Source organism: Streptomyces sp. NPDC031497 (genome assembly GCF_055580905.1).
The window spans coordinates 174237-215866 of the sequence record NZ_JBVIKO010000020.1; the positions used below are offsets into that span (position 1 = coordinate 174237).

At 67.5% G+C, this 41630-nt stretch carries 43 protein-coding genes and 6 pseudogenes (1 of these 49 only partly in view); 18 read left to right on the forward strand and 31 right to left on the reverse strand.

Features of this window, described 5'->3' with window-relative positions:
- On the reverse strand, nucleotides 1–1112 hold the 5' portion of the coding sequence (locus ACZ5K7_RS34295; protein WP_468919607.1) for an FAD-dependent oxidoreductase. It extends 529 nt beyond the left edge of the window; only the first 1112 of its 1641 coding nucleotides appear in the window; its start codon is at nucleotides 1110–1112; its stop codon lies off the left edge, out of view.
- Nucleotides 1113–1376: 264 nt separating this feature from the next.
- On the opposite strand from ACZ5K7_RS34295, the gene ACZ5K7_RS34300 reads away from it, so the two are divergent.
- A complete protein-coding gene (locus ACZ5K7_RS34300; RefSeq protein WP_468919610.1) occupies nucleotides 1377–2681 on the forward strand; it encodes a cytochrome P450 family protein in 1305 nt (434 codons plus the stop codon).
- A gap of 302 nt (nucleotides 2682–2983) precedes the next feature.
- Here the strand turns inward: ACZ5K7_RS34300 and ACZ5K7_RS34305 are convergent, their stop codons facing one another.
- Entirely contained in the window at nucleotides 2984–3676 is a 693-nt protein-coding gene (locus tag ACZ5K7_RS34305) for a VOC family protein (protein WP_468919613.1), read from the reverse strand.
- 64 nt (nucleotides 3677–3740) lie between these two features.
- Nucleotides 3741–4694 carry an IS481 family transposase gene (locus ACZ5K7_RS34310; protein WP_468919616.1) on the reverse strand — a complete coding sequence of 318 codons (954 nt, stop codon included), beginning with the start codon at nucleotides 4692–4694 and terminating at the stop codon, nucleotides 3741–3743.
- A gap of 457 nt (nucleotides 4695–5151) precedes the next feature.
- Here ACZ5K7_RS34310 and ACZ5K7_RS34315 point away from each other — a divergent pair, with 457 nt between their 5' ends.
- From ACZ5K7_RS34315 to ACZ5K7_RS34325, 3 genes are all read left to right on the forward strand, one after another.
- Nucleotides 5152–6132, forward strand: a complete 981-nt coding sequence (locus ACZ5K7_RS34315; RefSeq protein WP_468919619.1) for an oxygenase MpaB family protein — start codon at nucleotides 5152–5154, stop codon at nucleotides 6130–6132.
- A 235-nt stretch (nucleotides 6133–6367) separates the two neighbouring features.
- Nucleotides 6368–6673, forward strand: a complete 306-nt coding sequence (locus ACZ5K7_RS34320; protein ID WP_468919622.1) for a hypothetical protein — start codon at nucleotides 6368–6370, stop codon at nucleotides 6671–6673.
- A 204-nt stretch (nucleotides 6674–6877) separates the two neighbouring features.
- Nucleotides 6878–7941 (forward strand): IS630 family transposase gene (locus ACZ5K7_RS34325; protein ID WP_468919624.1). Its coding sequence is split into 2 segments (ribosomal slippage): nucleotides 6878–7325 and nucleotides 7325–7941, totalling 1065 coding nucleotides; the frame shifts between segments, so codons are not numbered across the junction.
- Between the two features lie 6 nt (nucleotides 7942–7947).
- On the opposite strand, the gene ACZ5K7_RS34330 is transcribed toward ACZ5K7_RS34325, so the two are convergent.
- The 6 genes and pseudogenes from ACZ5K7_RS34330 to ACZ5K7_RS34355 all read right to left on the reverse strand — a co-directional run bounded on the left by ACZ5K7_RS34330 (nucleotide 7948) and on the right by ACZ5K7_RS34355 (nucleotide 12363).
- Entirely contained in the window at nucleotides 7948–8460 is a 513-nt protein-coding gene (locus tag ACZ5K7_RS34330) for an SUKH-4 family immunity protein (protein ID WP_468919627.1), read from the reverse strand.
- A gap of 341 nt (nucleotides 8461–8801) precedes the next feature.
- Complete coding sequence (locus ACZ5K7_RS34335; protein ID WP_468919630.1) at nucleotides 8802–9242, reverse strand: hypothetical protein; 441 nt, start codon at nucleotides 9240–9242, stop codon at nucleotides 8802–8804.
- 237 nt (nucleotides 9243–9479) lie between these two features.
- Nucleotides 9480–9716, reverse strand: a complete 237-nt coding sequence (locus tag ACZ5K7_RS34340) for a hypothetical protein (protein WP_468919633.1) — start codon at nucleotides 9714–9716, stop codon at nucleotides 9480–9482.
- Between the two features lie 204 nt (nucleotides 9717–9920).
- Entirely contained in the window at nucleotides 9921–10421 is a 501-nt protein-coding gene (locus ACZ5K7_RS34345) for a hypothetical protein (protein WP_468919636.1), read from the reverse strand.
- Between the two features lie 444 nt (nucleotides 10422–10865).
- Nucleotides 10866–10964: pseudogene (locus tag ACZ5K7_RS34350) on the reverse strand (bifunctional 5,10-methylene-tetrahydrofolate dehydrogenase/5,10-methylene-tetrahydrofolate cyclohydrolase); the annotation flags it as partial.
- Nucleotides 10965–11310: 346 nt separating this feature from the next.
- Complete coding sequence (locus ACZ5K7_RS34355) at nucleotides 11311–12363, reverse strand: aldo/keto reductase (RefSeq protein WP_468919639.1); 1053 nt, start codon at nucleotides 12361–12363, stop codon at nucleotides 11311–11313.
- A 105-nt stretch (nucleotides 12364–12468) separates the two neighbouring features.
- On the opposite strand from ACZ5K7_RS34355, the gene ACZ5K7_RS34360 reads away from it, so the two are divergent.
- The gene (locus ACZ5K7_RS34360; protein WP_468919642.1) at nucleotides 12469–13098 is read left to right on the forward strand and encodes a TetR/AcrR family transcriptional regulator; all 630 of its coding nucleotides are present in this window, start codon (nucleotides 12469–12471) and stop codon (nucleotides 13096–13098) included.
- Between the two features lie 31 nt (nucleotides 13099–13129).
- Here the strand turns inward: ACZ5K7_RS34360 and ACZ5K7_RS34365 are convergent, their stop codons facing one another.
- From ACZ5K7_RS34365 to ACZ5K7_RS34400, 8 genes and pseudogenes are all read right to left on the reverse strand, one after another.
- Entirely contained in the window at nucleotides 13130–13696 is a 567-nt protein-coding gene (locus ACZ5K7_RS34365) for a hypothetical protein (RefSeq protein WP_468919644.1), read from the reverse strand.
- A gap of 91 nt (nucleotides 13697–13787) precedes the next feature.
- Nucleotides 13788–14018, reverse strand: a complete 231-nt coding sequence (locus tag ACZ5K7_RS34370) for a hypothetical protein (protein ID WP_468919646.1) — start codon at nucleotides 14016–14018, stop codon at nucleotides 13788–13790.
- A 428-nt stretch (nucleotides 14019–14446) separates the two neighbouring features.
- The gene (locus tag ACZ5K7_RS34375) at nucleotides 14447–14773 is read right to left on the reverse strand and encodes a helix-turn-helix domain-containing protein (protein WP_468919649.1); all 327 of its coding nucleotides are present in this window, start codon (nucleotides 14771–14773) and stop codon (nucleotides 14447–14449) included.
- Nucleotides 14774–14902: 129 nt separating this feature from the next.
- A complete protein-coding gene (locus ACZ5K7_RS34380) occupies nucleotides 14903–15280 on the reverse strand; it encodes a tyrosine-type recombinase/integrase (RefSeq protein ID WP_468919653.1) in 378 nt (125 codons plus the stop codon).
- Between the two features lie 213 nt (nucleotides 15281–15493).
- Nucleotides 15494–16408: pseudogene (locus ACZ5K7_RS34385) on the reverse strand (IS5 family transposase).
- 154 nt (nucleotides 16409–16562) lie between these two features.
- On the reverse strand, nucleotides 16563–16991 hold the full coding sequence (locus ACZ5K7_RS34390) for a nitroreductase family deazaflavin-dependent oxidoreductase (protein ID WP_468919656.1): 429 nt from the start codon (nucleotides 16989–16991) through the stop codon (nucleotides 16563–16565).
- Between the two features lie 32 nt (nucleotides 16992–17023).
- The gene (locus tag ACZ5K7_RS34395; protein ID WP_468919659.1) at nucleotides 17024–17542 is read right to left on the reverse strand and encodes a YceI family protein; all 519 of its coding nucleotides are present in this window, start codon (nucleotides 17540–17542) and stop codon (nucleotides 17024–17026) included.
- Between the two features lie 39 nt (nucleotides 17543–17581).
- On the reverse strand, nucleotides 17582–18157 hold the full coding sequence (locus tag ACZ5K7_RS34400) for an NADPH-dependent FMN reductase (protein WP_468919662.1): 576 nt from the start codon (nucleotides 18155–18157) through the stop codon (nucleotides 17582–17584).
- 179 nt (nucleotides 18158–18336) lie between these two features.
- Between ACZ5K7_RS34400 and ACZ5K7_RS34405 the strand changes: the two genes are divergently transcribed.
- The 4 genes and pseudogenes from ACZ5K7_RS34405 (at nucleotide 18337) to ACZ5K7_RS34420 (ending at nucleotide 21430) form a co-directional block, all read left to right on the forward strand.
- Nucleotides 18337–18870 carry a MarR family winged helix-turn-helix transcriptional regulator gene (locus ACZ5K7_RS34405; RefSeq protein WP_468919665.1) on the forward strand — a complete coding sequence of 178 codons (534 nt, stop codon included), beginning with the start codon at nucleotides 18337–18339 and terminating at the stop codon, nucleotides 18868–18870.
- A 215-nt stretch (nucleotides 18871–19085) separates the two neighbouring features.
- The gene (locus ACZ5K7_RS34410) at nucleotides 19086–20009 is read left to right on the forward strand and encodes an NADP-dependent oxidoreductase (protein WP_468919668.1); all 924 of its coding nucleotides are present in this window, start codon (nucleotides 19086–19088) and stop codon (nucleotides 20007–20009) included.
- Between the two features lie 179 nt (nucleotides 20010–20188).
- Nucleotides 20189–20557: pseudogene (locus ACZ5K7_RS34415) on the forward strand (IS701 family transposase); the annotation flags it as partial.
- Between the two features lie 183 nt (nucleotides 20558–20740).
- Nucleotides 20741–21430 (forward strand): hypothetical protein, encoded by a 690-nt coding sequence (locus ACZ5K7_RS34420; protein ID WP_468919670.1) that lies wholly within the window; start codon nucleotides 20741–20743, stop codon nucleotides 21428–21430.
- A gap of 134 nt (nucleotides 21431–21564) precedes the next feature.
- On the opposite strand, the gene ACZ5K7_RS34425 is transcribed toward ACZ5K7_RS34420, so the two are convergent.
- The 3 genes from ACZ5K7_RS34425 to ACZ5K7_RS34435 all read right to left on the reverse strand — a co-directional run bounded on the left by ACZ5K7_RS34425 (nucleotide 21565) and on the right by ACZ5K7_RS34435 (nucleotide 23966).
- The gene (locus tag ACZ5K7_RS34425; RefSeq protein ID WP_351713943.1) at nucleotides 21565–22224 is read right to left on the reverse strand and encodes an NADPH-dependent F420 reductase; all 660 of its coding nucleotides are present in this window, start codon (nucleotides 22222–22224) and stop codon (nucleotides 21565–21567) included.
- 78 nt (nucleotides 22225–22302) lie between these two features.
- A complete protein-coding gene (locus ACZ5K7_RS34430; protein ID WP_468919673.1) occupies nucleotides 22303–23241 on the reverse strand; it encodes an SDR family oxidoreductase in 939 nt (312 codons plus the stop codon).
- 92 nt (nucleotides 23242–23333) lie between these two features.
- Nucleotides 23334–23966 (reverse strand): NADPH-dependent F420 reductase, encoded by a 633-nt coding sequence (locus tag ACZ5K7_RS34435; protein ID WP_468919676.1) that lies wholly within the window; start codon nucleotides 23964–23966, stop codon nucleotides 23334–23336.
- A gap of 179 nt (nucleotides 23967–24145) precedes the next feature.
- Between ACZ5K7_RS34435 and ACZ5K7_RS34440 the strand changes: the two genes are divergently transcribed.
- Nucleotides 24146–25057 (forward strand): LysR family transcriptional regulator, encoded by a 912-nt coding sequence (locus ACZ5K7_RS34440; RefSeq protein WP_468919679.1) that lies wholly within the window; start codon nucleotides 24146–24148, stop codon nucleotides 25055–25057.
- A gap of 720 nt (nucleotides 25058–25777) precedes the next feature.
- Here the strand turns inward: ACZ5K7_RS34440 and ACZ5K7_RS34445 are convergent.
- Nucleotides 25778–26389, reverse strand: coding sequence for a TetR/AcrR family transcriptional regulator (locus ACZ5K7_RS34445; protein ID WP_468919682.1), 612 nt, complete (start codon nucleotides 26387–26389; stop codon nucleotides 25778–25780).
- A gap of 144 nt (nucleotides 26390–26533) precedes the next feature.
- Between ACZ5K7_RS34445 and ACZ5K7_RS34450 the strand changes: the two genes are divergently transcribed.
- From ACZ5K7_RS34450 to ACZ5K7_RS34460, 3 genes are all read left to right on the forward strand, one after another.
- The gene (locus ACZ5K7_RS34450) at nucleotides 26534–27268 is read left to right on the forward strand and encodes an SDR family NAD(P)-dependent oxidoreductase (RefSeq protein ID WP_351713939.1); all 735 of its coding nucleotides are present in this window, start codon (nucleotides 26534–26536) and stop codon (nucleotides 27266–27268) included.
- 33 nt (nucleotides 27269–27301) lie between these two features.
- Nucleotides 27302–27925 carry an NADPH-dependent F420 reductase gene (locus tag ACZ5K7_RS34455; RefSeq protein ID WP_468919684.1) on the forward strand — a complete coding sequence of 208 codons (624 nt, stop codon included), beginning with the start codon at nucleotides 27302–27304 and terminating at the stop codon, nucleotides 27923–27925.
- A gap of 737 nt (nucleotides 27926–28662) precedes the next feature.
- Complete coding sequence (locus tag ACZ5K7_RS34460; RefSeq protein WP_468919687.1) at nucleotides 28663–29151, forward strand: GNAT family N-acetyltransferase; 489 nt, start codon at nucleotides 28663–28665, stop codon at nucleotides 29149–29151.
- A gap of 443 nt (nucleotides 29152–29594) precedes the next feature.
- Here ACZ5K7_RS34460 and ACZ5K7_RS34465 read toward each other — a convergent pair whose 3' ends face one another.
- Nucleotides 29595–30068 carry a hypothetical protein gene (locus ACZ5K7_RS34465; RefSeq protein WP_468919689.1) on the reverse strand — a complete coding sequence of 158 codons (474 nt, stop codon included), beginning with the start codon at nucleotides 30066–30068 and terminating at the stop codon, nucleotides 29595–29597.
- A 178-nt stretch (nucleotides 30069–30246) separates the two neighbouring features.
- Between ACZ5K7_RS34465 and ACZ5K7_RS34470 the strand changes: the two genes are divergently transcribed.
- The 3 genes and pseudogenes from ACZ5K7_RS34470 to ACZ5K7_RS34480 all read left to right on the forward strand — a co-directional run bounded on the left by ACZ5K7_RS34470 (nucleotide 30247) and on the right by ACZ5K7_RS34480 (nucleotide 33147).
- Nucleotides 30247–30519, forward strand: coding sequence for a hypothetical protein (locus ACZ5K7_RS34470; protein ID WP_468919692.1), 273 nt, complete (start codon nucleotides 30247–30249; stop codon nucleotides 30517–30519).
- Between the two features lie 321 nt (nucleotides 30520–30840).
- Nucleotides 30841–32325 carry a UDP-N-acetylmuramoyl-L-alanyl-D-glutamate--2,6-diaminopimelate ligase gene (locus ACZ5K7_RS34475; protein ID WP_468919695.1) on the forward strand — a complete coding sequence of 495 codons (1485 nt, stop codon included), beginning with the start codon at nucleotides 30841–30843 and terminating at the stop codon, nucleotides 32323–32325.
- Between the two features lie 290 nt (nucleotides 32326–32615).
- Nucleotides 32616–33147, forward strand: a pseudogene (locus tag ACZ5K7_RS34480) (hypothetical protein).
- Here ACZ5K7_RS34480 and ACZ5K7_RS34485 read toward each other — a convergent pair.
- The 4 genes from ACZ5K7_RS34485 to ACZ5K7_RS34500 form a co-directional block, all read right to left on the reverse strand.
- The gene (locus ACZ5K7_RS34485) at nucleotides 33104–33229 is read right to left on the reverse strand and encodes a hypothetical protein (protein WP_468919747.1); all 126 of its coding nucleotides are present in this window, start codon (nucleotides 33227–33229) and stop codon (nucleotides 33104–33106) included. The pseudogene ACZ5K7_RS34480 and the gene ACZ5K7_RS34485 sit on opposite strands and share 44 nt — an antisense overlap.
- 151 nt (nucleotides 33230–33380) lie before the next feature.
- Entirely contained in the window at nucleotides 33381–33893 is a 513-nt protein-coding gene (locus tag ACZ5K7_RS34490; protein ID WP_468919698.1) for a transposase, read from the reverse strand.
- Nucleotides 33894–34325: 432 nt separating this feature from the next.
- A complete protein-coding gene (locus ACZ5K7_RS34495) occupies nucleotides 34326–35126 on the reverse strand; it encodes a maleylpyruvate isomerase family mycothiol-dependent enzyme (protein ID WP_468919701.1) in 801 nt (266 codons plus the stop codon).
- A gap of 671 nt (nucleotides 35127–35797) precedes the next feature.
- On the reverse strand, nucleotides 35798–36706 hold the full coding sequence (locus ACZ5K7_RS34500; RefSeq protein ID WP_468919704.1) for an AraC family transcriptional regulator: 909 nt from the start codon (nucleotides 36704–36706) through the stop codon (nucleotides 35798–35800).
- Between the two features lie 168 nt (nucleotides 36707–36874).
- Between ACZ5K7_RS34500 and ACZ5K7_RS34505 the strand changes: the two genes are divergently transcribed.
- Entirely contained in the window at nucleotides 36875–38371 is a 1497-nt protein-coding gene (locus ACZ5K7_RS34505; protein ID WP_468919707.1) for an aldehyde dehydrogenase family protein, read from the forward strand.
- 232 nt (nucleotides 38372–38603) lie between these two features.
- Here the strand turns inward: ACZ5K7_RS34505 and ACZ5K7_RS34510 are convergent.
- The 4 genes and pseudogenes from ACZ5K7_RS34510 to ACZ5K7_RS34525 form a co-directional block, all read right to left on the reverse strand.
- Nucleotides 38604–38753: pseudogene (locus tag ACZ5K7_RS34510) on the reverse strand (transposase); the annotation flags it as partial.
- Nucleotides 38749–39372: a transposase gene (locus tag ACZ5K7_RS34515; RefSeq protein WP_468919744.1), complete on the reverse strand. Its 624-nt coding sequence runs from the start codon at nucleotides 39370–39372 to the stop codon at nucleotides 38749–38751. The gene ACZ5K7_RS34515 and the pseudogene ACZ5K7_RS34510, both read right to left, overlap by 5 nt.
- Nucleotides 39373–39408: 36 nt before the next feature.
- Nucleotides 39409–39660, reverse strand: a complete 252-nt coding sequence (locus tag ACZ5K7_RS34520; RefSeq protein ID WP_468919709.1) for a hypothetical protein — start codon at nucleotides 39658–39660, stop codon at nucleotides 39409–39411.
- Entirely contained in the window at nucleotides 39657–40079 is a 423-nt protein-coding gene (locus ACZ5K7_RS34525; RefSeq protein ID WP_468919712.1) for a hypothetical protein, read from the reverse strand. Before ACZ5K7_RS34525 ends, ACZ5K7_RS34520 begins: the two co-directional genes overlap by 4 nt.
- A gap of 862 nt (nucleotides 40080–40941) precedes the next feature.
- Here ACZ5K7_RS34525 and ACZ5K7_RS34530 point away from each other — a divergent pair.
- Complete coding sequence (locus ACZ5K7_RS34530; protein ID WP_351713806.1) at nucleotides 40942–41259, forward strand: ANTAR domain-containing protein; 318 nt, start codon at nucleotides 40942–40944, stop codon at nucleotides 41257–41259.
- A gap of 52 nt (nucleotides 41260–41311) precedes the next feature.
- On the opposite strand, the pseudogene ACZ5K7_RS34535 reads toward ACZ5K7_RS34530, so the two are convergent.
- Nucleotides 41312–41449, reverse strand: a pseudogene (locus ACZ5K7_RS34535) (phosphate signaling complex protein PhoU); the annotation flags it as partial.
- Nucleotides 41450–41630 lie beyond the last annotated feature (181 nt).

The following is a 41630-nucleotide window of genomic DNA, read 5'->3' on the forward strand; positions in this document are numbered from 1 at the left end:
CGCGCGGCCTGCTCGATGGCCCGGGCACTCGTGGCCAGAGCGACCGGGCGCCGTTCGTTCTCGTAGGTGTCCAGCAGGCCCTCTCCAGCCCAGCCGCCCAGCACGGCCGTGATCTTCCAGGCGAGGTTGTGCGCGTCCTGGATGCCCGTGTTGGATCCGAAGGCGCCGGTGGGGGGCATCTCGTGGGCCGAGTCACCGATGAGGAAGACGCGTCCCTGCCGATAGCGGTCGGCGACCCGGTCCGCCGCGTGCCACGGGGCGCGTCCCGTGACCTCGACGTCCAGGTCCCGTACGCCGGCGGCGGCCCTGATGTGGTCGGCGATACGCGTGTCGGTGAAGGACTCGAGCGTCTGGCCGCGCTCGGGGAACCACGGGACGTGGAAAACCCACTTCTCCTCGTTGTCGACGGGCAGCAGGACCCCTTCGCCCTCGGTTCCGTTCAGGTAGCACACGAGGAACCGCTTGTCCCCGACCACCTGACGGAGGAGCTTGCTGCGGAAGGTCACGCTCACGTTGTGGAACAGGTCGCCCCCGCCGCTCTGCCCGATGCCCAGCCGCTCGCGCACGGGGCTGCGCGGCCCGTCGGCCGCCAGGAGGTACGCCGTGCGCATCGAGTACGTCCGGCCGCTCTCCCGCTCGCGCAGTTCGCATGTCACGCCGTCCCGGTCCTCGGTGAAGGAGATCAGCTCCGTACCGAAGCGCACGTCCCCGCCCAGTGCACGGGCATGTGCCAGCAGGACCGGCTCCAGGTCGTTCTGGCTGCACGCGCACCGCCGGGTGGAGCACACGTTCGTCTCGGGGGCTGCGCCGGTGAGACGGGCCGAGAGCCATCTGCCCTCACCGCCCGACAGCTTGTCCGTCTGCATGATGCCGTGATTGCCGGACAGGACGGCCGCGGCCTTTCTGATGTCCGGTTCCAGCCCGGCGGTGCGGAACAACTCCATCGTCCGCATGTTGTTCCCCCGGCCCCGGGGATGTTCGGAAGTGGCGGCCCGGCGCTCGGCGACCATATGGGTGACGCCCAGTCTTCCCAGAAACACCGACGCGGACAGTCCGACAAGCGAACCGCCCACGATCAATACCGGCACCATTTGTTTGTCGCGCGTGTCCACGGCCCGTCCTCCTCCAGTGACCCAGCGGTAGTTCGGGCAGCGATTCGTATTCATGGCGGCCCTGGATCCGAACCTGTCACAGGCACCCGGGGTCGGCAATCGAGCCTTCCCCCGGACGGCACACTCTGCTTTTCCGCTTCCGTGCCGTGCCGACGATGTGGGTCCGCGTCAGGGTGAATCGCGTTTTCCCTTTGCGAGTGGCGTCAATGCATTCCACGCTTGCAGCCGACCTGTGCCACCGTGGGAAGAGAAGAAGGGCCGTCGATGACTCAGATGCAGGAGCAGGAGATCGCGGACGAGACAGCCCGGGCGGTGGACGCGGCATCCCGTGGTTGCCCGGAGTACCGGGCCAACCCGCACCCCATCTACCGGCACCTGCGGGAGAACGCGCCGGTCTGCCGCATCACACCGCCGCACGGTGTGCACTCGTACCTGATCACCCGGTTCGAGGACGCGAAGGCCGCCCTTGCCGACCCCAGGATCAGCAAGGACATGTACGCGGCCATCGACGCCTACCGGTCCATCTTCGGCGACTCCTCCATCGCCCTGGACGACAACATGCTGTTCGCCGACCCGCCGAAGCACACGCGGCTGCGCCGGATCATCAGTCGTGCCTTCGTGCCCCGCCGTATCGAGGCGCTGCGCCCACGGATCCAGGAGCTCACCGACACGCTGCTCGACAACTGCTCCACTCTGCAGCCCGTCGATCTGCTGTCGGCCTTCGCCTTCCCGCTGCCCCTGCAGGTGATCTGCGAACTCATCGGCGTCCCCGAGGAGGAGCGGCAGGAGGTCCAGCAGTGGTGCAGCGTCGTCGCGCGCACCGGTTTCAGCAAGAAGGACAAGGATCGCCTGGCCGAGGCGGAGAACACTCTCCGGGAGTACTTCGAGGTCCTGATCGCCCGTAAGCGCCAGGCCCCCGAGGACGACTTGCTCAGTGTCCTCATCCAGACACAGGACGAGCAGGAGTCGCTGACGGACGGTGAGTTGCTGTCCACGCTGTGGGTGCTGCTGTTCGCGGGCCACAAGACGACCGCCTACCTCATCGGCAACGCCGTCTACACCCTGCTCACCCACCCCGAGCAACTCAGGCAGGTGATCGACTCGCCCGACCTCCTCCCGAACGCGATCGAGGAGATCATCCGCTTCGAGGGCTCGGTCGAGAACGCGACCTTCCGCCACGCCCTAGAGGACATCACCATCGCGGGGACGCTCATTCCCAAGGGTTCGCTGGTACAGATCGCGGTCACCTCGGCCAACCGGGACGCCGCCGCGTTCGAGAACCCCGACACCTTCGACATCACCCGGCCGGGCGTACAGAGCAAACACCTGGCCTTCGGTACGGGGCCGCACTTCTGCCTCGGCGCACCGCTGGCGAGGATGGAGATGCAGATCGCCCTGGCCTCGCTCTTCCGCCGCTTCCCGAAACTCTCCCTGGCCCTGCCGGCGGACGAGGCCAAGTGGCTCACCGTGCCCTTCCCCGCCTTCCGGGGCCTGACCGAACTGCCCGTTGTCCTGGACCCCTCCAGGATCCTGGACGACTGGGCGTCCGGGATGGTCGACATCGCATGACATCACGGGCGTAGCCCGCGACCCCGCCGCGCTGTCGGGGCAGGCGGCGAGACGCTCGGCGAGCGCCGTAGGACGTCGACCACGTCAGCGATTGGTGGCGGACCCCACGGAGCGGTTGGACCTTCGAGCGGTTCCCTCCCAACGACCGGCCTCACGGCAAGGTCACCAACGAACTGGACGCGGGAGATGACCCTCTGGAGGTCTCCGTCAACGTGAGGCACCAGGCACCGGGCGACACCAGGGCTAGCTTGATCTTTAACGTTCAGCGTCGAATGACGCGTCGAACTTGATCACTCTGAGTTTCAGCCGTCTCGACCCTGCCATGTGGTCACGCAGGCTTCGTTCCCCTCCAGGTCGGCCAGTACCCAGAAAGCGGGGGCGCGGGTCGCGGACACTAGTCGGCCTCCGGCCGCCAGTGCGGTCTCGATCCGCCGGGGTGCCTCGTCATGCGGAACACAGATGTCGAAGTGGATGCGATTGCGCTGTGGGCGCGCACGGTCCATCTGCTGGAACCAGATGGCAGGGCCCTGCCCGACCGGGTCGATGAGCGGATCCTCCGGTCCCTCTGCTCCCGCCTCATCCGTATAGCCCAGCACCGCCTTCCAGAACGGCCGAATCCCGGCGATGTTCAGTGCATCAATCGCGATCTCCAGAAGCTGGACGGACCGCAGTGCCCCCGTTCCGATTTCGGGCTCTGGCAGAAGCCCGGCCCGGTCAGCGGTGGCGGAGATCAGACGCGCGAGTTCGACATCCCGGGTAGTAACCGCTGCGCGGTCCAACGACTGCAGAGTGAAGACGACCCGATCGGGGCGGACATCGACCTGAAGGTGCCGGTCGGCGTCGTCGCCGCACACCGCGACAGTGTCCGTCGCCAAGCCCGTCGCCTGAGCCAGCGATCTGACCCGGACCGACGTTCGCAAAGTGCCCAGCAAGAAGCGCCACCCGTAGTCCTGGACCGCCTCTGAAGCTTCCTGCCGACTCAATTTCTGCTCCATGGCCGCATCCTTGCAGCCCCACCCCCGCTGTCAGCCCCGTCTGCCGGTACTTCTGAAACAGGCGCTAGCTGTACTGACCCGTGAGGTTGGGGACGCGGCTGGCGGGTGGTTGGCCTTTCAGCGCGGTGTGTCCGCGGTGGTGACTGTAGGTGTGCAGCCACTGCGGGAACGCTTCCCGGCGCTCGGCTTCTGATCGGTAGGGGCGGGCGTAGGCCCACTCGTCCAGCAGGGTGCGGTTGAAGCGTTCGACCTTGCCGTTTGTCTGCGGCCGGTAGGGCCGGGTGCGCTTATGGGCGATCCCGGCCGCTGCCAGCAGGTCTCGCCAGTCGCGTGAGCGGTAGCAGGCGCCGTTGTCGGTCAGGACCCGCTCGACGGTGATCCCGCAGGAGGTGAAGAACGCCTGGGCCCGTTTCCAGAAGCCGGTGGCGGTCTCTCTCTTCTCGTCGGTGTGGATCTCGCTGTAGGCCAGGCGGGAGTGGTCGTCGACGGCGGTGTGCAGGTAGCTGTAGCCGGCGTTTGCGCGGGTCTTTCGGCCGGCTTGCCGGCCGAGGGCCTTGTGGCCGCCGCCGTCGGGGATGTTGCCGAGTTTCTTGATGTCGACGTGGACCAGTTCACCGGGCTTGTCGCGTTCGTAGCGGCGTATGACGCGGCCGGTGGCCCGGTCGAGGTGTGTGAGGCGGGCCAGGTGGTAGCGGGTCAGCACGCGGTGCACGGTCGAGGGCACGAGACGGAGCAGGTGTGCGATGCGGGCCGGTCCCCACCGGCGCAGGACGCGGACCTTGATGATTCGTCGTTCGGTGCGGGTCGGGGTCCGGCGCGGGCTCGCGTGGGGGCGACTGGAGCGGTCGGCCATGCCGCTCTCGCCGAACTGACGGTAGCGGTCGGCCCACCGCTGGGCCGTGGTCGGCGAGACCTGGAAGCGTTCGGCGGCACGGCGCAGGGTCCAGCCGCCGTCGACGACGCAGCGGGCCAGACGCAGCCGTCCGGTCTCGGTCAGGGGTGCATTACGGTGGGACACGAGGGCCTTTCTGTTGGTGTAGACGTCGCAATCCACACCGAACCGGAAGGCCCTCACCTGTTCAAGATCCCTCAGCCGAGACCTGGCTCACCTGTCCACAACCTCCCCGGACAGAACAGCTAGCGCTCTAGTGCGACTTCCCCGTTCCTGCTGGTCAGAGGCGTAGTTCGGGTCTAGCGGGCTGACGGCGGATCAGGATGGGTTCGTCTGGGGGAGTGGCAGGCGCGGGCCATGGCCTCGTGGCGTCTGCGCCAGTGAGACCAGATCAGGGCACCGGCCCCATGCGCGCGGGCCAGGGTCTACCCGCTGCCGGAGAGAGCACGGCCACGGAGCTGGATCCTCTGGGGACTTCGACTTCGACGACCGACTCCGAGGCGTGAGAGTGCTTTCGGTGGGGGATCCGCAGAGCGCGTAGGCCTGGGATTGGGAACCCCGTTCGTCACGGCTGCGTCTTTCCGTGCAGCATCGCCGACTGGGCATCAATTCCCGTAGCGGCCAAGGCAGTTCAGCTCATGGCCTCGAGGTGGAGGAGCCGACTTTGCGCCGTGGCTACAAGTGGGTGGACCGGGAGCTGGCCCGGATGGATCCGGATACCGAGTGGGAGAGGATGATCTCGCTCTACGTCAGCCGCCGGGTCCCCGAGTTCGCCCTGGCGATGATGATCTATCCCGGTACCATGCACATGATGCAACCGGCCCTCGGGGCAGCCACGTTGGACCACACGCGAAAACTGGAGACCAGGCCGTACCGGCGCTTCCAGGACGGCAACGACTTCCTGGTGGCCTGGATGGTGCACGGTGTGTCCAGCTCGGCGGGTCGCGCAGCCGCTGAGCGGTTGAATCGCATCCATAGGGCCATAGCCCGAAGAACGCCGAACTTACCCGGCAATTTCGACGACATCGACGACTTCGTCTACCCGCTGGTCCTACTGGCCACCTTTGCCCACCGACTGCAGACCTCGTTGGGTATGCCCGGCATCCCCGAACACATGCAACGCGCCTGGCACCACTGGGCGCAGGCCGGCTTCCGCGTCCTGGAACGTGAATCCGGCCCCCTGGCCGAGGAACCCTTCCCCGAGGACTGGCAGGCGATGGAGGAGTTCGCCCGGAAATTCGACTCCCGGCCCTACGAGCCGACCGATTCCGGGCACCGTGTCGCCACCGCGATGATGCACTTCTTCGCCGAGCGCTGGTTCCCGGCCCCATTACGTGCCTTCGGCCGTGATCTGACCCGCTACCTTGCCGGAGAACGGGTCTGCCAACTGCACCGGATCGGCTGGATCACGCCGCGCCGCGAGCGAGCGATCCGCCTGTTCCTCAAGACGCTGTTCCTCGCCCACCGCATGCTGCCCGACGCCCGCACACCGCTGCCCGACCGCCTCCGCCGGACCCGGCGCACCAACGCCCAGCTCAGGGAGCTTGAACCTTACTCCCGGTAAAGGCCTGTCAGAACAGGGTGGTTGACCGCATAGGACCACCAATGTGCTCCGCTGTGCTCGGCCTCGTTCGAACACAACGACATCCGGCGGGCGCCCAGGCCGCCGGAAGAGAAACGTGAGAAAGTCCGTGATACCCGGAGACAGCGATCATCAGGCGGCGACGCGTTCGGAACTCGGCTCGTAACGAGTGGTCGCCGGCCGATATCAGTTCCACGACGTTCTCGGCCGGGGTGGCATGGGCACGGTGTGGCGTGCGCGACCAACTGCTGGACCGCCCGGTCGCCGCGAAGGAACTGCACATCCTTCCGCACGGCGACGAGGAGCACCGCGTCCGGATCCGCCGCGCGATACCGTCGGCACCCTGCATCGCGACGTCAAGCCCGCCGATGTCCTGCGGCTTCGCGACGGCAACGCCGTCCTCACCCGCTTCGGTATCGCGGTCCTGGACGACGGCGAGTCCCTGACGACCACCGGCGAACTGGTCGGCTCCCTTGAGTACATGGCGCCAGAGCGGGTGATGGGAGTGGATTTTGACGAATAGAATCGTAAACAGGATACCCTGACTGAGGAGCTCTCGCCGGTATATTCGAGGCCCTGGAATGTGATTTCCCAGGGTCACTAAATCAACGGATCTTTCGCTTTGCCGCCGACCTACTAAAGCCCCAAGAACGCTACTGAACTTGATTGGGTGATGTCGGTGCCGTTCGCCTGACAGTTGGGTGTCGGCACCGGTAGCCCCGGGGGTGTGAGGTACGCGCAGGGCGGCGGACTGACCGACGCCGAGAGAACTACGCGGGAGCGGTTGCGGCTCCAGGCCGTGGATCGTTTCGAGAGCGGGCAGAAGAACGCGGAGGTTGCCGCTGCCCTGCGGATCAGTGTGCGGTCGGTTGAGCGGTGGCGTCGGGCCTGGCGCGAGGGCGGTGAGGCCGGGGTTCTGTCGAAGGGGTCGCCGGGAAGACCTAGGCTCAACGAAGTCCAGGTCGCCAGGCTGGAGCGGGAGTTGGAGCGTGGTCCGCTGGCTCACGGCTGGACGGACCAGCGGTGGACGCTGGCACGGATCAAGACGCTCATCGGCCGGCTGTTCCACGTCTCCTACACGGTCGAAGGCACCTGGCGGCTGCTGAAGCGGCACGGCTGGAGCTGGCAGCAGCCCACTCGGCGGGCGATCGAGCGCGATGACGACGCGGTCGAGGTATGGAAGAAGGAGACCTGGCCGCGGGTAAGAGCATCGCGGCGGAGCGCGGGGCTTGGATCGTCTTCGAAGACGAGGCCGGGCAGTCGATGACTCCGCCGCGCGCCAGAACCTGGGGCCGGATCGGCCAGACCCCGGTCGTGAGGGTGAGGGGCCGCGGCTCCGGGCGGGTGTCTATGGCGGGCATGACCTGCTATAAGCCGGGCGAGCGGTCCCGGCTGATCTACGCGATCCGCGAGTACCGGGGCCGCAAGGACGAACCGAAGGGCTTCGGCTGGCGCGACTTCCGCGACCTGATCGTCCGCGCCCGCATCCAACTTGGCGGCCCGATCGTCCTCGTCTGGGACAACCTCCGCCTGCACCTGACCGCTGGCATGCGTGCGTTCATCGAGGCGAACGCCGAGTGGCTCACCGTGTTCCACCTGCCCACCTACGCCCCGGACCTCAACCCACAGGAGGGCATCTGGTCACTGGTCAAACGCGAGATCGGCAACCTCGCCGCCGCGGACCTCACTCAGATCACCCGAGCCGTGAAACGTCGGCTCAAGAGGATCCAGTACCGTCCAGAACTCGTCGACGGCTGCCTCGCAACCATCGGCCTGACCCTGGAGGACTGACGTGACTCATTCCTCCTCCCAGTTCGCGTAGTCGCCCATCGCCACGTCATCGCACAAGGTCTCCCACAACCCGTTGTCTGCGAGTGCGGTGGTATCGAGAGCAGCGAGGAGCCGACGAAGCTCGTCCGCCACCGCCTGGAACCTGTCCTCCTCGTCTTCCTCGTAGAACGGGAAGCGGGCGATGATGCCCGCGACGCACCGGTGGAAGGCTTCGAGATCCCTGTTCACATGCCAGGCGGTCGCGGACCCGATCTTGGGGACCTGCACGACGCGACGCGAAGCCACATCGACGCCGAGCCGACCGAACAGGCCGCTGGACCCAAAGACGACCAACCCGCTCTCACCGATCCCGTCCAGGAGCGTCGCCTCAGTCAGCGGTTGGTACTCATAACCGATCAGCCCTGCTGGGACGCCGACTTCCCGCAGATCGGCGGCGATCTCGGCAGGCACCCCTGGTGAGCAGCCGATACGGACCACGGCGTACTGGGGCAACGGCAACGGCGGGAAGTCTCGGATCACGCGAGCATCATCCTCGTGCTCCGGCCACACCGGGAAGGCGCGGGCTGGCCCCTGCCACCCTGCGGGCGGCCCCGACATCACTCAATCAAGTTCAGTAGCGTTCTCACCCAGCCGATCTCCGTCGCCTGTACACGGAAGACCGGATCCGTCGGGAGGATCGGCGCGGTGAGCAGGGTAACCAGCCCGGGAACAAGTGGGTCCAGGGCCTTCATGAGAGCGGCACTGCTATGTCGCCCGCCGCAACGTCGCTGATGAAATCGGGGGCAGCTGAACCAGAGTCCACACACCCCACCAAGATCACACGGTGGCCGTCCTGGTTCCCGCCACCTGCGGGTGGAGATTCAGTGCCGCCATCTGTCACGGACGAGCCAGGTCAACCGCTGTGCGACGTGGTACCGCCAGAGCCACAACGGCAGACGGCCATGGTCTATGAAGGACCAGAGGTCGTCGTCGGCTTCGTTGCCACGAGGGAAGCCGCGCAGGAGATCGAGACATCGCTGATCCACGGTTCGATGCAGCCGGGCGACATGGGCCAGAGCTACCACGCCTTGGCGGCGCACCTCCGGCTCTGCGGCTGTCAGCGCACGAGCAACGCGGGGCAAGATCGCGTTCCCGTCCGGGTGGTTCAGTGCCAGAGCGATCACACCCACCCCGACGAGCGGCTCGCCCCGGTCAAAGGCGGAATCGACCTCCTCGGGCTGTTCGATCCAGCGCAGCGTTGATCTGTCCTGCCAATTCAGGGTCGGTGCTACCTCGGCAGGGGCGTTCTCGTCGGCGTGCACGAGCTGACCCTACCGAGCCGCCGCCAACAGGACTCCTGAAGTTCCCAGCGCCTCTCGCACCGCCCCGCTACAGGCGAGATCACAAAGTCAGAGTGGAGTACCAGGAGATCGCTCCTTCGCGCACGGAGATCGCCACGCGCACCAGGACTCAATGGGGCTCCCGAGAACTCACGGGATGTCGAACAAGCGGCGTCACACCGAGGCCGATGGCGCCCTGTTGGCGGGACTGCTCCAGCTCTATGGACAGCTCCGTGATGACACGCCTAGGCAGGCATCGGTGTCGTGTTCACGTTGGAGGCCCGCTTTGACGTCCTTCAGCTCAGTCTTGAGGGAGGCAGCGTGATCGGCCATTTTCTGGGCCACTTCGGGAACGCTGTGCCGGGCCTTGAGCTGGGCTTTGAAGTCGTCGACAAGATCACGGTGTTCGTAGACGACATCACGCCGCAGCCCGGACTCGTTGATCAGCTCGGTCACGGTGAGCTCGCCAGAAGCCGAGTGCAGTGGAATGCCCGACAGCAGTCGGTCTGCAGCAGCTTGGATGGCAGAGCGTTCAGCAGCACGGTCGCGTGGCGTACGGATAGCAGCGCGCCGGGCCCCGGTGCGCTTGCCGCTCGATATTCCGCGGCTCGTCCTGCCACGGATGATCGGTGTGTGGCGGCCCGGGCCGCCCCTGTCCGGTTACCGGAATGTGAGGGTCCTGAGCATGTCCTCGAAGCGCGTGATGGCGGCCGAAGGGTCCTGGACCTGAGAGAGGTCGATCGTGGTCCATGCCACCAGTGGCCTGTTGGGGGCATTGATGACGGCCACGCGCGTCTCGTAGTCCGGCTGCAGTCCGTAGCAGTCGTGTTCGGGGTCCGCTTCGGCGGTTGGGCAGCCGAATGATCCGTCGAGCGGTTCATTGGTGGTGCCGGTCAGCAGCGTGGCAGCACGGCCGTCGACGGTGGTGGTGTTCTCGTCCTGCCAGTTCGCGTGATATGCGGCCTGTTCGTGAAGGAAAGCCACGTAACCCTTGTAGGTGGCGGGCGGTTTCTCAGGGTTCTTGCCGCCGCCCGGCCGGTACACCACTGCGGGCAGTAGGAACCGGACCTTGTTGCCGGACTTCACCCACGTCAGGAAGGTGCGTGTGTCCGATACCGGCTGGGTGCCCAGCGAGGTGGGCACGGTGATCGTGAGCGGCATGGCGAAGGACTGACTGGTATACGTGTGCGATGCCGCTGCGGAAGGTGACGAATGACCAGCTCCTGTCGTGCCGCCCCCGCATGCCGGTATGGCGAGTAGCGCGCACGCACCCGCGGCGGAACCCCATAGCTGACGTGCGCGCCAAAATCTCATCCAGTCCCCCAAGCGCCGTCGTTCAGTGCGACTTTGGGGTCGCCGTACCGGCTGCGGCAAGAGCGGAGGCGTGTGCACCGATCACGACAGCTTCTGTGCTGCATGGGGCGATCACCCAAACGCCGTGTCCCAGGTACGCCTTGACCGTCAGCAGCATGCTCACGACGGGGGGCCAGTGTGGCCAACTGCGATGCCCAGAGTGGCCACCTGGCGTACTCAGTCATATCTCCCCGCGACCGCGAGCAGGCCCTCGCCGGCCGGCCTGAGCTGGAGGGATGCCGCATCGACTGTCTACGCAAGGAGGACTGCGACGGTCATGGGTCCGACCCTGCCGGGGGTCGGCGTGATCAAGCGGGCACAAATGCGGGCGGTGCCCCATGACGCCGCACCTTTGACGTATTCAGTTCGACTTCACCAGCCGCGCTTCAAGGAGTTCGATGTTACCCTCTTTCTCTGCGCGGGGTGTGTCATCGCGCCGGAAACCCGCTCGTTCGTAGAAACGAATCGCCGTGCGTTGGGAACAAACTGGCGACCTCACGTATTCGGCTGTCGCGTATTCCTCTGTGCGTGAGGTTCCGTGGTGACCGTCTGTGGTCGTGTCGACAAGTTGGCGGACAGGGGAAGCGAAGCTGTCACCGCTGCTGTCCAGGCCCCGCGCAGGCGTTGGGCGAGGCAGCACCCCGCCAGTCCAAGTCCGGCGCGCGCGGTTATACGCTCCAGCTACTTGACGCCGATGTCATGCAGCGGGCGGAGGCGCGACAACTGATGGGTTGAGGCGGGCGAAGCCTTCCTGGCGCTGGTAAGGGAAGTACGGGTAGGGCGCTGTCTTGTCGCTCGCCGCATCGAGTTTCGCCATCTGGTCGGGCGTGAGCGTCCAGCCGACGGCACCGAGGTTCTGGCGAAGCTGGTCCTCGTTGCGGGCGCCGATGATGACGGAGGAGACGGTCGGTCGCTGCAGCAGCCAGTTGATGGCGATCTGCGGAATGCTTTTGCCGGTCTCCTGCGCGATCTCGTCGAGGGCGTCGACCACGCGGTAGAGGTGTTCGTCCTCGACCGGCGGGCCGTAGTCGGCGGTGTCGTGCAGTCGGCTGCCGGCGGGTAGCGGCTGGTCGCGGCGGACTTTGCCGGTGAGCCGTCCCCAGCCGAGCGGGCTCCAGACGAGGGCTCCGAGGCCCTGATCGAGCCCAAGGGGCATCAGCTCCCATTCGTAGTCGCGGCCGATGAGGGAGTAGTAGACCTGATGTGCGGCATAGCGCGGGTGGCCGTATCTCTCCGCGTTCGCGAGGGACTTCATCGCCTGCCAGCCGGAGAAGTTCGAGATGCCGAGGTAGCGGACCTTCCCTGCTCGTACGAGATCGTCGAGTGTGGACAGGACTTCCTCGATCGGCGTGCCGGCGTCAAAGGCGTGCAGTTGGAACAGGTCGATGTGGTCGGTGCCGAGTCGGCGCAGGGCGTCCTCGCATGCGGTGATCAGGCGCGAACGAGAGGAGCCCGCATCGCCTGGGCCGTCGCCCATCGGCAGGCTGGTCTTGGTGGACACGATCACCTGGTCCCTGCGGCCCTTGATCGCTTCGCCCAGCACCTCCTCGGAGGCGCCGCCGGAATAGACGTCGGCGGTGTCGAACATCGTGATCCCGGCGTCGAGGCAGATGTCCACGAGACGGCGTGCTTCGTGCGCATCGGTGTTGCCCCAGGCACCGAACAGCGGCCCTTGGCCGCCGAAGGTGCCGGCGCCGAAGCTCAGTGCGGGGACCTTGAGGCCGGATGCACCCAGCCGCCTGTATTCCATGGCTGTTCCTCTCTCGCTGCCTGATCTCGCTAATGGTCCTGGAGTTCCATTAGTATGAGTCTCAACGTAGCAGGCGCGAGCGATTAACGAAACTGGAGTCCCGTTATGGGGTTTGAGGGTGCGGATCCAGGTACCGTCCGTCCCGGAGGGCGCACGGCACGGGTGCGTGCAGCGGTGCTGCAGGCGGCCGGAGACGCCTTGGCGGAGCGGGGCTTCGCCCACCTGGACCTCGCCGACATCGCGCGCCGTGCCGAGGTGGGCAAGACCACCGTTTACCGCCGCTGGGGAACGGTGACCAGCTTGGTGGCCGACCTGCTGATGGACATGGCCGAGCAGTCACTGCCGCGTACCGAGACTGGCTCGCTGCTCGGCGACCTCAAGGCCAATGCTCGGCTCGTGCAGCGCACCTTGGCCGACCCGCGGCAAGGAGCGCTGTTCAAGGCAATGATCGCGGCCGCCACCTGCGAGGCTAAGACAGCCGAGGCGCTGCACCGCTTCTACGACATCCGCGTCAAGGAGTGGGCACCCTGCGTCCAGCAGGCCATCGACCGGGGCGAGGTGCCTGATGGCACCGACGTCCACGAGGTGATCCGTGCTGTCTCCGCCCCCCTCTACTACCGCCTACTGACCAGCAGCGACCGCCTCGACGAGGCCGCCGCAGACCAGGCCGCTGCGGCCGCTGCGGCCGCCGCGCGTGCGGGAGCGTACCTGCGGGGCGACGAAGGTCGTGCGTGACCGGCTTCCCGCATCCGTCGCTGAGCGCGGGTCACCGTGCGTGATCTCCGGGGGCATGGCGTTTCCAGGTTCCTCCGGCCTCGGCGGCGAGTTGGGCGGTGGTGTCGTCGCGGTAGCCGAGCATGCGGGCGACCACGGGGGCAGGGGCCTGGAGCAGGAGGTGGCGGATCGCCGGGGTGCGTCCTCGCTGAGTGGGGAAGCCCAGGTCGCGGAGGCGAGTTTCGACGCTATCCGAGGTCGTGGGTTGTCCGGCCCGTCGGCCTGAGAAGAGCCATGGGGCGCCCGGATTGGTTGCGGTCATGGTGTTCGGCCGCTGGCCCCGGTAGTCCAGCAGCATGCCGGCGAAGGGTTCAGGGACGGGCGACGCTGGGTCACCGAGCCGGATCTGGACCTCGCCGTCCTCACGGAGGATATCGTCGGTGGTGAGCCGTGCGATCCGGGTGAGCGGTTGCGCGTAGAGGAGGACGAGCGTGGCGGCCACGCGGTCCTGGAGTGGGGTGTCGCTGCGGTTGACGGCCTGCCGTAGCAGGGTGAGCCGTTGGTGCTGAGCGAGCGGGGTTGGGTTGCTGGTGGAGCGGTGCGGAATGATTGTGGGCATGCGGTTGGACCGCATCGCCCATCGCAGGAAGGCATGGGCCGTCACCGAAGTCCTCGACTGAGTGGCTGCGAGAACAGAGTCAACGCCGCTGCTAACTGATCGTGTCAGGAAGGTCCGGTGACTTCGTGTCGGCGACCAACTCGGCAAGCTGGAAGAAGTACTCGAACTGAGAGAGGCGCCCGTTGACCCGAACAAAGTAGGACCGGTCCGAGCATCGGAACACCTCGCGCCGCTTGACCTTCGTGACGTCACAGTCATAGGTGTTCACGCGCTTCGCGAACTCCGTCATTGCCTCCTCCGCACTGCCTTCAAATTCGGCCAAGGTGCGAACGCTGGAGACTTCAGGGGCGACCCCTCCAACGGGGGTGACAACCACTATCCATCGGGACATAGCTGAACCTAACTCTCTCGGTCTGCTGGTCAATGACGGTCACGATCTTGGCACTCCCACGACGCCACTGCCTGGCACCTTGCCGACCCAACCGGCACCTCGCCGACGATCGCCCTGCCGGGACCACCCCGGCAGGGCGATCTCGCTTTCGCTCATCGGCACGCTCAGTGCCGCGCCGGCGGCATTTTCAACGTCGCCCAACAGGGTGAGCCGATCGACGCCACAGCCGACGCATGTTCCGTAGGCCTCCAGGGCTCTGGTCATGCAGCTTTGGCAGATGTAGCCCTCAGGCCAGTGGTTTGTCTCGGGCCGCACCGCCCGGCCGCAGAACCGCGCGCTCGCCGGCACTCGGGTGCGGCTCACCCGTCGGGCCGGATCCGGGCGCGCTTGGGACGGACCGCCGACAGGTCGACGACCGCGTCGCCAGTGGCGACCTTGCGGATGGCAGCGTTCTCTGCCTTGGTGGCGATCAGGTCGGCCGAGGTGCACTCGAAGATGTCGCAGAGTGCGGCCAGCACCGGCAGCGACAGCCGCTCGGGGGTACCGGTGACCAGCCGGTGGACCTGGGAGAGCGACAGGTTGATGCCCCACTCGGCCAGCGGCGGGGCCAGCTCGCTGGTCGTGAACATACCGGCGGCGGCCATCCGCTCCCGCAGCCGCCACTGGTAGCTGACCTGGCGTTTCATCACGCCCTCCTGACGGGTTTGAGCGCGGCCTCGACCGTGGCGTCCAGCGCCCGCCGCAGCGCGGGTGCGGAAGTCGGAGGAGACTCAGGTGTAGATCGACGTCGTGCTGGCATGGTCGTGGCCGGCTTGCTACTGGACAAATAGGGCGTCCCAGCCACCTTCGATCAGGTGGGTGACGTAGGACCTTCGTAGCGAGTGAAAGTCCAGGACCGGGTCCAGGCCGAGGTCGTCGCGGTAGGCGGCGAAGCGGGAGTCCAGCCGTTGCAGGCCGACCCGCTGTCCGCGCTCGGACGGCCACAGCGCGGATCCGTCCGTGTGGCGCATGGCGGGCCGCACTTCACTCGTCCACTGGTCGAGGATCTCGGCGGACCACTCCCATACCGTCAGTACGCTGCGGCGTTTGGGGGGTGAGCCCTTCTTGGCCTTGCCGTGGCGGACGTAGCAGACGCCGTACTTGCCGAACTTCGTCCCCTCGGGGTTACGGCCGAAGTCGGCGACATCCAGCATCCGCGTCTCGTTGCGCCGCAGCCAACACCAGGAACTGCCTCGCGACATCATCAACCGAGCCACCTACCTCGGACACCACCAATTCGCCCCCCTGCTCACGGACACCGCGGACCAGCCCGGCCCGTCCTGAACCAACCCATCAGCGGGGCAGTCGGCAGGGCGGTCCCGACAGGGTCGGTGGCTCGCGGCACTAGGGACGGTCTTTAGTCGTGGTCAGCAGGCTTTCAGGAGGCTGCTGATCCAGATGGTCGCTGCGCGGAGAGGGAGTCCGGCGAGGCAGCTCTCGGGTGTCTTGTCGTATCGGGTGGCGATGCCTCTCCAGTCCTTCATCTTGTTGACGGCCCGCTCGACTGTGTTGCGGTCGCGGCAGAGGGCGGTGTCGTGGGTGAGAGGCCGGCCGCCCCGGCTGCCCTTCTCCCTGCGGTTGGCGGCCTGGTCCTTCTTCTCCAGGATGACCGCCCTTCTGCGGCGCTCGCGCAGGTGAGCGCGGCTGGCGCGGGAGGAGTAGGCCTTGTCGCCGGTCACGGCGGCGGGCCGGGGTGGGGACGGCCGACGGGCAGGCGGACCCGCACCTTCTTCAGGACAGGGATGAACTGAGGACTGTCGGCGGCCTGCCCGGCGGTCAGGGCCGGCGCCATCGGCCGGCAGCGCCGATCGGCGGCCAGGTGTATCTCGCTGGTGAGCCCGCCATGGGGACCGGCCGAGCAGCGCGGCCTTCAGCCGGGGCCGCCGTCTCAGACGGATGCGTCCCTGCTCGGCACGGAGCGGCTCGCTTTCGTCCTGCCCGTTGTGTTCCCCGGACGCTCCCCCTTTTTTTTGTGAGGCCGCCGCCTCTTCAAGTGCGGGCAGGATCTCCTCGCTGCCCCGCAAGCCAACCGCATCGTGATGAGCCCGCATGGTGGTGGAGTCCACGCTGGACAGGGACATGTCGATCTCGCTCCCGCGGGCGGCCTCGGCGATCGCGTCTTCCAACAGAACCTGGAAGACGCTCACGTCCCGCCATCGCACGAACCGGTTGTAGACCGTCTGCCAGGCACCAAACCGCTCGGGATGCGGGCCGAACCCGCGTACCGGCAGCAACGGCTCGATGAACTCCCGCTCCTCGTCAGTGAGTTGCGGACGCGTCACACCAGCGTCCCACCGGACCTGCATCCCTGCCGGGGCCGCAATCAGAGTTTGATCACGGCTGAAGACGGTCCCTAGTACGACAGCCCCCGATCCCGGCGCAAGGGCGGATGAACCTGCTGCGGGGTGTCCCGGGAATCCGTACTCGGGGTGCGGGCTACGCCCGGCTGAGTTCGAGAACAGGGATCGTGCGCACTCCGGCCGTCTGGCGTGCGTACTCGGCGAAGCCCGGGTAGCGCCGTGCCTGTTCGGCGTAGACACGGTCGCGTTCATCGCCGGCCAGATCGCGGACGGTCACCTGGTAGGTCTCGGTTCCGCGTTCGACGGTGCAGGCACCGGCCTCCGCCAAGTTGTAGTACCAATCCGGATTGGCGGGCGCTCCGCCACTGGTCGCGAAGACGTAGATGATGTCCGGCTCGGTCTCGTGCGGCAGATACATCACCGGACTGACGTACTCTCGTCGGCTCTTGCGGCCGCGGTGGTGCAAGAGGACGATCGGAGCGCCTTCGAAGACCCCGCCGACCTTGCCCTCGTTCGCCCGGAACTCCGTGATGGTCTTCGTGTTCCAGTCCAGTGCCTCGCTCATGTCGAACTCCTGTTGTCGTCGGTCGTTGGTCGTCAGGATCGGGTGAAGCGCAGGGTGGCCGTCAAGACGGCGGGTCCGCGCAGCATGCCGGCCCAGTTCCAGGACAGGCCGTACGCGGTGCGGTCCACCTCGAACCGGGTGCTGAGCGTCACGGCGTCGGGTGTGGTCTCGGTGATGGTCGCGGTCAGTGTCTGCGGACGGGTGACGCCGCGGATGGTGAGCTGGGCGTCGATGGAGACGGTCTTGCCGTCCGCTCCGAGCGTTGCGCCGCGCACGGCCACGGAGATCGTCGGGTGGTGCGCGGTGTCGAAGAAACGGTCGGAGCGTAGGTGCTCGTCCCGCTTGGCGTTGGCGGTGTCCAGGGACGCCGCGCCGATGGTGACGTTGCCGCTGGCGGACTCGTCGTCGTGGACCTCGGCCCCGCCGGACTGCGCGACGAAAGTGCCTTGGACGGTTGCCAGACCCCACATGGCCTTGTGGCTCACGCTGATCGTCGATCGGGTGGTGTCCAACGTGTATGTGCCGGTTGCGATGACGGTAGGGGTGGACATCGGGAAGTTCCTTTTCGAGGGCTGGGGATGCGAGTCGGGTCAGGCTGCCGAAGCTGCGGCACGCAGCGGGGCCAGGGCGTTGCTCCAGGCTGTGACCTGGTCGAGCAGGACGGTCAAGTCGTTCTCGGTGTACTCGCCGGGCTTGAACACGCTGAAGTTCTCGAACTCGGTCCGCAGCGAGATGGTGACCTGCTGGCGCACGTCGGCCATCTGCAGTTCGCCGGCGATCAGCCGCAGGTGCTCGGCCGCGCGGGCGCCGCCCACGCCGCCGTAGGAGACAAAGCCGACGGCCTTGTCGTTCCACTCCCGGTACAGGTAGTCGATCGCGTTCTTCAGCACGCCGGAGGTCGAGTGGTTGTACTCGGGGGTGACGATCACGAAGCCGTCGAACGAGGCGATCTTCTCTGACCACTGCTTGGTGTGGTCGTGCTGGTAGTTAGGGCCCCAGGCCGCCGACATCGGCTCGTCGAGGTGCGGCAGCGGGTAGTCGCGCAGGTCCACCAGCTCGTACTCGGCGTCGCCGCGTCGCGAGGCGACGTCGTAGACCCACTTGGCGACCTGCTCGCCGTTGCGGTTGGGACGGGTGCTGCCCAGGATTATGCCGATCTTGGTCATGTCGGAAACCTCTCTGCCGGAACGGTCTGACGCCGCCGCCAGACGTTTGTTTCCATGTAAACAACACTGCAGCCCACGCTATGTCGCGAAGGGTTACATGTCAACAAAACCGGGGAGCTCTTGGGAGTGGACGAAACCGGCCGGCCGTACGTGCCGACAAGCTAGGTAGGCTCGACTGCATGGAGCAGGAGCGACTGAACGAGCGGGAAACCCGGGCCTGGATCGGGTTCCAGCGCATGCGCATCGAGGTCAACGAGGTGCTTGCCCGACGACTGGCCCGTGACTTCGGGCTGACCGAGGCGGACTTCGTGGTCCTGCTCAGGCTCTCCAGAATCCCGGAGCGCAGGCAGCGCGCCCGCGACATGGCCACTGCGCTGCACTGGGAGCGAAGCCGCCTCTCGCGACAGATCTCCCGGATGGAGACCCGCGGCACGGTCAAGCGCGCACCGAGCGAAGGCGATGCCCGCGGCTACGACATCGTGATGACCGACGCGGGGCTCGCCGCGTTCGACGCCGCCTGGCCGGCCTGGGTGGAGGGCATCCGCCACTGCTTCGCCGACGTACTGTCCCCGGAACAACTCGACGCCCTCATCGGCATCACCGAGGCCATCGACAACCACTTCAATGCGCAGCACCGCCTCGGCGGGTTGAGCGGCCCGGACGAGGCCGACGGCACCTGCGCGGAGGGTGGCATGGCCGAGTCGACACGCTGAGGCAGTGTCACAGCCGGCACGCCCCTGACGTCGCACACCCTCCAGCCCGCCCGGTGTCACCGGCGGGCCCGGACTGTCGGTACATACCGCTGGCCGGTTTCTCCCGACGACCCTTCTAGTTTTGTTGACATGTAACTCTCTTGCGGCGTAGCGTGGCAACAAAGTTGTTTACATGGCAACAAAATGCGGGGCTTTGTCGAGGAGAGGTATAGATCATGCCAAAAGCGGTCAGGTACGACGGGTTCGGCGGGATCGACGTTCTGCGCGTCGACGAGGTCGAGCGCCCGGTTCCCGGCGACGGGCAGGTCCTCGTGCGGGTCAAAGCGGCCGGCATCAACCCCAGCGAAGCGGCCATCCGCACCGGGGCGGTGGCACATATCTTCCCGTCGACGTTCCCGTCCGGGCAGGGCAGCGACCTCGCCGGGATCATCGAGGAGGTCGGTGCCGAGGTCGACGGATACTCGCCCGGCGAGGAGGTGATCGGGTTCAGCAACAAGCGCGCTTCCCAGGCCGAACTGGTCCTGGTCGAAGCCGGCGACCTCACCCGCAAGCCGGAGAACGTCTCATGGGAGGTGGCCGGCAGTCTGTACGTCGTCGGCGTGACCGCATGGGGCGCGGTCCGTTCGGTCGATCCCAAAGAAGGCGAGACCGTCGTCATCTCCGGAGCCGCAGGCGGCGTCGGCTCGCTCGCCGTCCAGCTCGCCCGCCGCACTGGGGCCACCGTCATCGGCCTGGCGAGCGAGAGCAACCACAAGTGGCTGAGCAGTCATGGTGTGATACCCGTCGCGTACGGTGACGGCGTCGCGGACCGGATCAGGGCCGCCGCGCCCAGCGGTGTGGACGCCTTTATCGACACCCACGGCAACGGCTACGTCGACCTGGCCCTCGCCCTCGGCGTCGCGAACGAGCGGATCGACACCATCGCCGATTTCGCGGCCGCCGCGAAGCACGGGGTGAAAACCGACGGAGGAGCGGAAGCAGGGCCGGGCGCCCAGGTCCTCGCCGAGCTGGCCGAACTGATCGCCGACGGACGGATCGAGGTGCCGATCGCCGGCATCTACCCGCTCACGCAGGTCCGCGAGGCCTACACCGAGCTCGAACGCCGCCACACCCACGGCAAGATCGTCCTCAAACCCTAGTAGCGGTACCACTTAACGGACTGTCTTCAGTACTCCAGTGGGAAATCGTGTCCTGAGCTGGTTCTTCTCGTTGTCTGGTTGTGGAGGGGGCCGCTGAAGTCGAGGGCTGGGCGGCGGAGTTGGAGTCGGTCCTCGCGCGGCCCTGCCGGGCTGCAGCAGCTGCCTAACGGGGCGCCTGCTGGGATGCCGATGCCGTCCGGGACGATGTGCGGGAGTACGTCGGCGAGCAGCTACGCCCAGGCGGGGTGCTGATCATCGATGACACCGGGTTGATCAAGAAAGGCACCACGTCGGCCGGGGTGTCCCGGCCGTACACCGGTACCTCCGGAAAGATCGACAACTGCCAGATCGGTGTCTTCGCGACCTACGCCACCGACTCAGGACGGCCCCTGGTCGACCGTGAGCTCTACCTGCCCACGTCCTGGACCGAAGACCGTGAGCGGTGCCAGGCGGCGAAGATCCCCGACGAACGCGTCTTCGTGACGAAGGGCGAGCCGGCCAAGGCCATGGCCCGCCGCTGCATCGCTGCAGGTCTCCTCGCCGCGTGGCAACGCGATCGGAGAAGGCGAGGAGCGAGCGGACCCGTGGATTGTGCTGGAATCCGTCGCGCGTGCCATCGCCGTCGTCGAAGAACTTGAAGCCGGCGAGCAGCTGTTCACCCGCACTCTCTGCCGGCACGCGAAGGGGACCTGCATGCCTCGCATGGGGCTGTCTTCCGGCACCGTCGTGGAATGGATCCGCGCTTCCACTACCTGGGCCTACCAGCTGGCGGTGGATCACGGCCGGCCGCACGACACGACCGGCCGTACGAGCTGATCCCGGACGACCCTGACGGCGCCGTTGCCCTGCGCCGCTTTCGCGACACCATCGCTTGGTTCATCTACCGCCGGCCCGGCGGTCGGATCGCCCTGGCAGTGCAGTACGGATACGCCGCCACCGCCATGTCCGAGTCCTACGCAGGCCGCTCCCAAGCAGACATGCTGGACGTCGTGGACCAGGAGAAGGGCCTGGCCTTGGCCGAGACGCTCACCGAGGCAGGCGAGCGCATCGCCGCTGGCGTCGGCGAGACTCTCGCTCACGCCCAGGGGCACGGCGGCACCGAGGACGCCGCAGAGATCAGAGCCATCATCGACGCCATGGTGCGCCTGCTGGTCGGCGCCCCGCTGTACTCCGGCAGGGGCCGCGTCCCCTTCCTCGAGGAGGTGCCCGAGTCCGCCCGAGTCCGCGCGGACAAGCAGCAGGACCTGACCCGCATCCGCGCCGAACGCGACGATCTGCGTAGCCAGGCGCAGCTCCTGGCCCGGATCGGTCCAGGTCCGGGAGATCGAGAACCACCAGCTCAAGGAGGCCAACACGAACCTTCGCGGGCAGGTTGCTGCCCAGGTGGCAGTCCGCGACCTGACTCGGCGACGTCGAACTGACTCCGCGCGACGAGATGCACGGGCAACCCGTCGCCGGATTCGACGCCTCCGCGTGCGACATATGCCCCCGCCCGGTATCCACCGGGCGGGGGCATGGCAGGCCGGACCACATCACGGTCCGCGACAATTGACGGTTACCGCGTTGCGGTGGCCAGTGCCGCGCGGATGGCGTCCTCGCTGACCGGCTGGCCCTTCTCGTTCGAGTACGGCCCGTACGGTGTTCCCCACACCGGCGTGCCTGTCGCCTGCCGCCAGCTGTCGGCCAGCGTTCCCGCGTCTACCACGCCGTAGCCGATGGAGTCGATGAATTCGGTCACCGCCACCTTCGCCGATGCGGAGTCCCCGGCGATCGGCAGGTAGGAGCGGTCGGCCGCTCCTACCGGGCGGGCGAGTGACAGCAGGTGCTTGAAGAAGATGTTGTTGAACGCCTTTACGAGCAGGGCGTCCGGGACGTACCGCAGAAGCAACTCGCTTGAAGTGAGGGACTTGTTGTCGAGTTCGGGGATGTGCCCGTCACGCTCGGGGCCGTAGTTGCAGGTGTCGATGACAGTCTTCCCGGCCAGTCGCGCGGCCGGCACGTGGGGGAAGGCGCTGACCGGCACCGTGACCACGACGATGTCACCGGCCGCCGCGGCCTCTTCGCTTGTCGCCGCGGACGCTTGCGGTCCCAGTTCCGCGGCCGTGTCCGCGAGCGTTTCGGGACCGCGCGAATTGCTGAGCACCACCTGGTGCCCGGCCTCGACAGCGAGTCGCGCGAGGGTCCTGCCGAGGCTTCCGTTTCCGATGAATCCCACAGTCGTCATAATCTCAACGTCCTTCAGAAGAGCCGAACTTGCCGGCTGTCGAGCTCGTTACGATCCGGGTTCCTGCCGTCAGCCGACGGGGAAGTAATGGCCGTTGTCCATGTCGGCGAGCAGGCCGGCCTGGGCGGGTTCCCAGCCGAGGGTCCGGCGGGTGATGAGGTTGGACGCCGGGTAGCTCTGCGTGACGATATTCGCGAGGAACCCGAAGTACCCCGGCGTCATCAGGACATCGTTGGGAACGCTCACGGCGGGCAGGCCCAGGCGACCGGCAATGGCCTCGGCGATCTCGCGGAACGGGATGCCCCCGTCCTCGACCGCGTGCCAGTACTTGCCGGCCGGCCCCCTCTCCAGCGCCAGGCGGAACAAGGTGGCGGCATCGCTGATGTGCACGGCGTTCCACAGGTTCGCGCCGTCCCCGGGGTAACCGACGAACCCCTTTTCCTTCGCGAGCGCGATCAGCGTGGGGAGGAAGCCGGCACGATCGGTCGTGCCGTGCGCGATGTTGGCGATCCGCACGACCGAAGACCGCACCCCCTGATCGGCGAGGTCGACAACGGCCCTTTCCACGACGTTGCGGACCCGCAGGGTGCCCTTGTGCTCCTCGCCGGCGGGGAGGGCCGGGTCCTCCTCGGTGGCTGGCCGGCCCAGGTGCTGCCCGGGTGAGCCAATGCTCCCCGCGGCGACCAACGGCTTTCCGGTTCCCGCGAGTGCCTCGCCGTACGCGAGCATGATCGGGACCTCCGCGGCGGCCACGGCGTCCATCCCGCCGGACGGCAGCAGGTCCTGCCTGTGGGCGACGTGGATGACGCCGTCGGAGTCCGAGGCTGCCTCCTTGAGCCCGTCGAGATCCTGAAGGTCGCCGCGACGCACCTTCGCGCCGAGCGCGGACAGGGCCGCCGCGGAAGCGTCCGACCGGGCCAGGCCGGTGACCTCGTGCCCGGCGGAGATGAGTTCAGGGATGATGTACGAACCGGAATGGCCGGTCCCCCCGGCGACGAATACGCGCATCTGACTGTCCTTGTGAGGGTAGGTGCAGGGTCTTTTCGTGCCATAAGTGAATTGGCGTAATGCGGCACGAGAGATAGTGTTACGGGGTTTGCTCAGCCGAGAAGGGTGATACCGAGGGAGAAATTGGCGTGTTTCACGGAGTGGTTCATGAGGCCCAGCTCCAGCAAGCCGACGTTCTCCAGTGCCCGCGCCATGAACAGCGCCCCGGTGTCCCAGGGGCGCAGCCCCAGGCTCTCGACGAACGCCGACACGCGCGCCTTCGCCTGCGCGTCGTCGCCGGCGATGAACACGTCCAGAGGGCGGTCCTCGGCCGGGCCGGCCGCCAGAACGTGCGAGAACACGGTGTTGAACGCCTTGACGACATGCGCGTCGTCGGGAGCCGCCTTGGCGATCTCCTGTGCGCCGGAACTGTCGTCGGGGACGACGAAGCCCTGCAGGTCGGGGGATACGGGGTTGGTGATGTCGACGATGACCTTGCCGCGCAGTGCGTCCCCGTACTCCCTCACCACCGCCGCCGCGCCGGCATACGGCGCGGCGAGGACAACGATGTCCCCGGCCGGGGCGGCCCCGGCCGTCCCGACGGTGGCGCCGCCGAGCGTGGCGGCCAATTCCTTGGCCTTGGCCGGATCGCGGCCGATGATCTCGACGGCGTTACCGCCGGCGAGCGCCCGGCCGGCCAAAGCACGGGCCATGTTTCCCAGTCCGATAATGCTGATGCTGCTCATTGGTGTTCCTGCTTTCCGGGCTTGGACCCTGCTGTCGACTTCCAGTGTCGAATTCTTGTGCCGAATTCACTTCGACGCCCTTAAGCGCCTGTTTTTCATGCTGCCATCAGGTCTGAGCGCCGTCCAAGACCTATTGAAGCCGTGGTGATACCCTGGAGGTATCACCGGCTGGGGGTTTTATGGATCTGGATCTGCGCAAACTGCGTTACTTCGTCACCGTGGCCGACCTGCTGCATTTCGGCCGCGCCGCCGATGAGCTGCATATCGCGCAGCCGGTGCTCAGTCGGCAGATCCGCGCGCTCGAGCAGGATCTCGGTGCCTCGCTGTTCACCAGGGATCGCCACGGAGTAGAGCTGACAGACGCGGGCCGGCAACTGCTGGCCGACGCCGGTCCGCTGCTCGCCTCAACCCACGCGGTGCGCCGCAGGGTGTCCGCGGCCGCCGGCGGCAAGCGGCGGCTGATGGTCGGTTTCCGGGCCGGCATCGCCGTCACCCCGGCGGCCCGTGCGTTCGAGGACCGGCACCCGGACGTGGTCGTGGACCTGCAGCGGATCGAAGGGGACGACCAGGCTGCGATGCTGCTCGACGGCCGCATCGACGTCGGCTATGTGCGGCTGCCCATCGACGAGGCCGGCCTGCGCGTCACCCCGCTGTACACCGAGCCGCGGATAGCGGTACTGCCCGCCGGACACCGGTTTGCCGGCAAGAAGGAGGTCACCGAGGCCGACCTGGCCGGCGAACCGCTGGTCTGGCACGGTGACCCGAGCACGCAGCCCACCAAGCGCCCGCACCCTGATGCCGGGTACCCGGTGCGTGGGGTGGACGAGACGCTCGAGCATGTCGCGGCCGGACGGGGCATCTCCTACCTGGCCCGTTCGGCGTCCGTGTTCTACTCGCATCCAGACGTCGTCTATGTGCCCATCCCGGAACTGGCGCCCGACCAGGTGTGCCTCGCGGTGGCGGCATCGCACACCTCGCTGGTAGTGGATGACTTCGTCACTGCGGCTCAGTCGACGGCCGAGATCACGGCAGAATGCGGGAACTACGAGATGTGGCAGCTTGGAGGCGACGCCGTCACAAGGCACGCTTGAGCGGTTCGACTGACCCCGTTCATCATGCGCCGAAGAGTGAGATGGCCTGACGGAGTGGTGCTGTTGCGGCTGACCTCTGAGACGGTCCCGTTTTTCGGCCGGTAGTGGTCCTGGGAGGCCACCACCTTCGACATCTCCGAGGAGCAGCAGGCCGCCCTCGCCCGCCGGGCCGCCGCGATCGGCATCGATCCGAGGGGGCCCGGAAGCACCTGGGACCGACTGGAAGTACGTGCTGCGGACGCGTCGCTGATCGCCTGCCGTCGGAGCGGAGCCGTTCACCGACGGTCTGCCGTTCGTAGCGTCGGAGTCGGTCCCTGGGATCCAGAACCCGACGGCGGGTTCCGGCCGGACGTGTTGGTTGCCCGCCTGTTGGCCTGCGTTTCGGGCTGGCGTGGCCGAGATGGGCCACCCGCATCGTCAGAACCTCGGCCTGCTGCGTACGAGTTCTTCATGCGCCAGCGCGTACGGACGTATGTGATCAGCCGTCTGTTAGAACCGGCGGCGCGTCAGCGCCCTGGGCCGAGGCGACGGCCTCGAACTCCTGCAACCTTCGAGGGTCGCCATTCTCCCCGGCGGCTTCTGCTGCGGCCTTCAACAGGCGGGCGGGGCGGCCAGTTCCGCAAAAGCCGGCAATGCCAGGTGCCGGGCGGCTGGTATCGCGTGCCAGCCGGTGCAGCCGCGTGACCGGTAGCGCGTCCAGCCTGGCCGAGATGTGCCACGTCAGCTCGACACTTCCTCCCGTCGTCGGTCATCGCCGGCTGTGGCGGGGAGGGCGTTGTCGATGAGGACGGCGGCGATGGCGGCGGCGGTGGGGAAGGCGTCGGCGTTGAGGACCCGGGTGCGGGCCGCGGCGCCGTCGATGAGCAGCGCGAGCTGCTCGCCGAGTTGTTCAGGGTCGGCGGCACCGGCCTCACGGGCGGTGTCGGCGAGCCGCGCGGCGACGGCTTTCTTGTAGTCGCGTGCGTACTGGGATGCGGGGTGCTGGGGGTCGTGGAGTTCGACGGCGGCGGCGATGTAGGGGCACAGGGGAGTGGTGGGGGGGATGTCGAAGGCGGCGAGGAGCCGTTCGCGGGGCGTGAGGTCCGTGCGGTCGAACACGTCGGACAGAACGGAGGGGTCGAACCGGCGCAGGTACTCGGCGACGAGTTCGTCCTTGCCGGTGAAGTGCTGGTAGGCCGTGCGCTTGGACACCTCGGCCGCCGCGCAGAGCTGGTCCATGCCGGTGCGGTTGATGCCCTGCTCGCGGAACAGCTGCTGGGACGCGCTGAGGATGCGTTCGCGGGCGCCCCGGCCGCGGCGGCGGCCCGTGGGGCCCTTCTCCAACTCCGTCATGGCTCCATGGTACCCCCGTTGGGTAACGACCGGTGTACATAGTTTGCGCCCCGACGGCCCGCCCCGTACGGTACGTACACAGGACGGTGTACATAACACCGTCGTCCCAGGTGCGCACGGCACCACCGACCCCAGGGAGCAACCATGGGAAAGCTTGACGGCAAGGTCGCGGTCATCACCGGCGGCACCACCGGCATGGCGCTGGCCGGCGCGAAGCTGTTCGTCGAGGAGGGAGCGCACGTCTTCATCACCGGCCGCCGCCAGGACGCCCTGGACGAGGCCGTGAAGCAGATCGGCCGCAACGTCACCGGCGTCCAGGGCGACGCCGCCGACCTGGACGACCTGGACCGCCTGTACGACACCGTCAAGCGGGAGAAGGGCAGCCTCGACGTGCTGTGGGCCAGCGCCGGCGGCGGCGAGCCCGCTCCACTCGGCGAGATCACCGAGGCCCAGTTCGACACCTGGTTCGGGCTCAACGCCCGCGGCACCCTGTTCACCGTCCAGAAGGCCCTGCCGCTCTTCAACGACGGCGGCTCCATCCTCATGACCGGCTCGAACGCCTCCCTCGGCGCCTTCCCCGGCTGGAGCGTCTACGCCGGCAGCAAGGCCGTTCAGCAGGCCTGGGCACGCGTCTGGCTCAACGAGCTCAAGGACCGCCGCATCCGCGTCAACGTCCTGACCCCCGGCCAGGTCGCCACCGCCAAGCAGGCAGAACTCTTCGACGAGGCCACCAAGCGCCAGTTCGAGTCCCTCATCCCCCGCGGCCGGATGGGCAGCCCCGACGAGATCGCCAGCGCCGCCCTCTTCCTCGCCTCCGACGACTCCAGCTACGTCAACGGCATGGAACTTGTCGCCGACGGCGGCACCACCGCCATCTGAACCGGACAACTCACAACCAGGGCAGGACATTTCATGAGCAGCATCAGCATCATCGGCACCGGGAACATGGCCCGCACCATCGGCACGCGGGCGATAGCGGGCGGCAACACCGTCCAGATCATGGGCCGCGATCAGTCCAAGGCCGCCGACCTGGCCAAGGCTCTCGGCGGCGGCACCACGACGGGAGAATGGGGCACCGCCCCGGCCGGGGACATCGTCATCGTGGCCCTGTTGTACGACGGTGTCGTGCCGGTCGTCGCCCAGTACGGAAACGCTCTCGCGGGCAAGGTCATCGTCGACATCAGCAACCCCTTCAACTCCACGTTCGACGGTCTGGCCCACCGAGAGGAGACCTCGATCGCGCAGGAAGCCGCCAAGGCCGCCCCGGCAAGCGCCAGCGTGGTGAAGGCGTTCAACACCGTCTTCCGTCAAGTCCTGGAGAAGGGCAGTCCCGACGTCTTCATCGCCGGCGACAATGCGCAGGCCAAGGCAGGTGTGGAGGCGTTCATCGAGACCCTCGGGCTGCGCCCGCTGGACGTCGGCGGCCTGAAAATGGCGCACTGGCTGGAAGGAGCGGGCGTGGTCACGGTGGGCCTCGCCAACCACGGGGTGGGCAACTTGGACTTCGCCCTCAGCATCACCGAACTTCCCGTCTGAGTTAACGGTTGAAGGATCACCGGAAGGACTCGCCAAGTAAGGCCGTGGCGAGTCGGCGGGGCAGCCGTCCTGTACGTCCTTCTCGAAGGCGAAGATCACTCCGTCAGGTCGATGACCGCTCCGTCCAGCCGTGCTTCGGCCGCCTCCAGCCCCCGGGCCGCCGGGCAGCCGCCGGTGAACTCGGCGAGCAGCCTGGTCACGCGCGTTTGGGTCTGGCTGTCCGTCAAGGCCGTAGCCCGGTGGCGTGCGCCAGCTGGACGACCAACTGCGAGCACCGATAGTTCTCCGGGCGGATCACGCGCCGCATGGCTGTGGCTTTGGGACTGTTGCAGATCAGCTCACGCGTCCCGATCCGGGACACCTGCGTGCCCCGCTCAGTGCCTGTGTCAGGTCCCTGCATGACAAGTCGAGTGGTCTGTTAATGCAGGTCAGTAGCTCGTCGCTTCGGGCGGATCCGCCCGAAGCGACGGCTGGGCCGCAGGCATCGCTCGCCGTACGGTGGTCGTATGGGCGGGGACGGGGTACCCCGGCTGCGTCTGGTCGTCGTCGCGATCGACGGGGCGGACCGAGGTTGTGCCGGGGGTGTGGTGGTCCGTTTCGGCGTCCATCGGCGCTCAACCGAACGGCATACCCGATCAGCACCCAGCTCTATGACCTCGTGACCTGGGAAAAGGTGATGCGCCCCCGGGCGCGAAAAGCATTGGTGGTCCCACGGCGCGTGCCGACATTCTGTCCGCATGCTGATCAGGGAAGCCAACACCGAGGACTGGCCTGTCATTTGGCCCTTCTTCCACAAGATCGTTGCCGCTGGTGAGACCTTCACCTATCCGATCGATCTCAGCGAGGAGCAGGGCCGCGACTGGTGGCTCCTGCCGGCCCCCAACCGCACGGTCGTCGCCGTCGACGACGCCGGAACGGTCCTCGGCACGGCAAAGATGAACAACAACCACATGGGCAACGGCTCGCACATTGCGAGCGCCAGCTACATGGTCGACCCGGCGCACTCTGGGCAGGGCGTTGGCCGAGCACTGTGTGAGTACACGGTGAAGTGGGCGCGCGCGGCCGGCTTCCGGGCGATGCAGTTCAATGCGGTCGTCGAGACGAACGTGCATGCGGTGAAACTGTATCGGTCCATCGGTTTCGAGGTGCTTGGCACGTTGCCGGAAGGCTTCCGACACCCCTCGAAGGGCTACGTCGGGCTCCACATCATGCACCGCGCACTCTGAGCCACAACAGAAACTGAGACAGACGATCCAGGATCCGCCACCCGCCGTTCGGATCAGCGTCGATGGACGCCGATCCGACCGGCAAACAGAGACCTGTTCCGCTGCATAGCCCCGTGAGCAGCGCAAAGAGGTTCAGACAGTGCTTCTCACGCGGCTTCGCCGCCTACCGGGACCTGCGTTCTCCTCGTCTGGGCATCAGACCGCCTGCCGCTCTGCCAGACGGCTCCATCGCCCTCGCAACCAGCAGGTTCGTCCGCCGGATGTAGCACAGAGACCGCATCGTGGAGCTGGCGTGTCCGAGCAGCCGCTGAACCTTCAACAGATCGTCGAGGTCGGCGTGTTCGGCCGGCCCTATACCGTCGAGAGCGATCTCCCAGCAGGCGACGCAGCTGTCCTCCACACCCACCTGGCCCTGCGGGAGGTTCGGCACACTGTCATCCGGATCATCCGCGACCATCTCCGCCTGGCATCGCATCCTCACATGCGCGCTCTTGGCAGAGGCACGACTTCGACTTCAGCAGTGTCACGTTCGACGGCGGAGATTTCTCGCTCTCGGATTTCACCGGCGGCTCGGTCACCTTCACCGGCGCTCGGTTCACCGGCGGTAAGGCCGACTTCGGCGGCGCTGGGTTCACCGCGGCGAGGTCTCCTGCGGCGGCGCTGAGATCACCAGCAGCCTGGTCTTCTTCACCGGCGCTGAATTCTCCGGCACCGCGGTGGTCGACTTCGTCGCCGCTCAGTTCACCGGTGGCCGCGTCTCCTTCGGCCGCGCCTGGTTCGCTGACGGCGAGGTCTGTCTCGCTATGGTGCGGGACCAACAGCACCGCCTGCCCCGCCACCCAAGCGAGAGTCGGGGCGGAGGCCGCGGCGACCCGGTCCTGCTCGGCCGGCCGGACCGGGACCAGTTCGGCGATCACCAGTTCCTCCCGCTCGGCCCGCACCTGCTGCGGCTGCTTGGCCAGCTCCTCGGCGAGCGCGTCCAGTTCGCTGTGGCGAGCCGTGATCCGCTCCAGCTACGGAGATCAGTGCGGTCTGTAGCGCCCCGGCCTTCCGCGGGCAGGGCTTGGCCGCCCGTCCGCCCGCCTGGTCCTGGCGATGGCCCCCGGCGTCGGCGTCCGTGCCCGCGACGGCAGGCCCTTCCTGTACACCGACGAGAGGCCCTTCCTGCACACCTCTGTGTACAACACCAACGTCATCCGGCTGCACGAGTCGCTGGGCGTGCGGCTGCGCGACCGCAGGGCGTTTCTCGCGGCGCGGGTGCCGGAGTCAGCGCGGCAGCAGGAACGCAGACGGGCGTACGAGCGGCGGTGGGCGGTCGCCCCTGCGACTGGACGTACACTCCACACATGGGTCGCACATGCGCAGTGAGGGAGTGCCTGTTCCAGGCCGCTCATGCCCTGTGCCCGTCCGTCGCATGCGCGACGGCCGTCGACCCGGTGAACGCGCCGGCGATCTGCTGTCGCGCGTTGCACGGCCACGGCTAACGATTCCGGGCATTTCTCGGCATTTCCGAGATCATTCCGCCTCTGTAGGCGCCGTTTTCTGCGCGGCCACCCCTCCCTACCTCTGCAACCGCACGGCGACAGTCCTCACCACAATTTCCTGCTTTGTCATCCATTGGTGCCCTGGCGCCGCCTGCGCGCCGACCGCCGGACGACCGGCAGCCGGTGCATCTTCGAGAGGACCCCTGTGAAGTTGAGCGAGCTGCTCGCCGGGCACGATCATGAAGTCATCGAGGGCGATCCGGAGACGCGGATCACCGGAGGCATCTGCTTCGACGCCCACCGCGCTGCTCCTGGATCCCTGTTCATCGCGGTACCCGGTCATCGCGAGGGCGGCCCCGAGTCCGTCGGACCGGCTCTCGCACGCGGCGCGGTGGCGATACTCATCGACTCCGCGGCGGCGCAACTTCCGGTCGCGACCTGGGCGTCGGCAGCCAGCGTATGCGTCGTAGCCGTCGCGGACACGCGCAAAGCAGCCGCGGTCGTCGCCTCCCGCTACCACGGGGAGCCAGGCCGGCAGATGAAGATGGTGGCCGTCACGGGCACCAACGGGAAGACGTCGGTTTCCTCCATGGTGGAGTCGGTGCTGAGGATCGCCGAGCACGCCAGGGTGGGGGTCATCGGGACGGGCGGCAGCCGGATCGGCGACGAACTGATCCCGATGCCGAGATCGGTCCTGACCACACCGGAGTCGCCGGACTTCCAGTATCTGCTCGGGTACATGCGCGACCGCGGTGTCGGCACCGTGGCGCTCGAAGCCACGTCGATGGGCCTGCTGACCCACCGCCTCGACCACTCGTTCATCGACATAGGGGTGTTCACCAACCTGACGCAGGATCACCTGGACGACCACGGCACCATGGAGAACTACCGGGACGCCAAACTGCGTCTTTTCCAGGGGCTGTGCCGGCATGCGGTGGTCAACGTCGACGACCCGGTCGGAGCCTGCATCGGGGCGATGATGCCCGACGCGGTCGTCACGTACGGCATCGACGCGGAGGCGGACTACCGGGCGACCGACCTCGCCGTGGACGCGGTCGGTACCCGTTTCACCCTGCACCACGCCGGCCACAAGTATCCGGCGGCGATTCCCGTGCCCGGACGTTTCTCCGTCTCCAACGCACTGGCCACTGTCGCAGCCTGCCACCTCGTCGGGCACGATCTGGCTGGGCTGGTCGCCGCACTCGAACAGATGCCCCCGATCCCGGGACGGTTCGAACGCTACGAGACCCCGGACGGAACGTCCGTCATCGTGGACTACGCGCACTCCCCGGACTCACTGGAGAAGGTGCTGACCACCATCCGCGGCTTCGCCTCCGGCCGAATCGTGACGGTCTTCGGCTGCGGCGGGGACCGGGACGTCACCAAGCGGGCTCGCATGGGGGAGATCGCCGGCACCTACTCCGATCTGTGCGTTCTCACTTCGGACAATCCCCGGAATGAAGACCCCGGGACGATCATGGATCAGATCGTCCCGGGCCTGCTCGCGAGCGGCACCACGTTCGAGCGGTTCACCGACCGCCGCCGCGCCATCTCCTTCGCCCTGTCCGCCGCAGGGCACGGCGACGTCGTCCTGATCGCGGGCAAAGGCAGCGAGCCCTACCAGATCGTCAACGAGGAACTGCTGCCGTTCAGCGACATGGCAACGGTGCGCGAACTCGCCACGCGGTAGGCGTACCGGCCTTCTTGACGCCCGGCGCCGGTCGCAGCGCCGGGCACGGGGACGTACAGCTGCTCCGGACGCCGGCCTGCTGGCTGATGCTGCGCCGTCGGTGACGGCTGTGAGGGCCGGGCGGTTTGTGCAGCGTGCAGCCGAGGCCGGACCGTACCGTGCAGGACCTGTGCGCTTAGAAGCTGTTGTCCTTCCGGACGTGATTGACACGTTTCCGCTGGTCGGGGATAGGTGTGGTGGTTCCGTGGGAGTGATGGCCTGTCGGGTCGTCGTTCTCCGGGAGGTGGCGTATGCCGTCGGTTGTTGGACTGGTGGAACAGCATGAGCTCGCCGCTCGGCGTCGAGTCGATGGGCTGCGGGAGGAGGTCGACCGTATCCAGGCCGAGCTTGCTGCGGCCGAGTTGGAATGGCGGGAGTGGGTGATCGCTCGCAGGCGGGTCGATACGGTGCTGGCTCTGGACGACGGTGTCACCGCCGAGGCGGAAGACACCGCGGATCCGCGGGATACGGAGGTGCAGTCGGCGCCTGGGGATGCGGCGAAGCCGAAGTCGCCGGTTCCGGTGTGGTGTGAGGGGCTGGCCTGGTCGGTGCTGTCGGTGGACTGCCAGCGCATCCTCACGGCGCTCGCGGACCGGGCCCGGCTCCATCAAGGGCCGCTGACCTGCCACGAGATGGCCGCCGTGTTCGGCATGGACGTGGTGCCGGCCCAGGTTGAGGCACTGCGGTCGAGGCGAAACGTCTGGTGGCCCGTGGCTGGCTGAGCAGCAGCCGGGCCGGTTCATCCTCGCGGCAGGTGTGACCGGGCCAAGCGGCGGGTCATGAGCAGGGTCATCGACCAGTAGACCATCGCCACGGCGCTGGTGGTGCGGCGCTCGAAGTCGCGCACCAGGCGGCGGCCTCGCATCAGGTGGGCGAAGAGACGTTCGACGATCCACCGTTTGGGCAGACCACGAACCCTCGTCGGTCGGCGCTGCGCTTGACGATCGCCAGGACCAGGGCGAACGTGGCCAGGCAGTACTCGACGAGGTTGCCGGTGTAGCCGTCGTCGGCCCAGGTCAGTTCCAGCAGGTGGTGGGCGTCGGCGACCTGCCTGAGCGGACCTGAGCGGCGATGCGGTCGCCGGTGTCCGCGGCGGTGACCATCGCGCCCAGCAGAAGGCCGAGGGTGTCGACCACGACGTGCCGCTTGCGGCCGTTGATCAGCTTGCCGCCGTCGAAGCTCCGGCTGTCCGCGCCGACGACGGCGTCCGCCTTGACGGACTGCGAGTCGATCACCCCGACCGTCGGCTGTGCGTCCCGCCCCAGTTCCTTGCGGGCCCTCGCGCGCAACCGGTCGTGGAACTGCTTGACCAGGGCATTGTCGCGCCAGCGGCGGAAGAACGCGTAGACCCGGTCCCACGGTAGGAAGTCGGCAGGCGTGGCCCGCCACTTCGTGCCGTTGTCGATCAGGTAGCGGATCGCGTCCAGCATCGCGCGGTGGCAATAAGCCTCCGGTTGCCCGCCCCGGCCCCGCAGCCAGCCCGGCGCCGGCAGCAGTGGCCGGACCACCGCCCACTCGGCGTCCGACATGTCGGTGGGATACCGACGCTCGTGCGCCCCGGGGTCTCTGGCGTTCCCGAACCTGTGAGCCAGACAGTCACACGCGAGAGTGGCCGAAGCGGACCCCACTCCCGCGTTGCCGTAGAAATGCGACAACAGGGCCTCCTGGACCGCACGTTGGCTTCGACACCCTTCGAGCTACCAAGAGGCCCTGCTCTCATGCACGGCAGCCGCCGCAGTCACCCGATCGACTGACTTCTCGACGAGATCGGGACGACGGCAGTCGCGTCGCTACTCGTGATCGCTGGGACGGTCAAATTCGCACTGCCCTCCAGGTAGACGGTCGGCTTGGTGACGCCCCGAGACCGCCTCGCGGGTTTGAGCCCGGTGTCGCGACTGACGAACCTGGCGAAGAGTCGTGTCCTACCGGCCCGAGGCGCGGCCAACCGCCCCCGCTACGTCCTACTTCTCCTCCGGCTCCCAGGCGCGGAGCAGGTCGAGCAGCCCTGCGTCTCCGTCAACGTGCAAGGAGTCGGCCTGGATCCGGTCGTACAGGTAGAGGACCAGCTCACTGGCCGTGCCGTGGACGGAGGCGCCGGCTGCGTCCGAGTCCTCGCCGGTCGCGGCGGTGGGCGCGGGGATGCGGGTGGTGCGTGCGCCGTCGCCGTCGACGGTGAGGCGCCAGGAGCGGCCCTCGGCGGCGTGGAAGTCGAAAGCCGTGGGCTTGTGCGGCCAGGCACTCGGCGTTGCGCAGACGGTGAACAGGAACTCCTCCACACCGTCGAGTGCCAGCTCGACCGGCAGCGGCTGCGGGGCGCCTCCGGCGAGCTGGGCGTCGTAGGTGTGCACCGCGGTCTCCTGGACCCGGTGCCGGGCGGTGCCGCCGGCGGTCTGCGGTGACTGCGACGCGGGCCACCACGTCCAGCAACTGCTCTCCGGTCCCGCCGCGCGCAGGGCGTCCAGCAGGAGGTGCGTCGACGCGTCCAGCCAGGCCAGCAGGGCCTCACGCTCCTGCGGCACTTCCAGCGCGGCGCGCGCGGCGACGGCCTCGGCCGGGGGCGCGTCGGCGGCCCCCGCGCCGACGATGGCGGCCCAGAAGCGGTCTCCCCCGCCCAGGTGCTTCACCAGATCGAACAGCGTCCACCCGGGGCAGGTCGGCACCGGTGCGTCGAGACCGGGCACGGCGGCGACCACGGCGCGGAAGGCGGTCGACCGTTCATCGATCAGTCGCAACAGGTCGGGGAACTCAAGATTCTTTTCCACGCCGGATGTCTATCACCGTGCTCCGGTGATCGGACAGCGATTTTCACAGTGGCCGCCGGTTGGCCATTGCGGACGTCCTCGCCTCCCACCGCTCGGGTGACAAGCTGCGCACTGCTGCGAGGACGCTGGTGGTGGCGGTACGCCAGGCGTCGTGCCTGTGGGCGCTCTGGCCTCGCCGCGCGGCCTGGCACCTCGGCGACGTGACGTCCACCCGGTGCGCGCGGTCATGCTGCCGCTCGATGTGATGGATGCGGAGGTGACGACGGCGGGGGAGGACCGGTCGGGTTGGGAGTTCAGGTGACTCCCGTTCGACCAGTACTCCTCAAGCCCGGAAAGACAACAACCTCTTAGCTTGTTTTTTGGCCTTTGGGGCTGTGGCGCTTGGTGATGTTCTGGGGTTGTGTGGTGGTGTTGCTGACGTTGTTGCGGGTGGTGGGGCGGCGGTTTTTGGACCCGTGTGGCGTTCCTGGTGCGGGTTTTGAGGGTTTCGGTTCATGGGCTGGTCAGTGCTGGTGTGGGCGGATGTTCCGGAATTCTCGACGTCCAGGGGTCGCTGGCCTTGGGGTTGCGGAGTTCCGGTCTGCTGTTGTTGGTTCCTTTCCCGGGCGGTCGCCATGTTTTTGGTGGTGTCCGGGATTACGTTGTCTCTGAAGGGCGAGAGGTGTCGCGGGTCAGCCTGGCATGCTGGTCGTCGGCGTTTTGCGGAGTCTTGTCACATCGCGGATGGGTGGGGCGCCGAACAGGCGTTTGTACTCGCGGTTGAATTGGGATGGGCTTTCGTAGCCCACCGCGTAGCTGGCGGTGGTGGCGTCGGCGGTGCCGTCGAGGATCAGTTTCCGTGCTTCGTTCAAGCGCAGTTGTTTCTGGAATTGCAGCGGGCTCATTGCCGTGACCTGTTTGAAGTGCTCGTAGAATGACGAGAGGCTCATGGAGGCGGATTCGGCGAGGGCCGGCATGCGCAGCGGTTTGGTGAAGTTGGCGCGGATGAAATCGACGGCGTGCTTGATCTGTGACAGTCGGCTGTCCTGGGTGGCGATCTGGCGCAGGAGGTTGGCGTGCGGTCCGCGCAGAAGCCGGTAGGAGACCTCGCGCCGTGTGGCTGCACCGAGTGCGGCCAGTTCGTGCGGGTCGTCGAGGTGATGGAGCAGGCGGATGAGCGGGTCGAGGAGTTCGGGGGCGAGTGGCGCTGCGGTCAGTCCGAGCTCGGGGACTCCAGTGGAGATGATGGGCGGCAGATCGAGCAAGAGTTCAGCCAGCACGGCGGGGTCGAGGGTGAGTCTCAAGCCCAGGAACGGATCGGTGTCGCTCGGCTCGATCACTGCGTCGGTGACCGGGAGTTCAAGGCATGCCAGCGTGGCGGTTCCGGGCGCGAAGTCGACCCGTCGTGTTCCGATGGTCGCTCGCTTGCGTCCGCAGACCACGACGCACAGGGCGGGCTCGTCGAGCCACCGTCCTTCTGGTTTCACTATGGGATCGCGGTAGGTCCAGCTCCGGAACAGGCTCAGCGCGGGATCGGCGGTCTGGTGCAGACCGTCCTCGGCGCAGCGGTTTTCCAGCTCGGAACGCAAGTCCTCTCGCATGGTCCTCGGCCTTTCACCGGCTCCGACGGGGGCGATTCGCTCCAAGGTATCTCACCCATCCAGACGGTCCTCGGAAGTTCAGGCAATAATTGCGGAGGATCTCTCTACAGGTGAGGACTGCTTCGAACCTAGCGTCGGGGAGGAAGGCACAACCTCTAGGAGCAGGTCATGACCCAACTCATCCGACCCGGCGAGCGCTCCGTCCCGGAGTTCGCCGCCGGCCCCGCAAAGCAGCTGCTGATCGACGGCCGGTGGGTCGACGCGCAGTCGGGCGAAACTGTGGTATCGGTCGATCCGACCACCGGCCGGCCGCTGCCCGGGCTGGCCCGCGGCGCTGCTGCAGACATCGGTCTGGCGGTTGCCGCGGCTCGCCGCGCGTTCGAGGGCGCCTGGGGTGGTTTCCGCCCCCGTGACCGCGCCCGTGTGCTGAACCGTCTGGCCGATCTGATCGAGGCACGGTCCGAGGAGTTCGCGACGGTCGACGCGGTCGACATGGGCGTCCCGCTCAACGTTGCCCGCTGGATGGCGGCGACGGCTGTCAGCACTTTCCGGTACGCGGCCTCGATGGCGCTGGACATCCACGGAGACACCGTGGAGAGTTCGCTGCCGGCCTCGATGTTCACCTACACCCTCAAGGAGCCGGTCGGAGTCGTCGGAGCCATCATCCCCTGGAACGGCCCACTGTTCGCCGCGTCCTGGAAGCTGGCGCCGGCGCTTGCCGCCGGCTGCACTGTCGTGCTCAAGCCGGCCGAGCAGGCGTCGCTGACACCGCTGCTGCTGGGGCAGCTGTTCCAGGAAGCCGGATTCCCTCCCGGCGTGGTGAACATCGTCACCGGGGTAGGCGAAGCCGGTGCAGCCCTCGTCGAACATCACGACGTCGACAAGATCGCTTTCACCGGCAGCACCGCCACCGGTCAGCGCATCATCCAGGCGTCGGCCGGCACCGTGAAGCGACTGACCCTCGAACTCGGCGGTAAGTCGCCGCACATCGTCTTCGCCGACGCCGACCTCGACGCCGCCGCAGTCTCCGCGGCGATGGGCGCGTTCTCGCTGTCCGGTCAGATCTGCTCCGCGGGTACCCGTCTGTATGTCGAACGCGGTATCTACGACGAGTTCACCGAGAAGGTGGCGGAAATCGGCCGGTCGCTTCGTCTGGGTGACCCGCTCGACGCCACGACCGACCTCGGGCCGCTGGTCTCGCGCGAGCAGCTGGACCGCGTGTCGTTCTACCTCGAAGACGGCGCGGCCCAAGGAGCCGTTGCCCGCAGCGGCGGCGCCCGGGCCACCGCCGGAGCACTGGCCGACGGCTTCTTCGTCCCGCCGACCCTCTTCACCGGCGTCACCGACGATATGAGGATCGTCCGCGAGGAGATCTTCGGCCCGGTCCTGTCGGCCCTCCCGTTCGACGACATCGACGACGTGATCAAGCGCGCCAACGACACCCCGTACGGGCTGGCGAGCGGCGTCTGGACCCGGGACGTCGGCCGCGCCCACACCGTCGCACGCGGCCTGCGCGCCGGCATGGTGTTCGTCAACAACTACAGCGCCACCGACCCCGCTCTCCCGTTCGGCGGGTACAAGAGGTCCGGTTACGGACGGGAGAACGGCCGCGAATCGATCGAGGCCTATCTGGAGACCAAGGCCGTCTACCTGCAGACCGCCTGACGTCGCCCGCTCCCCGGACGGCCCCGCCGGCCCCGGCCCCCCGACAGCAACGCACTGCACGTTTCCTGCTCCAGGCCGCCGTCGGCGGGGCGCCGCCCGCCCCTGCCTCGCCATTCCGCCTTGCCGGATACCCCGTCGGCGCAGGTAGGCGCGGGTGGCAGGGCTGCGGTACGCCTGGTCGGCGGCTCACGCTGTTGGGCGTGCGGCGAGGGCGCCCTGAGCCGGTTCGAGGTACCCGGATTTGGTCCACCACCTTCTCGAACGGGGTGCAGTCGGCCCGCTCGCCCGGCGTGATGACCAGCGACAGCGGGCGACACCTGCCGTCAACAGCGAGATGGACCTTGGTGGTCAGCCCGCCGCGGGAGCGACCGAGTCCTTCACCTGCCGCCCCGCCACCGGCAGCAGGGTGCGCATGTGCGCGCGCATCTGAACTGATCTTCCTGCGGCCCCCTTTGAAGCGGCGGGCGGTGCCTTCCTCGGCGCCCCGGCAGCGTGCTGGTGGGCACGCACCGAGGCGGAGCCGACGTTGACGTCCCAGTCGATTTCTCCGGCGGCGTCGGCCAGGGCCTGCAGATACTGGAGGAGCCGCCCCAGGTGCCGACGGCTGACCACAGTGCGTGCCGTTTGTGGACGGTCTGCCACGGGATGAAGCGTTCGGGCAGCTTGCGCCACTGGCAGCCGCTGCTGAGCCGGTGAATGATCCCGTTGATCACCTGCAGCAGTTGCAGGTCGGCCAGCTGTGACTCCACTTCCTGAAGAACACCGAGCACGACGCGGTTGTGCAGCGGGCTCTCTGCCTCGCCGGCCATGGCACGAATTTCGGTGGGGATGCGCCGGGTGACACCAGTGACGACGTCCGGGAAGTGAACGGGGAAGGTGGCCAGATCCCAGCCCGCTGCCTCGGCGGCCTCGGTCCAGTAACGCAAGGCGGCAGCGCCGTCTCGTCGGCCGGGAAAGTCGGCGCTGAGGGCGGGCTGTTCCTCCACCAACATTTGAATCATGAGCAGGACGTGCTGCACGATCCCGGTCGGCTGGCTCTAACAGTGGGTACTGACCCCGTCGGCGCGAACTTCTTCGACTCCCTGGTCAACCGCCCGGCGGATCGCCTTCTCCGCGGCTCGCGTCTCGCGCTTGCCGATCGCGGCATCGAGTGCCGCTGCGCCGATCGGCTTGGCGGCCTTGCCCGATAGGGAGGCGGTGACACCAGCGGCAATCTTGGCGGTGATCGGATCCAACACCAGCACTCCGAAAGGGGAAGAAAGCGAAGCCGACGTACCAAAGGTGCTCATTGTGCTTCTTCAGCGTTGCCGTTCCGGTCAGTGCGGCCCTGGCGATTGCCGTCTTGCCGTTGGGGCTGTGCCGGGATCGGCGGAAAACTTGTCAGGACTTCAGTCATGCAACGCAGCGCTCGACGGGCGACCGGCACACGCGCACGGCCCGAACGGCGTGCCCGATCCAGCGGGAACGGGTTGATGACCGGTCCGCTGCCTTCCTCGAGGTGGAAGTCGTAGAACGAGCGGAGCGTGGTCTCGCAGTGCCACCGGCTACGCACCGCGTACTTCCGCCCCGCAGCCGGCCTTCCGGTCACCGGATTCGACGCTCCCGGCGGCAGCTTGCCCTTCCGCCGCGGCGTCGGCGCCGTCTTTACCGTCAGTCCCGCCCCTTGATGCCGCCAATGCACCCGCACCGGCTTGTCCGCGATCGCCATCCACCGCATGAAGTCCCGAGCATCCACCCGCTCCGCCCGATCTCCCAGACCGCCAGGAACCGCCACCACCTCAGCAGATCCATCCCGTACGACCGGATCGTCGAAGACGGCTTCGCCAGAGCCTGCAGCTCAGCGAAGAAGGCTTCTGCCGGTTCAACCACCGAGCCACTGCCATCCACCAGCTGGTACGGCATCCCCGGGTCGGCGGTCTCCATCAGCCGCCCCAACTGCGGCAGCACAAACCCCGTCAGATCTCTCTCCGGACCACTATGTCCGAGCAAGGCCCGGAAGATAGCAGGGTCAGCCCCTGACCTGCAGATTTACGGTTACTAGTTCGGTCGATGTGGCGGTGCCGGTTCACGTGGGCGGCGTGACCGAGGGCCACTTGGTCCGTTTCCAGCAGTGTCACGTGGACGATATGGCCCGGGTGCGGGTGCGGGTGTGTAGGTACTGCGAGGTCGAGGGCCGGGAGGTCCGATCCGGCGGGATCGCCAAGGGTTACGAACGCACGATGTCCCTGGTCATCCCGATCACGGAAGGGGACCGGAGCCCCTTGCCGCGTTCGCCGCGAGGGCGGTGCTGGTCGTCCCGCCTGCGCCGCACCCGGCCTCGCCCGCCGCATCGCGGTCCGCCGCGCCGTCCGCCAGCTGCTGCGCGACCTGCCCGGCGCGTGACCTGTCGCGGGCCGTCTGGTGCAGTGGCGAGAGTCACTGCATGCTGCCGGGCGCGGCTTGATGACCTGCGGGTTGTGGGGTAGATGGTTGTCATCCTGCACGTATTTGCCTGGCGGTGTCGGCTGCCCGGGCAGGGAAGAACCCGCGGAGTTGTGATCACGATGGAGTACTCGGGAAACGGGCGTCCCGTGCCCAGTGACGTGCCGGGTCTGGTCCGGAAGGCGGACCTCGCCCGGCAGTTGGCTCAGCTGCAGCAGGAGATCGGCCAGCTGCAGGAAGCGGTCGTCTCGCACGCAGTCGTCGACCAGGCCATCGGCGTGGTCATCTCTCTGGGCCGACTCTCTCCCGAGCAGGGGTTCGAGGTGCTGCGGTTGGTCTCCCAGCGCACCAACACCAAGCTCCGGAATGTGGCCGGGCTGATCGTGAACTGGCCGGGCGGCGGACCACTGCCCGATGCCCTCCACAAAGCGCTGGAAAAGGCCCTGACGGACGTACGCTTCCCCTGACGAGCGCACGTCTCGTACCCCGTCGGCGCCCGTGCGGCCGGGCGCCGGGTGATCACGGGGTTGCGGGCGGGGCGGCTACGGTGTCGGCGTGTTCGCCGGTGACGAGGTAGACGATGCGGCGGGTGACGGAGACGGCGTGGTCGGCGAAGCGTTCGTAAGAGCGGCCGAGCAGCGTGACGTCGACCGCGGTCCCACTCTTCGATAGCGGCACCGGGGGGGGGGGGGGGGGGGGGGGGGGGAGGGAGAGGGGGGGGGGGGGGGGGGGGGGGGGGGGACCGGGGGGGGGGGGGGGGGGGGGGGGGGGGGTGGGGGGGGGGGGGGAAAAGGGGGGGGGGGGGGGGGGGGGTTTCGCTTGTTGGATCACGCACAGG

What these genes read in the sequence shown, in the direction of transcription:
- ACZ5K7_RS34300 (WP_468919610.1), top strand. Translation starts at nt 1,377, where the DNA reads ATGACTCAGATGCAGGAGCAGGAGATCGCGGACGAGACAGCCCGGGCG.
- ACZ5K7_RS34305 (WP_468919613.1), bottom strand. Translation starts at nt 3,676, where the DNA reads ATGGAGCAGAAATTGAGTCGGCAGGAAGCTTCAGAGGCGGTCCAGGAC.
- ACZ5K7_RS34320 (WP_468919622.1), top strand. Translation starts at nt 6,368, where the DNA reads ATGGGCACGGTGTGGCGTGCGCGACCAACTGCTGGACCGCCCGGTCGC.
- ACZ5K7_RS34345 (WP_468919636.1), bottom strand. Translation starts at nt 10,421, where the DNA reads ATGCCGCTCACGATCACCGTGCCCACCTCGCTGGGCACCCAGCCGGTA.
- ACZ5K7_RS34355 (WP_468919639.1), bottom strand. Translation starts at nt 12,363, where the DNA reads ATGGAATACAGGCGGCTGGGTGCATCCGGCCTCAAGGTCCCCGCACTG.
- ACZ5K7_RS34360 (WP_468919642.1), top strand. Translation starts at nt 12,469, where the DNA reads ATGGGGTTTGAGGGTGCGGATCCAGGTACCGTCCGTCCCGGAGGGCGC.
- ACZ5K7_RS34365 (WP_468919644.1), bottom strand. Translation starts at nt 13,696, where the DNA reads ATGCCCACAATCATTCCGCACCGCTCCACCAGCAACCCAACCCCGCTC.
- ACZ5K7_RS34375 (WP_468919649.1), bottom strand. Translation starts at nt 14,773, where the DNA reads ATGAAACGCCAGGTCAGCTACCAGTGGCGGCTGCGGGAGCGGATGGCC.
- ACZ5K7_RS34380 (WP_468919653.1), bottom strand. Translation starts at nt 15,280, where the DNA reads ATGCTGGATGTCGCCGACTTCGGCCGTAACCCCGAGGGGACGAAGTTC.
- ACZ5K7_RS34390 (WP_468919656.1), bottom strand. Translation starts at nt 16,991, where the DNA reads ATGAGCGAGGCACTGGACTGGAACACGAAGACCATCACGGAGTTCCGG.
- ACZ5K7_RS34395 (WP_468919659.1), bottom strand. Translation starts at nt 17,542, where the DNA reads ATGTCCACCCCTACCGTCATCGCAACCGGCACATACACGTTGGACACC.
- ACZ5K7_RS34400 (WP_468919662.1), bottom strand. Translation starts at nt 18,157, where the DNA reads ATGACCAAGATCGGCATAATCCTGGGCAGCACCCGTCCCAACCGCAAC.
- ACZ5K7_RS34405 (WP_468919665.1), top strand. Translation starts at nt 18,337, where the DNA reads ATGGAGCAGGAGCGACTGAACGAGCGGGAAACCCGGGCCTGGATCGGG.
- ACZ5K7_RS34410 (WP_468919668.1), top strand. Translation starts at nt 19,086, where the DNA reads ATGCCAAAAGCGGTCAGGTACGACGGGTTCGGCGGGATCGACGTTCTG.
- ACZ5K7_RS34420 (WP_468919670.1), top strand. Translation starts at nt 20,741, where the DNA reads ATGGATCCGCGCTTCCACTACCTGGGCCTACCAGCTGGCGGTGGATCA.
- ACZ5K7_RS34430 (WP_468919673.1), bottom strand. Translation starts at nt 23,241, where the DNA reads ATGCGCGTATTCGTCGCCGGGGGGACCGGCCATTCCGGTTCGTACATC.
- ACZ5K7_RS34435 (WP_468919676.1), bottom strand. Translation starts at nt 23,966, where the DNA reads ATGAGCAGCATCAGCATTATCGGACTGGGAAACATGGCCCGTGCTTTG.
- ACZ5K7_RS34440 (WP_468919679.1), top strand. Translation starts at nt 24,146, where the DNA reads ATGGATCTGGATCTGCGCAAACTGCGTTACTTCGTCACCGTGGCCGAC.
- ACZ5K7_RS34445 (WP_468919682.1), bottom strand. Translation starts at nt 26,389, where the DNA reads ATGACGGAGTTGGAGAAGGGCCCCACGGGCCGCCGCCGCGGCCGGGGC.
- ACZ5K7_RS34450 (WP_351713939.1), top strand. Translation starts at nt 26,534, where the DNA reads ATGGGAAAGCTTGACGGCAAGGTCGCGGTCATCACCGGCGGCACCACC.
- ACZ5K7_RS34455 (WP_468919684.1), top strand. Translation starts at nt 27,302, where the DNA reads ATGAGCAGCATCAGCATCATCGGCACCGGGAACATGGCCCGCACCATC.
- ACZ5K7_RS34460 (WP_468919687.1), top strand. Translation starts at nt 28,663, where the DNA reads ATGCTGATCAGGGAAGCCAACACCGAGGACTGGCCTGTCATTTGGCCC.
- ACZ5K7_RS34470 (WP_468919692.1), top strand. Translation starts at nt 30,247, where the DNA reads ATGGCCCCCGGCGTCGGCGTCCGTGCCCGCGACGGCAGGCCCTTCCTG.
- ACZ5K7_RS34485 (WP_468919747.1), bottom strand. Translation starts at nt 33,229, where the DNA reads ATGCGAGGCCGCCGCCTGGTGCGCGACTTCGAGCGCCGCACCACCAGC.
- ACZ5K7_RS34490 (WP_468919698.1), bottom strand. Translation starts at nt 33,893, where the DNA reads ATGTCGGACGCCGAGTGGGCGGTGGTCCGGCCACTGCTGCCGGCGCCG.
- ACZ5K7_RS34500 (WP_468919704.1), bottom strand. Translation starts at nt 36,706, where the DNA reads ATGCGAGAGGACTTGCGTTCCGAGCTGGAAAACCGCTGCGCCGAGGAC.
- ACZ5K7_RS34505 (WP_468919707.1), top strand. Translation starts at nt 36,875, where the DNA reads ATGACCCAACTCATCCGACCCGGCGAGCGCTCCGTCCCGGAGTTCGCC.
- ACZ5K7_RS34515 (WP_468919744.1), bottom strand. Translation starts at nt 39,372, where the DNA reads ATGATTCAAATGTTGGTGGAGGAACAGCCCGCCCTCAGCGCCGACTTT.
- ACZ5K7_RS34520 (WP_468919709.1), bottom strand. Translation starts at nt 39,660, where the DNA reads ATGAGCACCTTTGGTACGTCGGCTTCGCTTTCTTCCCCTTTCGGAGTG.
- ACZ5K7_RS34525 (WP_468919712.1), bottom strand. Translation starts at nt 40,079, where the DNA reads ATGGCGATCGCGGACAAGCCGGTGCGGGTGCATTGGCGGCATCAAGGG.